At 61.8% G+C, this 57,671-nt stretch carries 41 protein-coding genes and 1 pseudogene (1 of these 42 running past the window's edge); 10 read left to right on the forward strand and 32 right to left on the reverse strand.

Annotated features, from left to right (window positions below):
• Positions 1 to 86 precede the first annotated feature (86 nt).
• Entirely contained in the window at positions 87 to 1,100 is a 1,014-nt protein-coding gene (locus OC445_RS15650; RefSeq protein WP_003188124.1) for an AI-2E family transporter, read from the forward strand.
• Positions 1,101 to 1,667: 567 nt separating this feature from the next.
• Here the strand turns inward: OC445_RS15650 and OC445_RS15655 are convergent.
• Positions 1,668 to 2,936 (reverse strand): Hsp70 family protein, encoded by a 1,269-nt coding sequence (locus tag OC445_RS15655; RefSeq protein WP_054896375.1) that lies wholly within the window; start codon positions 2,934 to 2,936, stop codon positions 1,668 to 1,670.
• Between the two features lie 158 nt (positions 2,937 to 3,094).
• On the opposite strand from OC445_RS15655, the gene OC445_RS15660 reads away from it, so the two are divergent.
• The 3 genes from OC445_RS15660 to OC445_RS15670 all read left to right on the forward strand — a co-directional run bounded on the left by OC445_RS15660 (position 3,095) and on the right by OC445_RS15670 (position 16,461).
• On the forward strand, positions 3,095 to 10,036 hold the full coding sequence (locus tag OC445_RS15660; RefSeq protein ID WP_262020210.1) for a dermonecrotic toxin domain-containing protein: 6,942 nt from the start codon (positions 3,095 to 3,097) through the stop codon (positions 10,034 to 10,036).
• 230 nt (positions 10,037 to 10,266) lie between these two features.
• A complete protein-coding gene (locus tag OC445_RS15665; RefSeq protein ID WP_198791513.1) occupies positions 10,267 to 11,205 on the forward strand; it encodes a DnaJ C-terminal domain-containing protein in 939 nt (312 codons plus the stop codon).
• Between the two features lie 84 nt (positions 11,206 to 11,289).
• Positions 11,290 to 16,461, forward strand: coding sequence for a dermonecrotic toxin domain-containing protein (locus OC445_RS15670; protein ID WP_198791514.1), 5,172 nt, complete (start codon positions 11,290 to 11,292; stop codon positions 16,459 to 16,461).
• On the opposite strand, the gene ureC is transcribed toward OC445_RS15670, so the two are convergent.
• From ureC to cbiE, 18 genes are all read right to left on the reverse strand, one after another.
• Complete coding sequence (gene ureC, locus OC445_RS15675; protein WP_054896378.1) at positions 16,458 to 18,158, reverse strand: urease subunit alpha; 1,701 nt, start codon at positions 18,156 to 18,158, stop codon at positions 16,458 to 16,460. The genes OC445_RS15670 and ureC overlap by 4 nt on opposite strands.
• A 170-nt stretch (positions 18,159 to 18,328) precedes the next feature.
• Positions 18,329 to 18,634 carry an urease subunit beta gene (locus tag OC445_RS15680; RefSeq protein WP_054896379.1) on the reverse strand — a complete coding sequence of 102 codons (306 nt, stop codon included), beginning with the start codon at positions 18,632 to 18,634 and terminating at the stop codon, positions 18,329 to 18,331.
• Positions 18,631 to 19,164 carry a GNAT family N-acetyltransferase gene (locus tag OC445_RS15685; RefSeq protein ID WP_054896380.1) on the reverse strand — a complete coding sequence of 178 codons (534 nt, stop codon included), beginning with the start codon at positions 19,162 to 19,164 and terminating at the stop codon, positions 18,631 to 18,633. Before OC445_RS15685 ends, OC445_RS15680 begins: the two co-directional genes overlap by 4 nt.
• A gap of 5 nt (positions 19,165 to 19,169) precedes the next feature.
• On the reverse strand, positions 19,170 to 19,682 hold the full coding sequence (locus OC445_RS15690; RefSeq protein ID WP_054896381.1) for a GNAT family N-acetyltransferase: 513 nt from the start codon (positions 19,680 to 19,682) through the stop codon (positions 19,170 to 19,172).
• A 9-nt stretch (positions 19,683 to 19,691) separates the two neighbouring features.
• Complete coding sequence (gene ureA, locus OC445_RS15695; RefSeq protein ID WP_003171437.1) at positions 19,692 to 19,994, reverse strand: urease subunit gamma; 303 nt, start codon at positions 19,992 to 19,994, stop codon at positions 19,692 to 19,694.
• Positions 19,995 to 20,152: 158 nt separating this feature from the next.
• On the reverse strand, positions 20,153 to 20,992 hold the full coding sequence (locus OC445_RS15700; RefSeq protein WP_054896382.1) for an urease accessory protein UreD: 840 nt from the start codon (positions 20,990 to 20,992) through the stop codon (positions 20,153 to 20,155).
• Between the two features lie 30 nt (positions 20,993 to 21,022).
• Positions 21,023 to 21,721: an urea ABC transporter ATP-binding subunit UrtE gene (urtE, locus tag OC445_RS15705; protein ID WP_198791515.1), complete on the reverse strand. Its 699-nt coding sequence runs from the start codon at positions 21,719 to 21,721 to the stop codon at positions 21,023 to 21,025.
• 147 nt (positions 21,722 to 21,868) lie between these two features.
• Complete coding sequence (gene urtD / locus OC445_RS15710; RefSeq protein WP_161975077.1) at positions 21,869 to 22,702, reverse strand: urea ABC transporter ATP-binding protein UrtD; 834 nt, start codon at positions 22,700 to 22,702, stop codon at positions 21,869 to 21,871.
• Positions 22,699 to 23,766 (reverse strand): urea ABC transporter permease subunit UrtC, encoded by a 1,068-nt coding sequence (gene urtC, locus OC445_RS15715; RefSeq protein ID WP_034126400.1) that lies wholly within the window; start codon positions 23,764 to 23,766, stop codon positions 22,699 to 22,701. The genes urtD and urtC overlap by 4 nt, the downstream gene beginning before the upstream one ends.
• Entirely contained in the window at positions 23,766 to 25,268 is a 1,503-nt protein-coding gene (gene urtB / locus OC445_RS15720) for an urea ABC transporter permease subunit UrtB (protein WP_262020211.1), read from the reverse strand. Before urtB ends, urtC begins: the two co-directional genes overlap by 1 nt.
• A gap of 164 nt (positions 25,269 to 25,432) precedes the next feature.
• Entirely contained in the window at positions 25,433 to 26,698 is a 1,266-nt protein-coding gene (urtA, locus tag OC445_RS15725; protein WP_003188149.1) for an urea ABC transporter substrate-binding protein, read from the reverse strand.
• A 193-nt stretch (positions 26,699 to 26,891) separates the two neighbouring features.
• Positions 26,892 to 28,253: a PepSY-associated TM helix domain-containing protein gene (locus OC445_RS15730; protein WP_205548046.1), complete on the reverse strand. Its 1,362-nt coding sequence runs from the start codon at positions 28,251 to 28,253 to the stop codon at positions 26,892 to 26,894.
• A 118-nt stretch (positions 28,254 to 28,371) separates the two neighbouring features.
• Positions 28,372 to 30,432, reverse strand: a complete 2,061-nt coding sequence (locus OC445_RS15735; protein ID WP_054896386.1) for a TonB-dependent copper receptor — start codon at positions 30,430 to 30,432, stop codon at positions 28,372 to 28,374.
• 93 nt (positions 30,433 to 30,525) lie between these two features.
• Positions 30,526 to 30,924, reverse strand: coding sequence for a DUF2946 domain-containing protein (locus tag OC445_RS15740; protein ID WP_127880437.1), 399 nt, complete (start codon positions 30,922 to 30,924; stop codon positions 30,526 to 30,528).
• A gap of 10 nt (positions 30,925 to 30,934) precedes the next feature.
• Positions 30,935 to 31,417 carry a copper chaperone PCu(A)C gene (locus OC445_RS15745; RefSeq protein WP_105225586.1) on the reverse strand — a complete coding sequence of 161 codons (483 nt, stop codon included), beginning with the start codon at positions 31,415 to 31,417 and terminating at the stop codon, positions 30,935 to 30,937.
• A gap of 47 nt (positions 31,418 to 31,464) precedes the next feature.
• Positions 31,465 to 31,857 carry a DUF2946 domain-containing protein gene (locus tag OC445_RS15750; protein WP_034126406.1) on the reverse strand — a complete coding sequence of 131 codons (393 nt, stop codon included), beginning with the start codon at positions 31,855 to 31,857 and terminating at the stop codon, positions 31,465 to 31,467.
• Between the two features lie 424 nt (positions 31,858 to 32,281).
• Positions 32,282 to 33,001 carry a cobalt-precorrin-6A reductase gene (locus OC445_RS15755; RefSeq protein WP_198791520.1) on the reverse strand — a complete coding sequence of 240 codons (720 nt, stop codon included), beginning with the start codon at positions 32,999 to 33,001 and terminating at the stop codon, positions 32,282 to 32,284.
• Positions 32,998 to 34,203, reverse strand: a complete 1,206-nt coding sequence (gene cbiE, locus OC445_RS15760) for a precorrin-6y C5,15-methyltransferase (decarboxylating) subunit CbiE (RefSeq protein WP_181124980.1) — start codon at positions 34,201 to 34,203, stop codon at positions 32,998 to 33,000. Before cbiE ends, OC445_RS15755 begins: the two co-directional genes overlap by 4 nt.
• 38 nt (positions 34,204 to 34,241) lie before the next feature.
• On the opposite strand from cbiE, the gene cobG reads away from it, so the two are divergent.
• The 5 genes from cobG (at position 34,242) to OC445_RS15785 (ending at position 39,592) form a co-directional block, all read left to right on the forward strand.
• Positions 34,242 to 35,588 carry a precorrin-3B synthase gene (gene cobG, locus OC445_RS15765; RefSeq protein WP_181124981.1) on the forward strand — a complete coding sequence of 449 codons (1,347 nt, stop codon included), beginning with the start codon at positions 34,242 to 34,244 and terminating at the stop codon, positions 35,586 to 35,588.
• Positions 35,581 to 36,207 (forward strand): precorrin-8X methylmutase, encoded by a 627-nt coding sequence (locus OC445_RS15770; RefSeq protein WP_181124982.1) that lies wholly within the window; start codon positions 35,581 to 35,583, stop codon positions 36,205 to 36,207. Before cobG ends, OC445_RS15770 begins: the two co-directional genes overlap by 8 nt.
• A complete protein-coding gene (locus OC445_RS15775; protein ID WP_003188163.1) occupies positions 36,207 to 36,938 on the forward strand; it encodes a precorrin-2 C(20)-methyltransferase in 732 nt (243 codons plus the stop codon). The genes OC445_RS15770 and OC445_RS15775 overlap by 1 nt, the downstream gene beginning before the upstream one ends.
• Positions 36,938 to 38,575, forward strand: a complete 1,638-nt coding sequence (gene cobJ, locus OC445_RS15780) for a precorrin-3B C(17)-methyltransferase (protein ID WP_220382814.1) — start codon at positions 36,938 to 36,940, stop codon at positions 38,573 to 38,575. Before OC445_RS15775 ends, cobJ begins: the two co-directional genes overlap by 1 nt.
• Before the next feature lie 237 nt (positions 38,576 to 38,812).
• Positions 38,813 to 39,592: a hypothetical protein gene (locus OC445_RS15785; protein ID WP_054918794.1), complete on the forward strand. Its 780-nt coding sequence runs from the start codon at positions 38,813 to 38,815 to the stop codon at positions 39,590 to 39,592.
• On the opposite strand, the gene OC445_RS15790 is transcribed toward OC445_RS15785, so the two are convergent.
• The 13 genes and pseudogenes from OC445_RS15790 to OC445_RS15850 all read right to left on the reverse strand — a co-directional run bounded on the left by OC445_RS15790 (position 39,589) and on the right by OC445_RS15850 (position 56,894).
• A complete protein-coding gene (locus OC445_RS15790; protein ID WP_003171467.1) occupies positions 39,589 to 40,185 on the reverse strand; it encodes a MarC family protein in 597 nt (198 codons plus the stop codon). The genes OC445_RS15785 and OC445_RS15790 overlap by 4 nt on opposite strands.
• A gap of 456 nt (positions 40,186 to 40,641) precedes the next feature.
• Positions 40,642 to 43,416, reverse strand: a complete 2,775-nt coding sequence (locus OC445_RS15795; RefSeq protein WP_034126413.1) for a hybrid sensor histidine kinase/response regulator — start codon at positions 43,414 to 43,416, stop codon at positions 40,642 to 40,644.
• 116 nt (positions 43,417 to 43,532) lie between these two features.
• Entirely contained in the window at positions 43,533 to 44,825 is a 1,293-nt protein-coding gene (gene purD, locus OC445_RS15800) for a phosphoribosylamine--glycine ligase (RefSeq protein ID WP_014716727.1), read from the reverse strand.
• Positions 44,826 to 44,950: 125 nt separating this feature from the next.
• On the reverse strand, positions 44,951 to 46,558 hold the full coding sequence (gene purH / locus OC445_RS15805; RefSeq protein ID WP_034126415.1) for a bifunctional phosphoribosylaminoimidazolecarboxamide formyltransferase/IMP cyclohydrolase: 1,608 nt from the start codon (positions 46,556 to 46,558) through the stop codon (positions 44,951 to 44,953).
• A gap of 82 nt (positions 46,559 to 46,640) precedes the next feature.
• On the reverse strand, positions 46,641 to 46,961 hold the full coding sequence (gene fis / locus OC445_RS15810) for a DNA-binding transcriptional regulator Fis (protein ID WP_002555375.1): 321 nt from the start codon (positions 46,959 to 46,961) through the stop codon (positions 46,641 to 46,643).
• Complete coding sequence (gene dusB / locus OC445_RS15815; protein ID WP_034126416.1) at positions 46,958 to 47,971, reverse strand: tRNA dihydrouridine synthase DusB; 1,014 nt, start codon at positions 47,969 to 47,971, stop codon at positions 46,958 to 46,960. Before dusB ends, fis begins: the two co-directional genes overlap by 4 nt.
• A 185-nt stretch (positions 47,972 to 48,156) precedes the next feature.
• Positions 48,157 to 49,404: a DUF3426 domain-containing protein gene (locus OC445_RS15820; protein WP_198791522.1), complete on the reverse strand. Its 1,248-nt coding sequence runs from the start codon at positions 49,402 to 49,404 to the stop codon at positions 48,157 to 48,159.
• A gap of 30 nt (positions 49,405 to 49,434) precedes the next feature.
• Positions 49,435 to 50,313 carry a 50S ribosomal protein L11 methyltransferase gene (gene prmA / locus OC445_RS15825; RefSeq protein ID WP_034134793.1) on the reverse strand — a complete coding sequence of 293 codons (879 nt, stop codon included), beginning with the start codon at positions 50,311 to 50,313 and terminating at the stop codon, positions 49,435 to 49,437.
• A gap of 267 nt (positions 50,314 to 50,580) precedes the next feature.
• Entirely contained in the window at positions 50,581 to 51,942 is a 1,362-nt protein-coding gene (gene accC / locus OC445_RS15830; protein WP_003188188.1) for an acetyl-CoA carboxylase biotin carboxylase subunit, read from the reverse strand.
• A 17-nt stretch (positions 51,943 to 51,959) separates the two neighbouring features.
• On the reverse strand, positions 51,960 to 52,424 hold the full coding sequence (gene accB, locus OC445_RS15835) for an acetyl-CoA carboxylase biotin carboxyl carrier protein (protein WP_003188191.1): 465 nt from the start codon (positions 52,422 to 52,424) through the stop codon (positions 51,960 to 51,962).
• A 24-nt stretch (positions 52,425 to 52,448) separates the two neighbouring features.
• Entirely contained in the window at positions 52,449 to 52,904 is a 456-nt protein-coding gene (gene aroQ, locus OC445_RS15840; protein ID WP_054918786.1) for a type II 3-dehydroquinate dehydratase, read from the reverse strand.
• A gap of 304 nt (positions 52,905 to 53,208) precedes the next feature.
• A pseudogene (locus OC445_RS27155) lies at positions 53,209 to 53,724 on the reverse strand (methyl-accepting chemotaxis protein); the annotation flags it as partial.
• Between the two features lie 1,499 nt (positions 53,725 to 55,223).
• The gene (locus tag OC445_RS15850; protein WP_034126420.1) at positions 55,224 to 56,894 is read right to left on the reverse strand and encodes a PleD family two-component system response regulator; all 1,671 of its coding nucleotides are present in this window, start codon (positions 56,892 to 56,894) and stop codon (positions 55,224 to 55,226) included.
• Positions 56,895 to 57,192: 298 nt separating this feature from the next.
• Between OC445_RS15850 and OC445_RS15855 the strand changes: the two genes are divergently transcribed.
• Positions 57,193 to 57,671, forward strand: the 5' portion of a protein-coding gene (locus tag OC445_RS15855; RefSeq protein ID WP_003188197.1) for a DUF2333 family protein. 589 nt of this gene lie beyond the right edge of the window; 479 of the gene's 1,068 nt are visible here — the first part of the coding sequence; it begins with the start codon at positions 57,193 to 57,195; its stop codon lies beyond the right edge, outside the window.

Below are 57,671 nucleotides of genomic sequence, written 5' to 3' on the forward strand. Positions count from 1 at the left end.
GCTTCGCAGCCCAGCGGGAGCAAGCTCCCTCGCCACAGCAAGCTCGCTCCTACAACATCCTTCAACGCCGTTTGTTTTGAGGCTGTATGCCAACGTTTTCTCAGCGTCATGTGTTGTTGCTGTCCAGCTACATCATCATTTTCGGCGGGTTGCTGCTGGTACTGCCGCTGAAATTGCTGCCCAGCCTGCTGGCCGGCCTGTTGGTCTATGAACTGGTCAACATGCTCACCCCTCAACTGCAACGCCTGATCGAAGGCCGGCGCGCGCGTTGGCTGGCGGTGGCCTTGCTGGGCACCTTGATCGTCAGCGTGTTGGCCTTGATCTTCGCTGGCGCCATCAGCTTCCTGCTCCACGAAGCGGAAAACCCGGGGGCTTCCCTGGACAAATTCATGGGCGTGGTCGACCGCGCGCGCGGTCAATTACCGCCGTCCATCGACGCCTATTTGCCCGCCAGCGCCGCGGAGTTTCGCGTGGCCATTGGCGATTGGCTAAGCAAGCACTTGAGCGAACTGCAACTGGTCGGCAAAGACGCCGCCCACATGTTCGTCACCTTGCTGATCGGCATGGTGCTGGGTGCGATCATCGCCTTGCAGCGCGTGCCCGACCTGACCAAGCGCAAACCCTTGGCCGCCGCGCTGTTCGACCGCCTGCACCTGCTGGTCCAGGCGTTTCGCAATATCGTGTTCGCCCAGATCAAGATCGCCGCGCTCAACACCGCCTTCACCGCGGTGTTCCTGGCAGTGGTGCTGCCGTTATGCGGCATTCACCTGCCGTTGACCAAGACCCTGATCGTGCTGACCTTCCTGCTCGGTCTGCTGCCAGTGATTGGCAACCTGATCTCCAACACCCTGATCACCATCGTGGCGCTGTCGCTGTCGATCTGGGTGGCGGTGGCGGCACTGGGGTATTTGATCGTGATCCACAAGGTCGAGTACTTCCTCAACGCGCGAATCGTCGGCGGGCAGATCAGTGCCAAGTCATGGGAGTTGTTGTTGGCGATGCTGGTGTTTGAGGCAGCGTTCGGCCTGCCGGGGGTGGTGGCGGGGCCGATTTACTATGCCTATCTGAAAAGCGAGCTGAAGCTGGGTGGGATGGTTTAAGCCTTGTGTCGCCTGGGCTGACGCCATCGCGGGCAAGCCCGCTCCTACATTGAAATGCGATCATCTGTGGGAGCTGGCTTGCCTGCGATGACGGCCTCACAGCCGGCCCCTATCTATCTGACGCCCCGCGATCAAACTGTGGGAGCGGGCTTGCTCGCGAAGGCAGCCTGACTGCCGACCGGGATGTTGGATTTGACCGCGTACATATCCGTTATTTAGGTAACGGCCGCTTAGGGTTACGCCCTGACGGCGTCTCACTTTTGAGAAGCGCAAAAGTAAGCAAAACGCTCTTGCCCCACCACTCGGCACCTCGCTTGGGCTCGGTGTGCCCGTAATTCGCCAGTGATTTGGGGGGCCGCCGCCACGCGCCATCCATGGCGCGGGGCGGCTAAACCGGCATCCCTGCCGGTTTACCCCCCAAATCCCTGTCGAATTCCGGCCAGCGTGGTTTAACGGGGCGCCTAAGATCAAAAGCCAGATCAAGATCACAAGCAGAGCAAGATCAAGAGCGACTCGCTTCGCATCGTGGTTACCGTCAAGTGGGCGCGCCACGGTGTCAGCTACAACTCAGCAACCGTAACGCTTGCTCGCCTCAATCGCCAAACCACTGCCAATGCTGCCGAAGATATTGCCTTCCACATGCCGCGCATTCGGCAGCATTGCAGAGATGCTGTGGCGCAGCGCCGGGATGCCGCTGGAACCGCCGGTAAAGAACACCGTGTCCACCTGCGCCACGCTCACCGAGGCGTCGTTGAGCAACTGTGTGACGCTGCCGCGTACACGTTCCAGCAAGCTGTCGATGGACGACTCGAACAGTGCGCGGCTCAGGTCTACGCTCAGGCCCGCTTCGATGCGGTCCAGCGGCACGTGGCGGCTGTCTTGATGGGTGAGCTGGATCTTGGTTTCTTCCACTTCCATGGCAAGCCAGTGCCCGGCGCGCTGTTCGATCAGTTTGAACAGGCGGTCGATGCCGCCGGTGTCTTCGATGTCGTAGCGCATGCTGCCCAGGGCCAGCTGGGATTTTTGCGAGTACACCGAGTTGATGGTGTGCCAGGTGGCCAGGTTCATGTGGTGGCTGGTGGGCATGTAGGCGCCGCTCTTCATGCGGCTGCCGTAGCCGAACAGCGGCATCATGCCTTGCAGGCTGAGCTGTTTGTCGAAGTCGGTACCGCCGATGTGCACGCCGCCGGTGGCGAGGATGTCGCTCTGGCGATTGTCGTTGTGACGACGATCCGGCGACAGACGCACCAGGGAGAAGTCGGAGGTACCACCGCCGATATCGACGATCAACACCAGCTCTTCTTTCTCGATGGTCGACTCATAGTCGAACGCCGCTGCAATCGGTTCGTACTGGAACGAGATGTCCTTGAAGCCGATTTTGCGCGCCACATCCACCAGGGTGTTTTCCGCTTCCTGGTCGGCCATCGGGTCGTCATCGACGAAGAATACCGGGCGGCCCAGTACCACTTCTTCGAATTCACGACCGGCGTTGGCTTCGGCGCGGCTCTTGAGTTGGCCGATAAACAGTGCCAGCAGGTCGGTGAAGGGCATGGCAGTGCCGAGCACGCTGGTGTCGTGCTTGATCAGCTTGGAACCCAGCAGGCTCTTGAGCGAGCGCATCAGGCGGCCTTCGTAGTTCTCCAGGTATTCGTGCAGCGCCAGGCGACCATATACCGGCCGGCGCTCCTCGAAGTTGAAGAACACCACTGACGGCAGGGTGATCTTGTCGTCCTCCAGCGCGATCAGCGTCTCCTCGCCGGGGCGGATCCAGCCGACGGTGGAGTTGGACGTGCCGAAGTCGATGCCGCAGGCACGGGCTGGAGATTCGTTTTTCATGTCTTACAGGTTCCGGGCAAAAAACGGCCGCGCAGTGTATGTCACTCGCGAGCGGATGCGTAGACCGGCGATCCGTAAATTCGCGCTATATAGCTACGTCTTGAACCGGCAGGGGCTTGGTTAGGCTCGGGTTTTACTGCCCTCACGGACGAATCGCTATGCCTGATGCAACCTTCAACGCCGACCTGCGCGGCGTGCATTACGACTTTCTCAAACAACGCGTGCCGAACTGGTTCATGGAAGGCTCGCCGCAACGCCAGCAAGAGCTAGGCACGCACGAGATGGATATTCCTGCCTGGTACCTGGCCGCCACTCACCAAGACAAAACCACTCTGGCTGTCCGGCACACGCGCTTTCGCGAAACGCTCAATGCAATTGAAGAGCACCTGGGCCAGATTGAAGACGTCCTGGCCTTCGCCGAACAGCCGCTCAAAGAGGCGATCAAGAAAGAATTCAACCTGGAACTGGATGTGCGCAATGTATTTTTCGTGCGCAAATACGGCTCAAAAGGTGCTCGCGATGACTTCTACGGTGCCTTTGTTTTCGAGCAGCAAAACGACCCGTCACTGAGCTACAGGTATCGCGGCATTTCCCTGTTGGAAGCAGCCCTGGCCAATTTCGAGGCCGATGAAGAGCAGCCGTCGTCGTGCACCGATTGCCAACTGATCACCACCTTCAACCTAGAAAACCCCCACATCATTGCGACCTTCGCGGCCGTCCATGCACAGGCGGTGGCGATCACGCCCCATGCTTTCGCCAGGCTTTGCCGCACATTGGACCTTGGCGCGCTTTATCAGGCGCATATCAAGGCCATTGTAGAGCCCCAGGACGCGGATGAACGCCAGGCGCTTGAACAGCTGTTGGAAGAGCATCAACGCGAGCAGTTGGCACTGTGCATCGATATTGCCCGGTTGCAAAGCACCGGACCGCTCAGTGCCGACGCCTGCCAGATGCTCCAGAATGTGGTCACGGGCTCCGCCACGCCGAAACTGGCCGGGAAGCCTGTGACATACACCGCGCTCAACGTGTTCGACAGCGTATTGGTGGGGCCGCTGCTGATCGGCCCTGATCGGCAAAACACCAACCGCCCCGAGCCTCTAGTGGTGTACATCCCCGGCGACCCGCAACAGCCCCTCAAGGAGTATGCGTCCAGTGGCGAATTCATGGCCGACTTGCGTACCCGTCTGCACAGCGCATCGTACCGGCGCTTCTTCAGCCGCTTTGTGCCGGTGCGCGAACAAGGCGGGTTCTTCACCCGGTTCAACCGTCTGTACCAGCCTGCCAGTAACGGCAATGGCGGCGCGGACTACCCGTTGCGCACGCCGTTGGCGCGCTTGCCTATGCAAGAGTTCGCCCTTGCCGGTGAGCTGTGGCAGCGCAGTCGCCAGGCGCATATCAGCAAGATCCTGAGCGATGCACGCGCAGTGGCCGTGCCCACCGAAGACGAGGACCGCAAGGCCCGGCTCGAACGCCTGGAAGGCTTTTTCGAGGCGGCCGTCAGCGTATTCAATCTCGCCGCGTTCGTGGTGCCGGGGCTCGGCCCGATCATGTTGGCCGTGGGCGCATCGCAGATGTGCTACGAAGTGTTTGAAGGCATCGAGGCCTACGATCAAGGCGAGCCCCGCCAGATGTGGGCGCATTTTGCATCGGTAGCCCTGAACGTAGCGTTCATCGCCACCGGGTCCAAGGTGCTGCCCGCCGTCAAATGGCAAAGCGCAGTGGATCACCTCAAACCGGTGACGCTGCCCACGGGCAAGCAGGTACTGTGGAACCCCGACCTCAGGCCCTATGCCTCTACCACCAAACCGGCGCCAGAGGTCAAGCCCAATACGTTGGGCCTGTACGATCATGCCGGTCAGCAATGGGTGTCGTTTGAGGATACGCATTACCAGGTCAAGCAAGACCCGAGCGGCCAGTACCGTATTCAGCACCCGACTCGCCCCGACGCCTACGCGCCGGAATTGGAACACAACCATAACGGGGTGTGGACCCATGAGCTGGAAGAACCGCTGACCTGGGACGAGCCCACCTTGATCAAGCGCCTCGGGCTGGTCGAGCAGGCGGATCCGTTGCGTATCAGCGGCGTCGAAACTGACGCTCTGCGCCAGGTTGCGGTCGATCATGAACCCTTGCCGCTGTTGCTTGACGACACCATCAAGCGCTTCGAGCTGCATCAGCAACTGACTACCTTTGTCGAGCAAATCAAAAGCAGTGACCCGCTGGTCTACCAGAAGGCCGAACCGGCACTGCAGTTTGACCTGCTTCAACGCCGCGGCCTGCTGCCTGATGGCGTAGCGCTGAAAGTCATCGGCCCAACGGGCGAGGTCGTGTGGGAAAGCGCCGATGCGTCGCCCTTATTGCCCAAGCGCGTGATGGTGTTGACCGAGACCGCCATGGCCCAGGGCCGTTTACTCAGGGAGTTGCTGTACACCTTGCAAGGCGTCGACCCGCAGCTCAAGGAATTTCCCGGCAGCCCCGAAGAGTCGCTGGACGTTCGCGCCGCCAAGCTGCGCCAGTACCTTGGCGATGCCGTTGATAGCCTCAAGGGACCGCTGCTGGAGGAGCGTTACCGTGCGTTGAACCCAACGCCTGACGCCGATGTGCAGCGCGTGCTGGATGCCTACCCGGCCTTGCCGACGCTGGCCGCCGAGCGCTTGCTGCAAGGCGCCGCAGTGGATGAGCTGACCGCTTTTCGCAGCAGCGGGCGCCTGCCTGACCGGTTGGCCACGCAGGCTCAATGGTGCGCGCAGGAAACCCGCGTGGCGCGCGCCTACGAAGGGCTGCACCTAGACACTCAGACTCACCTCGACAGTCAGCGCCTGGCCTTGCGTACCCTGGAAACCCTGCCGGGCTGGCACCGTGGCTCGCGGGTGGAGTTGCGTCAGTATTCGGCGGAGGGCACGCTGATGGATGCCATCGGCTCCCCCGACTTCCCGCACAAGCGCAGCCTGATACTGCTGGACAGCGGTGAGTTCCAGGCAACCCTGCCCGGCGATTTCTACAGCGCCATCTGGGAGCAACTCGCGCCCGATGAGCGTCAGCGTCTCGGGTTGGGCAGCGCGGTCGAATTGAAGCAGGCGATTCAACGCAACCCTCTTTCGCGCCAGGCGTTGCGCACGGTGCTGGAGGACCAACCGCTGCGCAAGCCCGAGTACGATCCGATGGTCCGCTTGATGGGCGGCGCTCCGGGCTTTCGGCATATGGCAAGGGTGGCGGCTAATGTGCTGCGCTCTCCAGCAGAGCGGGTACGCCGGTTGTATCCATCATTCACTGAGGAGCAAGTCACAGCGTTTATTCAGTCGCTGGGCGAAGATGTCCCAGGCGGGTTGGCCAGTCGTGAGCTGGAATACCACCACCTGAAAAAATCCTTGAAAGCGTGGGCTCGCTCCAGAGGGCCACATGCCCTGGCGTACTACAGCGCCGAATGGCGTGTGAGTGATGCAATCAAACGCTGCTGGCGTCGCGAGACCGGAAGCCAGTTGAATATCCGTCGTTCAAAAGACGAGATTCGTTGGGTGGATTTGCCGCCGCTGAAGGCCGACTTCAGTCATGTCCAGGAAGTGGCGTTATCGGGGCTCACATGGAAGGGGCACTCCAGCTCGTTGTTCCTCGAAAATTTCACGCATATCAAGAGCCTGAGCATGACTGGCGCCGAGTTGGTCGAGTTGCCGGCGGTGATCGGCGATATGAAGCAGCTCACGTCGTTGAAACTGCCCTCCAATGAACTGAAACTGAGCGAGCGTAGCGCGGCAAGCTTGAGCGCTCTGGATGCCTTGCAAGTGCTGGATCTTTCGGAAAATCCGCTGGGTACATTGCCTGATTTCGGCGGTATGCCGCATTTAAGAGCGCTGAATCTATCTTTCACCCGAATCGAGCGTTGGCCTTCGGGGTTGAGGACGCAGACTGGGCTGGAGCGCGTCGACTTACGTCACAATCGACTGCTGCAGGTACCGCAGGACAATCTTGTTCCGCCGGCAGATCAACTGGAAACGATCGTGCGGATCAATAACGTCACCTTGCTTGATGGCAATCGCTTCCCACACGATTACTGGGAAACGTTCGATAAGTATTGGCAGGACGTGAACCAGTCACGCCCCGATCTTGTGTCAGGCGCTCTCGATGGCGCCTTTGACAGCAGAAATCCACGCCTGGAAATGGTGCAGCACATGTACCCCGAGTATTCCCTGCAAAAGGCCCGGGAGCTTGTCTGGAGCTGGGGCGAAGGCGCCGATACCGAGCTGGACCGGCGCTGGCAGGAGTTTTCTGTGCTGCTCAGGCAGTTGAACGCGTGGGCATTTTCAGGCGGCGGCGAGCGCCAGCGCTATGTGCGCGTGGGGGAGCGCGCCACCGATGCTGCGTCACTGCGTGATCGCAACCTGGCGCACAACCGCATCATGCGCTGCTGGCGCCGTGAAACCCCGCAACAGCTCACCAACGACGGCGAGCCCTTCGGCCTGGAGCTGGACCTCAGCGGCCTGACGCTGCCAAGCCTGCCCGACCTGGATGCGGACTTCAGCCACGTAGGCTCACTCAAGCTGAGCAACATGAACCTCAGTACTTCGCCTGAGGGGTTCCTCGCTCGCCATCAGGGCGTACGCTGGCTGGACATGTCGCGCAACCAGTTGCGTGAGTTGCCGCCGGCGCTGGGGCAGATGCATGGCCTGACCCGGCTGTCGTTGCAAAATAACCAGATACGCCTGAACCCGGAGTCGGCTGCGATGCTGGCGTCGCGCAGCACCCTCAGAGCCTTGATCCTCAATTCAAACCCCCTTGATATCGCGCCGGATTTCAGCCAGATGACGGATTTGCGTTCGCTGGGGATGGGCAACACCCATATTGAAACCTTTCCCACCGGGCTGGGGGCGCAGCCCAGCCTGGATGCGGTGTACCTGAGGGGCAGTCGGATTTCAACGCTGCCCGATGCGCTGATTGCCCCCTCGGACGAGGCGTTGGCGCAATCCCTGCGGGTAACCAGCGTCACTGACCTGGGCCTGAACCCCTTGTCCGCCGAAACTCAGGCGCGAATCGCCGATTACAACCGTCGGCTTACCGACCCGGAGCGAGCGGCCAACAGGTTGGTGCGCAGCACTCTGGAGGTGGCTGTGCCACAGGCCGTTACTGGCGACTCAGCGCCGTTTCAGCGCTGGGCCAGAGGGTTGTCAACGCAGCAGCTTGCCCAGCGCCAAAGCCAATGGTCCACCCTGCGTGCACTGCCAGGCTCGGACGGTTTTTTCGACATGCTCAGAGACCTGAACGTGGCGCCCGCTGAATATGAGGATGTGCAGCAGCGGGTGTGGGAGGTGATCGACGCGATTGCCAGCCACAGCGCCGAGTCGGAGCAGCTGCGCAAGGAGATGTTCGAATGGGCGGGCCAGGCGACGTGTTGCGACCGTGCCGCGTTGACCTTCGGTAATCTGGAAATCCTGCTGATGACCAGCAATGCCAAGGCCCAGGCGTTGGATTCGACTCAGGGCGCCGCGCTGGTGAAGCTGTCCAGGGGCTTGTTCCGTCTGGAGGAAGTGGAAAAGATCGCCCTTACGGATATCGACCAGCGCCGGACTGCGATCAATAGCCGCGAAGACCTGACGGCGACGCAGAAGGCTGACGCTCTAAGGGCTCTGGAAGAAGTGGAAATCAGGCTGGCCTATCGTTACGGCCTTAAAGAGCGGCTTGACTTGCCTGGCCAGGCGCAGCAGACCAGGTTCATTCGTTTCGGCAACGTCAGCCAGGCGATGCTGGATGCTGCGTACGATAAGGTGATCGGCCTGGATAATTCGGTGCATGAGTTTCAAGCCATGCTTGCCAGAGAATTCTGGCAAGACTACATCGCGAACAAATACCGCTCGCGGTTCGAGGCGCAGAACCAACCCCATCACGAACAAATGAATGCGTTGTTGCGCGATTTCGAGTCCGGTGCAATCTCCAAGGCGGTGTTCGACGGTGAGGCCGAAGCACTGCAGGGGCAGTTTGCAATCGAAGAAGCACAGCTGATTCAAACCCTGTCCCGCGATGAAGTGGCGCAGGCGTTGATGCCCACTGCGAGCCTTGAAGTGTTGGTGGAGCCTGTGGGTCAGGAGCTGCAACTGTCTGAGGCTAAAGCCATCGATTTCAACGGCAAACAGTATTTTGTCGCGAGCATGCCGGATGCTGGCGATGGCGAGCATTACATCTTGCGGGTGCAGGCACCCCAGAACCCGTTGGCGCTGGTCAGCAGTGGGGTGGTAGCCAAGCCCGATATCCATGGGGTCTGGAAGCGCAGGGGGTTGGCGGGTGGGATGAAGCCGCAGGGCTCCGACGATGAGTTTTTCGACGCGTCGGAGTCCATGCCGGTAACGCCCTACACGGCGGAGGAACTGCGCCATATGCGTCGCGATATCCACTTTACGGCCAGCCCCAATCGCATCGGCAGTTATAACCGTGCCAATAACGGCAAATACCCGCTCAGGGACTATCAAGGCCGGGCGATCCGCATTCGCGAATTGGAGCAAGCGGTCACGATAGCTCCCGGTGTGCGCTACACCTCGGAGCAGATCAAGCCCTACATTCAATTTCAGGGCTATGAGCAGGTGGGCGCACGCTATGAAGAGAAACTCCAGCTACGTTCGTTTACGGCCCAGGACATGAAAGCGCCCGGTGAAAGCGCGTTGATAGGCCAGGCCACGGTGGTTGCCAACCGGCGTATCGCCAAGGGCGAGATCGTCGGCGTGTACGGCGGAACGGTATTGCCCATGGGGATCTTCGGACCCAGCGGGCAGACGTACACCATGAGGGTAGGAAGCAAGGAGGTCGCGCGGGGCAATACCCTGGTGGAAGAGCCGATCCACCTGTCGGGGGATAATATTATTTCCAGAATCAATACCCTCTTCGAGTATGACGCCCAGGGCAAACCGTTGCGCCAGGCCCCCAGTGGCTACAACGTTGAAGCGGTGGGCTTCAATGTCGAGGCAGACAGGTGGATGGGGGTAGGGGAGGGTGCGCGAACCAAACGCGAGAATTTGATACTGACGGCGGTATTTGCCACTGAAGACATTTCAGCGGGCGCCGAGCTGCGCATGGATTATCAGTACACTGAGGGGGCAATAAAAAACCTGTTCGCTTGATCCTGCCCGAGTAAGTAACGGGTCTGTCGTCGTAAATAGCCATATCCCATCTTGAAAGGGCGGGTTTTGCCCCAATCTTGTGGGCATATCCAGGCGGTACACAGTGATTGCACTGACCCTGTGTGCCGCCGATTAACTTATGACGCGCCCTGACATCAATTCCCAGGCTGCCAGCCATGGCGTGCCGTGTGGCGGGCTGCGCGATATCGATAACGGATGGTGATGCCCCCATGGATTTCAAAGACTACTACAAGATTCTCGGTGTCGAGCCCACGGCTGATGACAAAGAGATCAAGTCGGCTTATCGCAAGCTGGCGCGCAAATATCACCCGGACGTCAGCAAGGAAAAGGACGCCGAAGCCAAGTTCAAGGATGCGTCCGAGGCCTATGAAGCGCTTAAAAGCGCCGACAAGCGCGCCGAATACGACGAACTGCGCAAGTACGGCCAGCATGGCCAGCCGTTCCAGGGTCCACCGGGCTGGCAGAGCCGTGGCGGCTTTGGTGGTGGCCAGGACGCGGGCGACTTTTCGGACTTTTTCAGTTCGATCTTCGGCTCGCGTGGTGATGCTTTCGGTGGCGGCCAGCGCCGTCCTACCGGGCGCAAGGGCCAGGATGTGGAGATGCAGTTGTCGGTCTCCCTTGAAGAGACCCTGTCCACCGAGTCCAAGCAGATCAGCTTCCAGGTGCCGCAATACGATGCCTCCGGTCGGCATGTGAGCAACACCACCAAAAGCCTGAACGTGAAGATCCCGGCCGGTGTGGCCGATGGCGAGCGCATTCGCCTCAAGGCCCAGGGCGCGCCTGGCATTGGCGGCGGGGCCAATGGTGATTTGTACCTGATCATCAAGTTTGCGCCCCACCCCAGGTTCGAGGTGGACGGCGAAAACCTGATCATCAACCTGCCGCTGGCACCCTGGGAGTTGGCGCTGGGCACGGAAGTGGCCGTGCCGACCCTCACCGGCAAGATCAACCTCAAGGTGCCTGCCGGTAGCCAGAACGGCCAGCGCATGCGTGCCAAGGGCCATGGTTTGCTGAACAAGGCCGGGCAACGCGGCTATCTGTTCATCCAGCTCAAGGCCGTCATGCCCAAGGCGGCGGATGATGAGGTCAAGGCATTGTGGGAGGCCCTGGCGCAAAAGGCTGCGTTCAACCCGCGCGAGCAGTTCTGAACGGGTCATTGATTTAGTTAGCGCCAGCCGCAAAAACGGCGTGCCTAGGATGACAACCTCTTCCAAGAAAAAGGTTGTCATCCCATGCCGGACTTTCAGGTCACCGACCCCGCCACGCCGCTTCCCGGTGAGCAGGGCCAACATTACGAGCTGATCAAACAGGCGATCCCCACTTGCCTGGTCAACAGTTCGCCCTCCCGTCGCAAGGCCCTCAAAGACACGCCGCCAGCCATTCCCCGCTGGTATGACGCTGCTTCCCAGGCGCACAAAGATCAGCTCAAAGTGTTGCTGGACGCCCGTTGCGAGTCGCTCAACGAACTGGAGAAAACCTTCAGTCACATACGCTCGGAGCAAGCGTTTGCCCAACCCTTGTTGGAAGCCAAGCTAAAGGCTATCGGCCACGAGCTGGACGTCAATCAAACCTGGTTGCGCCTGTATGTACCGGTCGAAGATGCCTTTGGCGTAAAGACCAGTGGCTTCAGGGTCAAAACGTTCTCCCTGCTGCACGCTGCCCTTGGCAATTTTGAGCAACGCGAGACTCGAGAGGGCTATTTCGACAGTGCCTCAGGTTTCATCACCCAACCGGACGTGCGCGATCATTTCGAGCGCCACACCACGACCCTGAAGATTCATGCGTTCACCCAGCTTTGCCGAGAACTGGACCTGGGCAAGCAGTACCAGGCTCACCTCAAGGCGCAGTTGAAACCTGACGACGCCGAGTCCCAGGCCGAACTGCGCGAGCGTTATGTCCGGCACCAGAAAGCCGCCTTCAAGGCGGCAGCGTACCTGGCGTTGCTCAAGGGCGACATTGGTGACAGCGACCACGCCTTGCTGATGCGTGTGGCGGCCGGGGAAAAACACATTCTCAGCGACGGCAAGCCCATCGTGTATCGCAGCCTGAGCCTGATGAACCTGCACCTGCATGATTGCCTGGTCATCGACGCTTGCGCCAAGCCTGGCTACACCTGCTGGGTCATCGTTTATATTCCCGATGACCCCGACCATCCCATCAAGCGCTATGACACCTTCAATGACTTCAGCACTGCATTGACCGAGCGCCTGAGCGCGAAAACCACCCAGGAAGCTGACCGCTCCCAAGGCTGGAGGGCTACGCCGAACCAGCATTTTTTTGCCCGGTTCGTTGCCGACAAAGACCGCGCCTACTACTACAAACGGCTGACCGAACTGGTGCTGGACGCACCTCCCCAGCCGTTTGGCGCACAGGCCTTGCGATCGGAATGGGGGCGCCTGCTCACTTCTCCGTCCTTTGCCACGCCTTCGACACTGGGCGAACCACATCCCTACGTGCGCGTGCATGCCACTGCCCCTGAATTCAACATTCGCGCCCACACCCTGACGGACCTATGGCAAGTTGCAGACCTGTGGACCTATCGCCTGGGCAGCCTGCGTGCCCGCCTGTTCGAGAATGCGCGGCATCGTGCGGTGAGCACCGCCGATGTCGATGAGGCCTCGCGCTCACTGCGCGCCGCGCATTACATGAGCATTGGCCTGTTCGGTCTCAACCTGGTGGCCATGGCGGTGCCACCGCTTGGCGTGCTGATGGCCGTGGCGATGGCCGGGCAAATGCTCTACGAAGTCATCGAAGGTGTCATCGAGCTGAGCGAAGGCGATCGCGAAGAGGGCTGGGCGCACATCACCGACGTGGTGGAAAACCTGGCGACGCTGGCGGTGCAGGCAGCCGTGGTGCACTTCACCGTGTCGCCGTTTATCGAGCAGCTCAAGGCCGTCACTCTCCCCAGTGGCAAGACTCGGCTGTGGAAACCCGACTTGTCGACCTATGAGCACACCGCGTCCCTACCTTCAGTGGCGGCGGATGAGCAAGGCCTGCACCGGCACAACGGCCAGACCGTGCTGCCATTGGAGGGTAAACGCTATGCCGTGCAACAAGACCCGCTGACCGAGCAATACCGCATCCTCCATCCCACGCGCGCCGAGGCCTATCAACCGATATTGAAGAGCAACGGCGCTGGCCTCTGGAACCATGAAGTGGAACGCCCGCACACCTGGGAAGGCGCCACGTTGATGCGGCGATTGGGCCCGGTGACGGAGGGCTTCAGTGATGCCGAGTTGGAGCAGGTGCGCAGCGTTGCGGCGGTGAGTGAGGACGTGCTGCGCCGCGTGCATGTGGAAGGCGAGCCGGTACCGGCGATCCTGCTCGACACCCTGCGCCAGTTCAGGGCGTATCGCGATGCGGTGAGCGTCGCCGAGGGTATTCGCCAGGGCTCGCTCAGCAGCGCACTGTGCAGCTATGCCGCATCCCTGGCGGTGGAGTTGCCTGGATGGCCAGCGAGCAAGGCGATCGAGGCATTTTCCGGCACCGAGTTGAGCGGGCCGTCGATCAAATACGGTAATCAGCAGGCTGCGGCGGCGGACACCGTGCAAGTCCACCGCGCCGAATTGATGAGCGGCCAGTTGCCCATACGCATTATCGAAGCGTTCAGCGAACCTCAGCGCGATGCTCTGGTGGGCAGTTACACCGCCCGCACACCCGAGGCGAGAACCGAGGCCCTGCAATTGAAACTCGAACAAAGGGCCATCGAGGTGCGCGAGCGGTTGATGAAGAGTATTTACGTCGAGCAGCAGCCACTCTCCGACACCGCGATTATGCTGATCCAGCGTGACTTCAGCGGTGTGCCGACGATTTTGGCGCGCGAAGTGCTGGCGGACGCGACGCCGACCGAGCGCGACACGATGAGCCGCGCCAAGCGCATTCCCCTGCGCCTCGCTGAAAACGCGCGCCGGGCGCAGCAGCAAATGCGCCTGACCCTCGCGTATGAAGGCTTGTACCTCGATGCGTTGGCCGGCCCAGACACCGAAACCCTGGCCCTCCACACACTGCCGGCGCTGCCCGGCTGGTCGGACAATCTGCGCCTGGAAGTGCGCGAGGGTCGGTTTGAAGGCCCATTGCGTGCCAGTTTTGGCCCTCAGGAGGCGAGCAATCGCAAGGTCCTGGCACGTACGGAGGATGGACGTTATCAAGCCTTTGATGAGCGCGGTCAGGATCTGCATGGCCTCAATGGTTTCTATGGCGCCTTGCAGCACGCGTTGACCGACGCCCATCGCAACGCGATTGGCCTGCCCCATGTCGGCCAGGGTGAGCAATTGAAGGGGTTGATCCAGCAACATGCATTAGGCCGAGCACCGTTGCGCAAAGCCTTGGGCATGTCGCCGGAAAAGCTGCCGTTTTTTCGACCGCCGAGCGTGTTGCCGGGCGAGCGTCGCGGCTATCCATTGAGCGGGCGCGGTGGCACTGAGTGGGAAAAAATCACACGCGAGCGGGTCCGCAGCCTGTACCCGGAAATCACCCGGGACGAAATGCTCGCCCTGATCAACGAGCGCGGCGCGCTGGATCTGAGCTGGCTGCGTGCGTTGGAGCAAGAGTACAAGACCCTGCAGGCCACCTTGCACAACTGGCTGAGCACACCGCCCCAGGGCATGGAACCGTTCGGTGACCAGCAACGTCAGGTGCTGAGGGCCAGGCGCAAGATTTATACGGCGCTGGATGACGCCTGGAGAAAGGTTGGCCCACGGCACTACGATCGAAATGGGCGCCTCTTGGGGCAGAAAATCGAATGGTTGGAAGAGGACCTGGCGCAGCAGCTCCGAACCTTGCCCGCACTGACTGCAAACTTCGACCATGTCAGCTACTTGGGCATTGTGGGAACCGAAGGCTCGCAGCTGACGGATGCGGATGTGCGGCCACTGCTCGCTAACTTTCGCGGTCTGCGTCAATTAGGGATCGAGGCCGCTCAACTGACACGCCTGCCGTCAGCCATCGAACAGATGCCGCATTTGCAGCGGTTGCATTTGGGCGGTAACAGTATTGTCCTTACGCCTGAAGACGTCTTGCGCTTGAAAGATCGGGTGCATCTCAAAGAGTTATTTTTGGAAATGAACCCACTCGGCTTGCCACCCGATGTCGGGCGCATGCCGCGCTTACATACCTTGCTGCTCAATGAAACAAGCCTGGTGGAGTGGCCTAGCAGTGTGTTCCGTGTGCCCAGGCCGGAAGACTTCATTCTGGATATGCGGCAGAACCCGATAGCGCGGATTCCCGAGTTCGCGCCGGGCTCGGATAAGGCATTGATTGTGGCGAAAACCTTCCTCACCCGTGAAACGCTGACGCCTGAACTGCTTGCTCAATTCAAGCGGTACATCGAGGCTGCCGGCCGGGATCCGGATCGCCAATTGCCGAAAAGGGGCGCGCTCGACAGCGAGCGGTGGAAAACCGGTTATTCGGCGCAGGAATGGCCCTCCAGGCAGGTGTTATGGGACATGCTTGAAGGTTCGTTTGGCTCTGAGGGCTTTTTCAATGTTCTTCGTGCCGTCAGAAACTCCGGGGACTCGACACTCAGGGGCGGCGTATGGTTGCCGGAACTGACCGCCAAGGTCTGGCGCATACTTGAGGCGATGGGCGAAGACGCCGAATTGCGCGAGCAGTTGTTCCTGATGGCCCGGGACCCTGCGGCCTGCGTGGACGCCGGGGCGCAGTTGTTCAATTCGATGGGCGTTGCCGTGCTGCATTGGTCGGCGTACTTCAGCGAGGACGTGGCCTCCGTGCGCAAAACTGTCTTCAACCTGGCCAGGGGCAAGTGGCGGCTCGATGAGTTGGGCCGTATCGCCCATGAGCGCGTGTCCCAACTGCAGGATGACGGCGTCAAGTTTCCGGAGTACGACGCCAAAGGCGCACGCATCGATCATTACGATGCCCGCGGCAATTTGATCGCTGATATCGACGAAGTCGAGATCTACCTGGCGTACACAACGCCATTGGCAACCCGTCTGGACCTGCCCTGGCAATCGCGGAGCATGATGTTCCGCGAGGATTATGTGACGGCGCCCATGGTCGAGGAGGCATTCAACCGCGTACAGCTACTGGACCAAGGCGAGCTGCTGCGTGGCAACCTGCTGGAGCAACCGATGTGGACCGACTTTCTGCAGCGGGCTCATCCAGCTGACTACGCGTCGATTGCCGCAAAATTCGATGCACTGATTGACTATCAGGCCGCGCAGGAACAATGGGCCGCCGCAGCCAACCTCCCTGAGAGCGCGAGGCAGGCCCTGCGCCAAACCATCAGCCGGTCGGCCCAGCGCCTGGGCCGACCGGCTTCGGAAAGTGAGCCGGGGCAACTGATGTCCCAGCAAGACTACGACGACACCTTTGGTCGCATCAATGGCGAACTGATCACCTTGAACCAGACACTGACCGATCAAGCGATCCGCGCCATCCTCTAGAACAGGAAGTACCGCTGGGCCATCGGCAACACCTCGGCCGGTTCGCACCACAGCAACTGACCGTCAGCCTTGACCTGATAGGTCTGTGGGTCCACCTCGATATCCGGCAGGTAATCGTTGTGGATCAGGTCGGTTTTCTGCACGTCGCGGCAACCCTTGACCACCGCGATCTGCTTCTTCAGGCCCAGGGCCTCGGGCAGTCCGGCCGCCTGCGCGGCCTGGCTGATAAACGTCAGGCTGGTGGCGTGCAGGGAGCTGCCGAAGCTGGCGAACATGGGGCGGTAATGCACCGGCTGCGGCGTCGGGATCGAGGCGTTGGCGTCGCCCATCAGGCTCGAAGCAATGGCGCCGCCCTTGAGGATCAGCGTGGGCTTGATGCCGAAAAACGCCGGGCGCCACAGCACCAGGTCGGCCCATTTTCCGACTTCGATGGAACCGACGATATGGCTGATACCGTGGGTGATCGCCGGGTTGATGGTGTACTTGGCAATGTAGCGCTTGGCGCGGAAGTTATCGTTGCCCACGCCGTCGCCCGGCAGGGGGCCACGCTGTTTTTTCATCTTGTCGGCGGTCTGCCAGGTGCGCGTGATCACTTCGCCGACACGGCCCATGGCCTGGCTGTCGGAGCTGATCATCGAGAACGCGCCGAGGTCGTGCAGGATGTCTTCGGCGGCGATGGTTTCGCGGCGGATGCGGCTTTCGGCGAAGGCCACGTCTTCGGCAATGCTTGGGTCCAGATGGTGACACACCATCAACATGTCCAGGTGTTCGTCGATGGTATTACGCGTGAACGGCCGCGTCGGGTTGGTGGAGCTGGGCAGCACATTGGGGAAGCCGCAGGCCTTGATGATGTCCGGTGCATGGCCGCCACCGGCACCTTCGGTGTGGTACGTGTGGATGGTGCGGCCCTTGAGCGCGGCGAGGGTGGTTTCGACAAAGCCCGACTCATTGAGGGTGTCACTGTGGATCGCCACCTGCACGTCGTAGGCATCGGCGACGCTCAGGCAGTTGTCGATGCTGGCGGGCGTGGTGCCCCAGTCTTCATGTAGCTTCAAACCGATAGCACCGGCCTTGACCTGCTCGATCAGCGGCTCGGGCAAACTGGCGTTGCCCTTGCCGGTAAAGCCAATGTTCATCGGGAACGAATCGCTGGCCTGCAGCATCCGCGCAAGGTGCCACGGGCCGGAGGTGCAGGTGGTGGCGTTGGTGCCGGTAGCCGGCCCCGTGCCGCCGCCGATCATGGTGGTGACGCCGCTGGTCAGGGCCTCTTCGATCTGCTGTGGGCAAATGAAATGCACGTGGGAGTCGATGCCGCCGGCGGTGAGGATCATGCCTTCACCGGCAATCACTTCGGTGCTCGCGCCGATGGCCATGGTCACGCCGGGCTGGATGTCCGGGTTGCCGGCTTTGCCAATCGCGTGGATGCGGCCATTCTTCAAGCCGACGTCGGCCTTGACGATGCCCCAGTGGTCGATGATCAATGCGTTGGTGATCAGCGTGTCGACCACTTCATGGGCGAGCAATTGGCTCTGGCCCTGGCCGTCACGGATCACCTTGCCGCCGCCGAATTTGACCTCTTCGCCGTAGACGGTGAAGTCCTGCTCGACTTCGACGAACAGTTCGGTGTCGGCCAGGCGCACCTTGTCACCGACGGTGGGGCCGTACATGTCGGCGTAGGCTTGTCTGGATATCTTCATGGGTGTGTCCTCGATCGTTCCCACGTTCTGCGTGGGAATGCATCCTGTGACGCTCTGCGTCACGACGTAAAGAGCGGACGCAGAGCGTCCCTGGCGGCGTTCCCACGCGGAGCGTGGGAACGATCTAATTGCATTCCAACTGTGGGAGCTGGCTCGCCTGCGATGAGGCCCTAAAGGTCGCCCATGACTCGCCCTGCAAACCCAAATACCCGCCTTGCACCACTCAACTCCACCAACTCCACCTCCCGACGTTGCCCCGGCTCAAACCGCACCGCCGTGCCCGCCGGAATATTAAGGCGCATGCCACGGCTGGCCGCGCGGTCGAATTCCAGCGCGTCATTGGTCTCGAAAAAGTGGTAATGCGAGCCCACCTGGATCGGCCGGTCGCCGCTGTTGGCTACGCCGAGGATGAGGGTGCGGCGGCCGACATTCAGTTCGATCTCGCCAGGCTGGATCTGATATTCACCAGGAATCATGCAGGTTGCCCCAGGGTCTTGTAGTAGATGGCGGTCGGGCTGTAACGCCCGTCCGGGCTTTGGCAGTAGTCGGGCAGCTCACCGAGCTTGGTGTAGCGCAGCGACTGATAAAAGGCTTCGGCGCCGGAGCCGGCCTCGGTGTCCAGGTACAGCAGGCCACGCTTGTGCTGGCGCGCGGCGAGTTCCAGGGTATTCATCAATTGCTGGCCCAGGCCATGGCGACGGGCGCTGCTGTGCACCAGCAACTTTTGCACCTCGGCGCGGTTCAGGCCGTTGGCTTTCTGGCACAACGCCAATTGCACGCTGGCGATCACCTGCTCGTCGCGCACCACTACCCACAGCAGCAGGCTGGTGTCCTCGACGCCGGCTTGCACGCCGGTCAGGTAGTCCCGGGCCTGGGCCTCATCGAAGTCGGCCATGAAGCCCACCGAAGCGCCGTGCTGCACCGCGTCCAGCAACAGCTCGATCAAGCCCCGGCGGTAATGGGCAAAGCTTTCAGCATTGACTCGACGCAGTTGTGCAGCGCTCATCGATCTCACTCCTGGGGCGGTTCGGCGCCCGGATTCAACGTCAGTTGCATAAAGGTCAGGTCCAGCCAGCGGCCGAACTTGATGCCCACTTGCGGCATTTGCCCGGTAGTCACGAAACCCAGGCGCTCATGCAGGCGGATCGAGGCCAGGTTGCCGCTTTCGATGGCGGCGACCATGACGTGCTTGCCGCAGCTGCGGGCGCGCTCGATCAGGGCCTGCATCAGGCGCGGGCCGAGGCCTTTGCCGCGCTGGTCATTGCGCACGTATACCGAGTGTTCGACGCTGTAGCGGAAGCCTTCGAAGGGGCGCCAGTCGCCGAATGAGGCGTAGCCGGTGACTTCGTCGTTGTCCACCGTGACCAGGATCGGGTACTGCTGGGCCTGGCGCGCACTGAACCAGGCCTGGCGGTTGGCCAGGTCCACCGGTTGCTCGTTCCAGATCGCCGTGGTGTTCAACACCGCGTCGTTGTAGATGGCGCGGATCGCCGGCAGGTCGTGTTCGGTTGCATCACGAATCATGGCTGCGCCTCAGGCAATGGGCTGGTGGACGGTGACCAGCTTGGTGCCGTCGGGGAACGTGGCTTCCACCTGGATATCCGGGATCATTTCCGGGATACCTTCCATAACCTGTTCGCGGCTGAGCAGGGTGGTGCCGTAGTGCATCAGGTCGGCCACCGTGCGGCCATCGCGGGCGCCTTCCATCAGGGCGGCGGAGATATAGGCGATGGTCTCCGGGTAGTTGAGCTTCACTCCGCGTGCCAGGCGCCGTTCGGCGACCAGGCCTGCGGTGAAGATCAGCAGTTTGTCTTTTTCCCGTGGGGTCAGGTCCATGGTTCAGTCCGTAGTAAGGCAGTTAAAAAGACGAGCGCTTACCCCTGTAGGAGCGAGCTTGCTCGCGAAAAACCCGAGGGCGCCGCGTGCATTCAGGATGCCCGCGTTATCGTTAACGATTTTCGCGAGCAAGCTCGCTCCTACAAAAGGGCGCATCTTCATGTGCTCCAGATTCTTGGTGCGACTGCTTCACGCCCAAACAGCGCCGGGCGTAAAAGCCGCCATAAATCAATCAACCACCCCCGCGCCAGCAGCGCTTCACTGGCCAAACAACGCGCCACCAGTAAGCCAGGCAATTGGGTCAAATCCCCGCGCACCGCATGGGGCAGTGAGCGGCATTGCTCAAGCAGTTCAGGGTCGATCTCGCCTGTCACCAGCAACGTGGCAAACACCGGTTGCCCATCCAGCCCGATAGGCGAATCCAGCAATCCATCGGCGCCCACAATGCGCTGGCGCTCATGCCAGAGCAACTGGCCGTCGCGGCGAATGTCCAGGTGCGATTGAAAGTGGCCAAGGTCGAACCGTTCGCCACTGGCCGGGCGGCCCAGAGCGACCACATCCCAGTAGAACAACCGCGCATCGCCCGACAGCTCCACTCGCGTGGTCAGTTCGGCCTGGGCGGCGCTGAATACGATGGTTTCCTGGGGCAGCCATTCCAGCGTCGCGCCGGCCTCGACGGTCAACTTGACGTGTTGAAACGCCGGGCCGCTGGCGCGGTACCACTTGGCGGCGCCGGGGCTGGTCAGTTGTGCCCAGGCACCCGTGCCCACATGGGCGCTGATGTCCAGGCGATCGCCACCGGCAATCCCGCCGGGCGGATGCACGATGATGTGCTGGCATACCTCGGGGCCTTCGGCGTACAGGTGTTTTTGCACCCGCAGCGGGCCAAGGTGGCGGCGCAGCACCGGGCGCGTGGTGTCATTGACACGCGCGTAGCCGAGTTCCAGCTCGGCGTGCCAGCTGGGCGTGAACAGGGCAGGGGTAACGGGCAGGTTCATGGCGTGTGCTTATCGTTAGGAGGCTACAGATTAGATGGTTACCAGCCCACGCACACCTTCGCGTTCCATATTTTCACCACGGCCCTGCTGCACGATTTCCCCACGGGACATCACCAGGTACTGGTCAGCCAGTTCAGCGGCAAAGTCATAGAACTGCTCCACCAACAGGATCGCCATATCGCCGCGCTCCGCGAGCTTCTTGATCACCGCGCCGATTTCCTTGATCACCGACGGCTGGATGCCTTCGGTGGGCTCATCGAGAATCAACAGGCGCGGGCGGCTCGCCAGGGCACGGCCAATCGCCAACTGCTGCTGCTGCCCGCCGGACAAGTCGCCGCCGCGTCGATGCTTCATTTGCAGCAACACCGGGAACAGTTCGTAGATGAAGGCCGGCACCTCTTTGGCTTCGGAACCGGGGAAACGCGACAGTCCCATCAGCAGGTTTTCTTCTACGGTCAGCCGCTCGAATATCTCCCGGCCCTGGGGCACGTAGGCGATGCCGGCATGTACGCGCTGGTGCGGCTTGAAGCTGGTGATGGCCTTGCCTTCCCAGTTCACTGCGCCCTCCTTGGCCGGCAGCAGGCCCATCAGGCACTTGAGCAGGGTGGTCTTGCCCACGCCGTTACGCCCGAGCAGGCAGGTGACTTCGCCGATCTTCACGTCAAAAGACAGCCCACGCAGGATGTGGCTACCGCCGTAGTACTGGTGCAGCTTGTCGATTTGCAGCATGTTCGATTCTCCTCAATGATCGTTCCCACGCTCTGCGTGGGAATGCTTCCCGTGACGCTCTGCGTCACCGTTGCTCAGCGGGACGCGGAGCGTCCAACTTGGCATTCCCACGCGGAGCGTGGGAACGATCAGCCGTTCGTGTCAGCGTTAGCGGCCGAGGTAAACCTCGATCACCCGCTCGTTTTCCTGCACCTGTTCCAGCGACCCTTCGGCCAGCACGCTGCCCTGGTGCAACACCGTCACGTGGTCGGCAATCGAGCCGACAAACCCCATGTCATGTTCCACCACCATCAACGAGTGCTTGCCGGCCAGGCGCTTGAACAGCTCGGCGGTGAATTCGGTTTCGGCATCGGTCATGCCTGCTACCGGTTCATCCAGCAGCAACAGTTGCGGGTCTTGCATCAGCAACATGCCGATTTCCAGAAACTGCTTCTGGCCGTGGGACAGCAAACCGGCGGGGCGATGCACGGAGGCGGTGAGGCGGATGGTGTCGAGCACTTCCTCGATGCGGTGCTTCTGTTCCCCGTTCAGGCGCGCACGCAGGCTGGCCCACACCGACTTGTCGGTCTTCTGCGCCAGCTCGAGGTTTTCGAACACGCTGAGGGCTTCGAACACCGTGGGCTTCTGGAACTTGCGCCCGATGCCGGCCTGGGCGATCTGCACTTCGCTCATGCGGGTCAGGTCCAGGGTTTCGCCAAACCAGGCCTTGCCGTGGCTGGGCCGGGTCTTGCCGGTGATCACGTCCATCAGCGTGGTCTTGCCCGCGCCGTTGGGGCCGATGATGCAGCGCAATTCGCCCACGCCGATGTACAGGTTCAGGTCGTTGAGGGCCTTGAACCCATCGAAGCTGACGCTGATATCTTCCAGGGTCAGAATGGTGCCGTGCCGGGTGTTGAGCCCTTTGCCCGCGACCTGGCCGATGCCAATCGCATCGCGGCCGCTGCCTGCGTCGAAAATAGGTTCAAGCATGACGTTCCTCATTTCTTCAGCAGGCCGATAACGCCCTTGGGCAGGTACAGGGTGACGATGATGAACAGCGCGCCCAGGAAGAACAGCCAGTACTCGGGGAAGGCCACGGTAAACCAGCTCTTCATGCCATTGACCACACCAGCGCCGAGCAACGGCCCGATCAACGTGCCACGCCCGCCCAGCGCTACCCACACAGCGGCTTCGATGGAGTTGGTCGGTGACATTTCGCTGGGGTTGATGATGCCCACCTGCGGCACATACAGCGCACCGGCAAGGCCGCACAACACTGCGCTCAACACCCACACGAACAGCTTGAAACCGCGTGGGTCGTAGCCGCAGAACATCAGGCGGTTCTCGGCATCGCGCAGGGCGGTGAGCACGCGGCCGAACTTGCTTTTCGCCAGGCGCCAGCCGATGTAGAGGCTGGCCACCAGCAACAGCACCGTGGCGAAAAACAACACCGCCCGGGTGCCAGGTTCAGTGATGCCAAAACCTAAGATGCTGCGGAAGTTGGTAAAGCCGTTGTTGCCGCCGAACCCGGTCTCGTTGCGAAAGAACAACAGCATCCCCGCGAACGTCAGGGCCTGGGTCATGATCGAGAAATACACGCCCTTGATCCGCGAGCGGAAGGCGAAGAAACCGAACACCAAGGCCAGCACACCGGGGGCCAGTACCACCAGGCACAACGCCCACAGGAAGTGGTCGGTGCCGGCCCAGTACCAGGGCAATTCGGTCCAGGACAAAAAGGTCATGAACGCCGGCAACTCGCTGCCTGCCGCCTGGCGCATCAAGTACATGCCCATGGCGTAGCCGCCCAGGGCGAAGAACAAACCGTGGCCCAGGGACAACATCCCGGCGTAACCCCACACCAGGTCCAGCGCCAGGGCGACGATGGCGTAACAGAGAATTTTGCCCACCAGGGTCAAGGTGTAGGCCGACACATGCAGCGGGTTGTCGGCAGACAAGAGTGAACACAGGGGCAAGGCCAGCAGCAGGAGCAGGATGACTGCACCGACTGCAATCGTGACTTTGGGGCCGGCCTTTTGCGTGGCCGTAAGCATCAATGGCTGGTTCATCAGTCGATCACCCGTCCTTTCAGTGCGAAGAGTCCTTGCGGGCGTTTCTGGATAAACAGAATGATCAGCGCGAGGATCAGGATCTTGCCGAGCACGGCGCCGATCTGGGGTTCGAGGATTTTGTTGGCTATTCCTAAGCCAAAGGCGGCCATGACACTGCCGGCCAACTGGCCGACGCCGCCGAGCACCACCACCAGGAACGAGTCGATGATGTAGCTCTGGCCCAGGTCCGGGCCGACGTTGCCGATCTGGCTCAGCGCCACGCCGCCCAAACCTGCGATACCGGAGCCGAGGCCAAAGGCGAGCATGTCCACGCGCCCGGTGGGCACGCCGCAGCAGGCGGCCATGTTGCGGTTCTGGGTGACGGCGCGCACGTTCAGACCCAGGCGCGTCTTGTTCAGCAGCAGCCAAGTGAGCACCACCACGAACAGCGCAAAGGCGATGATCACGATGCGGTTGTACGGCAGCACCAGATTGGGCAGTACCTGGATGCCGCCAGACAGCCAGGCCGGGTTCGACACTTCGACGTTCTGCGCACCGAACACCAGGCGCACCAGCTGGATCAGCATCAGGCTGATGCCCCAGGTGGCGAGTAGGGTTTCCAGGGGGCGGCCATACAAGTGACGAATGACTGTGCGTTCCAGCGCCATGCCGATGGCCGCGGTGACAAAAAACGCCACCGGCAATGCGATCAACGGGTAGAACTCGATGGCCTGGGGCACATAGCGCTGCATCATCAATTGCACCACATAGGTGGAGTAGGCGCCGAGCATCAGCATCTCGCCGTGGGCCATGTTGATCACGCCGAGCAGGCCGAAGGTGATCGCCAGGCCCAGGGCCGCCAGCAGCAGGATCGAGCCCAGGGACATGCCGCTGAACGCCTGGCCGAGGATCTCACCCATCATCAGTTTGCGTTTGACCTGGGCCAGGCTGGTCTCAGCGGCGGTGTGTACGGCGGCGTCGGCTTCCACGCCTGGCGCCAGCAGCGCCTCTAGGCGCGTGCGGGCCAGCGGGTCGCCGGTGCTGCCGAGCAAGCGCACGGCCGCCAGGCGCACCACCGGGTCGGGGTCGACCAGTTGCAGGTTGGCCAGGGCCAGGCTGAGGGCGCTGTGCACCTGCTCATCCGTCTCGGCGGCGACCTGCTGGTCGAGGAATTTAAGTTGTGCAGGCACCGCGCTTTTTTGCAGGGTGCGCGCTGCGTCCAGGCGCACCTTGGGGTCGGCGACGAGCAGTTGCTGGCTGGCTTGCACGTTATTGATCAAACCGCGCAGGCGGTTGTTCAGGCGCACGGTCTTGGTTTCACCGTTGAGCGTGAGTTGGCCTTGCTCAAGGGCATCCACCAACTCGATACGCGTTGGGTCGGGGTGGGCGGCCCAGTCCTGCAGGAGTTTGGCTTGCTGCACCGGGTTGGCGGCAAGGAAGTCTTCGGCGTCGCTGGCGTGTGCGCCAAAGGGCAGCACCAGCAGCACGGCGAGGATGAGGCGGTGGAGGGCAGTGGGCATAGCAAAATGTCCTGATCATGCGGGGACAGTGTGGGAGCAGGCTGTGTGGGAGCTGGCTTGCCTGCGATGGCATCGCTGCGGTGTGTCAGGCACACCGAGTTGTTTGCATCGCAGGCAAGCCAGCTCCCACAGTGACCATGTCCCACATTCGAGCTGTGGGGGCGTTAGTTGCTCTTCACGGCATAGTCCGGCTTTTTGTCATTGCCCGGGATGTAGGGGCTCCACGGCTGCGCACGAATCGGCGCTTCGGTCTGCCACACCACCGAGAACTGCCCGTCGGCCTGGATCTCACCGATCATCACCGGCTTGTGCAGGTGGTGGTTGGTCTTGTCCATGGTCAGGGTGAAGCCCGACGGCGCGGCGAAGGTCTGGCCGCCCAGGGCTTCACGCACTTTGTCGACGTCGGTGGACTTGGCTTTTTCCGCCGCCTGCGCCCACATATGGATGCCCACATAGGTGGCTTCCATCGGATCGTTGGTCACGGCTTTGTCGGCGCCCGGCAGGTTGTGTTTCTTGGCGTAGGCTTTCCAATCGGCGACGAACTTCTGGTTCACCGGGTTTTCCACCGACTGGAAGTAGTTCCAGGCCGCGAGGTTGCCCACCAGCGGCTTGGTGTCGATGCCGCGCAGTTCTTCTTCACCCACCGAGAACGCCACCACGGGTACCTCGGTGGCTTTCAAGCCCTGGTTGGCCAGTTCTTTGTAGAAGGGCACGTTGGAGTCGCCGTTCACGGTGGAGACCACCGCGGTCTTGCCACCGGCGGAGAACTTCTTGATGTTGGCGACGATGGTCTGGTAATCGGCGTGGCCGAACGGGGTGTAGACCTCCTCGATGTCTTTATCCGCCACGCCTTTGGAATGCAGGAACGAGCGCAGGATCTTGTTGGTGGTGCGCGGGTACACGTAGTCGGTGCCGAGCAGGAAGAAACGCTTGGCGCTGCCGCCTTCTTCGCTCATCAGGTATTCCACCGCCGGGATCGCCTGCTGGTTCGGGGCCGCACCGGTATAGAACACGTTGGGCGACATCTCTTCGCCTTCGTACTGCACCGGGTAGAACAGCAAGCCGTTGAGTTCTTCGAACACCGGCAGTACGGATTTACGCGACACCGAGGTCCAGCAGCCGAACACCACGGCCACCTTGTCCTGGGTCAACAGTTGCCGACCTTTCTCGGCGAACAGCGGCCAGTTGGACGCCGGGTCCACCACCACCGGTTCGAGCATCTTGCCGTTCACCCCGCCCTTGGCGTTGATCTCGTCGATGGTCATCAGCGCCATGTCTTTGAGCGAGGTTTCGGAGATCGCCATGGTCCCGGACAGCGAGTGCAGGATGCCGACCTTGATGGTCTCGGCGGCCTGGACGGTCCAGGTCAAACCCATGGCGGCAATGGATGCCGACAAAGTGAAAGCCTTGATCAAGCTGCGACGCTTCATGGTGCGATCTCCGTGTACCGATAATTGTTGTGGGGCAGATACACAGGGCTTTGCAAAGGCTGTGCCTGCTACGCCAGACACGGGTTACCGGCGGGTTCGGGAGGTAAAGCCGCTCCGTGGCGCACCACGTTGGCGCCACGGAGACCGTTGAGTGCACGGCAGGCTTCAAAAGAGGGCGTTGCGCGACAATGCTTCAGGCGGTTGCGCTGATGCGTGACAGCAACAAGCGATCCAGCGCCCACACCAGGACCAACGAAGCCCCTACCAACGGAAAAATGATCGCCAGCCCGAGCATGATCGCCATCGCGGTTTTCCACTTGGGCAGGTCATGGCGCAGCGGCGGTACACCTAGCCCGCCTTGTGGCCGGCGCTTCCACCAGATCACCACGCCGCTGACCGCGCTGAGCAGAATCATCAGGCAGATCACCAGCACGATCAGTTGGTTGACCCAGCCGAACATCTTGCCCTCGTGCAGCATCACGCCGGTTTCGGTGGCGCGTGCGACCAGGTTGTAATGATCCCAACGTACATCGGCCAGGACCTTGCCGGTGTACTGGTCCACGTGCAGGGTGGCGTCGTTGCGCGGGTCGTCGGCGAACACCGCGACGGTGAATACACCAGTGGCGGTGGTGGGGAAGGTAATGCTGTAGCCGGGCTCGACCTTGCGTGCGTTGGCCAGGTCGACCACCTGTTGCAGACGCACCGTGGGTGCGGCCGGGCCTGCGTGCATTGCGCCGTGATTCATATGCTCGGCGTGGTCGCCGGACATTGGCATCGGCGTGTTTTCCAGGGCCCAGGGCACGGTCTGCTGGGTGGCGGTGTTGAGCACACGGGCCTGCTGGTCGGACTGCGGCACGCTGTTCCACATCGCGGCTGGGAAGGTGTTCCACAGGTCGGCGTATTGCTTGCCCCAGAACCCGGTCCAGGTCATGCCGCTGAGCAGCATCACCAGCAGGAACGCCGCGCCCCAGAAGCCGGCGACAGCGTGCAGGTCACGCCAGAACACCCGACCACGGGTATTGAAGCGAGGCCACAGAATGCCTGCAGATGACTTGCCCCGCGGCCACCACAGGTACAGGCCGGACACCACCAGCATCACGCCCCAGCCGGCGGCGAGTTCGATCAGGCGATCGCCGACGGTGCCGATCATCAGTTCGCCGTGCAGGGCGCGGACGATGGCTTGCAGGTTGTTGTTTGCGTCCTGCTCACCGAGGACGGTGCCGCGATAGGGGTCGATGAACACCGTCACCTCGTGGGCATCGTTGCGCATCACGAACTGCGCGCTGCGAGTGGCGTCGGCAGGGGGCAGGTATTTGCTGATCGCGGCGTGGGGGTAGGCGGCCTGGACGCGCTGCAGTTGCTCGTCGGCGCTCAGCGCGTGTTCGGCGGCGGGCACGGTGAGCAGGTGGCCGTACATCAGCGGGTCGAGCTGGGGTTTGAACAGGTAGATGATGCCGGTGAGGGCCAGCAGCACCATGAAGGGGGCGACGAAGAGGCCGGCGTAAAAGTGCCAGCGCCAGGCCAGGTTGTAGAAGGGAATTTTTTGTGTGGTCATCGGGTGCTCCGCATAAGGCTTTTGATTTTTCTTGGTCTGTTACACCGTCATCGCAGGCAAGCCAGCTCCCACATTGGAATGTATTCCACCTGTGGGCGCAGGCTTGCCTGCGATGCTTTTAGAAGCTCATGTCCACCTTGGTCCAGAGCGTACGGCCCGGCTCCTTGATGGCCTGCGGGTCGTTGGCTGGGTAACCGAAGCCTGCGTTACCGGCCAGATTCAGATGCTCGGCATAAGCCTTGCCGAACAGGTTGTCGACCCCGGTGCTGACCTTGAAGTGCTTGTTGACGCGGTATGCCGCGTTCAGCGAGAACACGCCGAAGCCGCCACTCTTGTCGTAGTCCTTGCCGACCACGTTGCCTTTGTTTGGATCGATACGGTGTTGCGCCGCGACCACCCTCCACAACGCACCAGCGCTCCAATCGTCTTCGCTGTAGGTCAGGCCCAGGCGCGTGTCCAGCGGTGGCATTTGCGGCAGCGCCTTGCCGTCGCTGCTGTTCTTGCCCCAGGCATAGGCGAGGCTGGCGTCGGCTTTCCAGTGTTGGCTCAGCTTGTACGCTGCGCCCACTTCGCCGCCCATGATACGTGCGTCCACATTGCGCGCCTGGGAGGTGGTGCCCATCATGCCGGGCCTGTAGTCGAACAGGATGAAGTCGCGCACCTGGCCGACATAGCCCGACACCCAGGCTTCCAGGTCGGCGCTCTTGTACTGGGCACCGAAGTCGAGCTGGGTGGTTTTCTCGGGCTTCACGCCGTCGAAGGCATTCACCGAACCGGCCGCGCCGGTGTTGGGGGAAAACAGCTCCCAGTAATCCGGGAAACGTTCCGCGTGGCCCAGGCCGGCATACAGCGTGGTGGGGCTGTCCGCTAGGTCGTGCTCATAACGCACAAAGCCCGAGGGCAATGTATCGGCGCGGGTGTCGCCGGCGGTCGGGTTCGGGCGCGACATCATTCCCGAGCCGGTGCGTTGACGGAAGTCCTTGGCCGAGGCGCGGTCCAGGCGTGCGCCGGTGATCAGGCGATCGTTGTCGGCGGCGTACCAGGTCAGTTCGCCGAACACACCGTAGTTGTGGAAATTGGCGTCCTTGTTGCGCGGCAGATCCTTATACGTGTCGATGCCCATGCTGCTGCGCGCACGGTGTTCATTGGTCTGTGCATCCAGGCCGCTGATCAATTGCACATCCGCCCAGCGCCAGGTCGCCTTGATGCGTGCGCCAAGGGTGCGGCGGTCGACGTTGGACGCCATGGGGCCCGCCATCATGCCGGTGCCCGAAGGGACACGCAGGCTGTAGTTGTCCATCACATGGTCGGCGTAGTTGTAGTAGACCTGGGCCTCGACCTTATCCAGCACCTCGCCGATATTGGATTTCTCGAAACGCAGCCCCAGGCTTTCGCGCAGGAACTGCGAGCCGTCCATGCCGCGGCCGGCGTAGCGCGCTTCACCATCGCCACGCCCGGCGGTGAGTTCCAGCAGGGTGTCGGCGTCGGGCGTGAAGCCCACAGCCACGTCACCGTTCCACTTGTCATAACGCGAGGCGACGGTGTCGTTGTTGCCGTCCTTGTAATCGTCGGCGTGGGCCTGGTTGCCGATCACGCGCACATAGCCCAATGGGCCGCCTGCAGCGGCATCGATGACCTTGTCAAAACGCCCGTTGGAACCGGCCAATACGCTGGCGTTGACCCGCGTGCCCAGCTCGCCGAACTGCTCGGGTTCACGGTCGAACAGGATGGTGCCCGCTGATGCGCCCGGGCCCCAGAGCACGGTTTGCGGGCCTTTGATCACGGTGAGCTTGTCGTAGGTTTCCGGCGAAATATACGAAGTTGGCGCATCCATGCGGCCCGGGCAGGCGCCGAGCATCATGCCGCCGTTGGTGAGGATATTCAGACGCGAGCCGAACATGCCGCGCAGCACCGGGTCGCCGTTGGTGCCGCCGTTGCGCACCAGGGCGAAGCCGGGGATGGTCTTGAGGTAGTCGCCGCCATCGCTGGCGGGCACCGGTTGGCGAGGGTCTTTGGGGTTGGTGACCACGGTCAGCGGTGAGCTGGGGGCGATCGCGGTGATGACGGTGGGACTCAGCTCATGCTCGTCGGCGTGAGCGTGGGCAGCCAATAGTGCGCCGCATAAGGCGGTGAGCAGGGCAGTACTTCCCAAACGGGTGTCAGCAGAAAACCTGGACATGACAAATTCCATCAATCAATCGTAAACAACACGGCCAGCAGCCTGCGGCTGTCTGTCTAAAGTCGGCCGGGGTGAAGTAGCGCGGTGAAGGGCTTACGAAACGATGGGCGGCGCGCGGCTGCGGGCTCCGGGGAAGATGCTCTGCCGGGCATGGCCCAGGCGCGTGGCGGGGGTGAGGGCGTTGGCGGGCGGCGGGGTGCCGAGGGTTGCGTAGGAGACGCTGCCGGGCAGGGCCGGGCAACTGAACAGCAGGCTGCAATAGCCGCATTTTTCCCAGAGAACATGATGCTCGTCGGGGGCTTTGCTGTGCTGCGCAGGTTCACCATGGCAGTTGGGCATGTCCATGGTCATGGACATGCTGGCGTGATGATCCATCGGCATCGCTTGGGAAATCAGCGGACCGATAAAAATCATCAGCATGGCGAACAGGCTGATCCAACTGCCGCGCATCAGACGGCGGTGGGGAGACAACCTGGCGCGAGGGGCGCCCATCGAGGTTGGCTTACTGGGCGTGCATGTGCTCGTGGCCGGCCATCGGTGGCATTCTCTGTACCGACACTTGCACCTCGACCTTGCCGGCTTTTTCGAAGGTCAGGGTCAGAGGGAATTGCTTGCCATCGGCCAACAGGCTGCGGTCTTTGAGGCCAAGCAGCATGACGTGATAGGCCATCGGCGCGAAGGTCAGTTCACCCTTGGCCGGTACGGCGACGCTGGGCACTTGTTGCATCTTCATCAAATCGCCTTGCATCACGTGCTCATGCAGCTCGGCTTTTTCGGCAACGCTGGTTTCAACGCTGAGCAGGCGATCCGGGGCCGCCCCGGTGTTATGAATTACAAAGTAGGCGGCGACGGTAGGCGCATTCGGTGGCAACTCCTGAGACCAGGGGTCGCTCACCAGCAAATCGCCGGCCTTGTAGTCTTCGGCATTGGCAGCACTGAACACCGGCAGCAGCAACGCAGCCAGAAGCAGGGAAGATTTAAGCATGGCAGTTCTCCAGAACGGTTCTAAACGCAGTTCACTTGCGAAGAAGATCAGACCGTTGGAGAAGCGCGGGGGTTAAGGCTCGGCCATTGCTGGCGCGGGGTTGGATTGCGCAATAAGCGCGGCGGCAAGTTCTGCACCGCCTCGAAGCGCGTCACATACAACTGCGGCACATGCCCCGGCAACGCCACCAACGGCGCAGAACCCGAGCAACACCAGCAATGCTGCATGGCGGAGTGATCGTCCGGCGGTGCGGGAATTTCCAGCTTGCCCAGGGCAATCGCCTTGAGGCTCGCGCCATTGGACGAACAGAACCCGCCCCACATCAGACGCTTGACCGGGTCATCGGTCTGCTGCATTGCACTGGCCAACGGCATGGCAAACGCATTGAACAGCACTGCAAGGCAGGCGATCCAGGCAATTGCAAAGCGTTGACGGGCCATGGCGGATAATCCGTAGGGTTAAACGATCAGGCGGGTATTTAGCCTGATCGGGGGGGATAAGTAAAAAGGGCGGGTGTGGTTTGGTGTCGCAGTGTTGGGTTTGAGGATAGACGAGAACGGCCGCTTGCCAATTTTGCAGAAAGGACGCGGCGCACCAGGCGGGCTGATCGTTCCCACGCTCTGCGTGGGAATGCCGCGTTGGACGCTCTGCGTCCGCTTTTAAAGCCGTGACGCGGAGCGTCACAGGATGCATTCCCACGCGGAGCGTGGGAACGATCAAGTCAGGTATAGGGCTTTTTCCAGCCAATGGTTGCGCAGTTGATTGAGCTAGCGCCTTGGCTGGCTGATCTACTACCGTCATTTGATAACGCAATTCCAAAGTGTGGGAGCGAGCAAGCACGCTCCCACATTGGATAGGTGGTGTTTAGAAAAGAATGATTGCTTGTAGCAACGCCGGCACTGCTGTGAACTCTCGATCTACGGCAGCCAACACCGGCCGCTTCAACACCAACACCGGCACCCCACGCTCACGCGCCACTTCCAGCTTCGGCTCGGTGGCGGTGCTGCCGCTGTTCTTGCTGATCAGCACATCAATCCGCCGTTCTTCGAATAACGTCCGTTCATCCTCGATCAAAAACGGCCCGCGTGCGCCGATCACCTCACAGCGCTCGTTGCCGGGATACACATCCAGCGCGCGCAAGGTCCAGAACTGCTCGGCGGGGATTTCGTCGAGGTGCTGCAAGGGTTCGCGACCCAAGGTGAACAGCGGGCGTTTGAAGGGTTTGAGCGCTTCGACCAGTTCGGCCCAGTCGGCGACCTCTCGCCAATCATCCCCCGGCTGCGGCTGCCAGGCTGGGCGTCGCAATGCCCAGCAAGGCACATCGCTCAATTGCGCCGCTTGGGCCGCGTTTTGGCTGATCTGCGCTGCATACGGATGGGTGGCGTCAATGATCAGGCTGATACGTTCGTCACGAATAAACTGCGCTAACCCTTCAGCGCCTCCGTAACCCCCGACACGAACCTTGCAGTTCAGGTCGGTTGGTACGCGGCCCACGCCGGCCAGGCTGTAGATATGCTGCGGCCCCAGGGTACGGGCGATGGCCAGCGCTTCCGTGACCCCGCCCAGTAATAGCATCCTTTTCATAGCGGCTTGATCACTTCCAGCAACGTGATCGGCAGCGCCTGGCGCCAGGTATCGAACTCGCCCAGGGGCTGCGCCTGGGCCACGTGGATGCGGGTCAGTTCACCGCCATGCTCGGCGCGCCAGTTCATCAAGGTCATTTCGCTTTGCAGGGTCACGGCATTGGCAACCAGGCGGCCACCGGGGCGCAGGTGTTGCCAGCAGGTGTCGAGCACGCCGTCGCGGGTGACGCCGCCGCCGATAAAGATGGCGTCCGGCGTTTCCAGGCCGCTTAACGCCTCCGGCGCCTTGCCGCGAATCAGTTGCAGGCCGGGCACGCCGAGGGCGTCGCGGTTGTGTTCGATCAGGCTTTGTCGGCCTGCGTCGGCTTCGATCGCGAAGGCGCGACAGCTGGGATGGGTGCGCATCCATTCAATACCGATGGAGCCACTGCCCGCGCCTACGTCCCATAACAGTTCGCCCGGCATGGGCGCGAGGCGGGCGAGGGTCATGGCGCGCACATCGCGTTTGGTCAGTTGGCCATCGTGTTTGAAGGCCGAGTCCGGCAAGCCGGCAAGACGCGACAGACGCGGTGCGTTCGCATCCGCCAGGCAGTCGATGGCGATCAGGTTCAAATCGGCAACCGCCGTGTGCTCCCACGCTTGCGCGTGCCCGTCGATACGCCGTTCAGCCGGGCCGCCCAAATGTTCAAACACACTGATGCGGCTGGAGCCAAAACCACGTTCGACCAACAACGCGGCAATCAAGGCGGGGCTGCTGGCATCATTGCTCAACACCAACAAGCGCACGCCACTGGCCAGATGCGCATTAAGTGCCGCCACCGGACGAGCCACCACGGATAACGTCACCACCTCCTGCAACGGCCAGCCCAGGCGCGCCGCCGCCAGGGATACCGACGATGGCGCGGGCAAAATCAACAACTCTTCAGCTGGCACTTGCCGCGCCAGGCTGGCGCCGACGCCATAGAGCATCGGATCGCCACTGGCCAGAACGCACACGGGCTCCCCGCGCCGCGACAACACTGGCTTCAGGGAAAACGGGGTCGGCCACACCTGGCGTTCGCCACGAATACACACCGGCAACAGGTCCAACTGGCGTTGGCCGCCTATAATCCGCGTGGCGCGCAACAGGGCATGCCGGGCATTTCTGCCCAGGCCTTTGAAGCCGTCTTCACCGATGCCTACAACCGTCAGCCAGGGCGACATATCAATTCCTTGAACGACATCCGACGGGCAGGCTTTTCATGCCGCCGGACAAAGCAGGCATAATACCGCGCCTTTACCCGTCAACCGGTAGCCCCGTGAACCCAACGCCCGCTGTGAATACCTTGCGCCCCTCGGCTTGTCCGGGGTTGCTGCGTATTGTCCAGGCGTTGGACGGTGGCATTTGCCGAGTCAAATTGGCGGGCGGCGCGATCACTGCCGCCCAGGCCCACGCCGTGGCGGACGCGGCCCAGGCGTATGCGGGCGGGGTGATTGAGGCGACCAACCGCGCCAACCTGCAGATCCGCGGCATCGGCGCTGAGCAGGAGGCGTTGATCGCCCGACTACTGGCGGCGGGCCTGGGCCCCAGCAACGCGGGCGGTGACGACGTGCGCAACCTGATGCTCAGCCCCAGCGCCGGCATTGACCCGCAGATGCTGTTCGACACCCGCCCGCTGGCCGCGCAGATCCTCGCCACCCTGGAGAACCATCCGCGTTTCCATGAACTGTCGGCCAAGTTCGCGGTGCAACTCGATGGCGGCGAAGACCTGGCGATGCTCGAGCATCACCACGACCTGTGGTTGTCGGCCTTCGTACGCCATGGCGAAACCCTGCTCGCGTTCGGCCTGGCCGGCTGTCCGGGCCTGGATGCGCCCCTGGCCGCCGTGCCTTTGAACCAGGGGCATGGGTTGGTCGTGGCCGTGCTGGAAGCGTTTCTGGACCTCGCCACCCCAGAACAAACGCGCATGCGCCATTTGTCTGTGGATAACGTGCTGAACCATTTGCGCTTGCCGTTGCTGCCAGCCGACGGCTTCATACGCCCGCCCAGCGACGCGTCGCTCCAGGTGGGCACTTATCCACAAGTGCAAAAGAATCAGTTCTACGTCGCCGCCCTCGCGCCATTGGGCCGCCTGAACCCGGCGATGCTCAAGGGCGCCGCACAACTGGCCAGTGACTATGGGGACGGCACCTTGCGCTTTACCCCCTGGCAAGGCGTGCTGGTGCCCAACGTCGAAAAGCCTCACGCCTTGACCGAGCGCCTGGCGCAACTGGGCTTTATCTGCTCGCTCGGCCACCCGCTGGCGCGCATGATTGCCTGCACCGGTTCCAGCGGCTGCGCAAAAGGCTTGGCCGACACCAAGGCCGACGCCGTGCAACTGGCCGCTCTGCAACCGGGCGTTGAGGTGCATCTGTCCGGCTGCCTGCGCTCCTGCGCTGCCGCGCACACCGCGCCAGTCACCTTGCTGGCGGTGAGCCCCGGCCACTACGACCTCTATTTTTGCGATGCAACCCAGCCTGGTTTTGGCCGGCTTCACGCGCGCACTCTTTCCATTGAAGCGGCGGGCGCCCTGTTGCGCGCTCGTCCACGGAGCAACACCGATGATTGATTACATCCGCGACGGTCAGGAGATCTATCGCAACTCCTTCGCCATTATTCGCGCGGAAGCCAAGTTGGACCGCATCCCGGCTGATTTGGAAAAACTCGCGGTGCGGGTGATCCATGCGTGCGGCATGGTCGAGTCCATCGACGGTCTGCAGTTTTCCGAAGGTGCGGGCAAGGCCGGGCGCGATGCGCTGGCCGCTGGTGCGCCGATTCTGTGCGATGCGCGGATGGTCTCCGAAGGCGTGACCCGCGCACGCCTGCCAGCCAATAACCCAGTGATCTGCACCCTGCGCGACGACAGCGTGCCGGAGCTGGCGCGGGAACTGGGCAACACCCGTTCGGCCGCCGCCCTTGAACTGTGGCGCCCGCACCTGGAAGGCAGTGTGGTGGTGATTGGCAACGCGCCGACCGCGTTGTTCTATCTGTTGGAAATGCTCGACGCCGGCGCGCCGAAACCGGCGTTGATCCTGGGTTTCCCGGTGGGCTTTGTCGGCGCCGCCGAATCCAAGGCCATGCTCGCCGCTGATAGTCGTGGGGTGCCGTTCGTGATCATGCAAGGTCGCCTGGGCGGCAGCGCCATGGCTGCTGCCGCCGTCAATGCCCTGGCCACGGAGGTCGAATAATGCAGGTGCGCGGACGTTTGATCGGCCTGGGCGTCGGCCCCGGTGATCCGGAACTGATTACCCTCAAAGCCCTGCGCCTGCTGCGTGAATCGCCGGTGGTGGCGTACTTCGTGGCCAAAGGCAAGAAGGGCAACGCCTTCGGCATCATCGAGGACCACCTGGTGCCGCAACAGACCCTGATGCCGCTGGTGTACCCGGTGACCACCGAAGTGCTGCCGGCGCCGCTGTCCTACGAGCAGGTGATCAGCGACTTCTACGACAATGCCAGCCTCGACGTGGCCGCGCACCTGGACGCGGGCCGCGACGTGGCGGTGATCTGCGAAGGTGACCCGTTTTTCTACGGCTCCTACATGTACCTGCATGACCGCCTGGCCGAGCGCTACGAGGCCCAGGTGATTCCAGGTGTGTGCTCGATGCTCGGTGGTGCCTCGGTACTCGGCGCGCCGTTGGTGTATCGCAACCAGAGCTTGTCGGTGCTCTCGGGCGTATTGCCCCATGAGGACCTCAAGCGCCGCCTGGCGGATGCCGATGCCGCAGTGATCATGAAGCTGGGGCGCAACTTCCCGAAAGTGCGCCAGGTGTTGGAAGAGTTGGGTCTGGCCGAGCGGGCGTTGTACGTGGAACGCGCGACCATGGCCAACCAGAAGATCGTGCCGCTGGATCAGGTGGAGCCGATGTCGTCGCCGTATTTCTCGCTGATCATCGTGCCCGGTGAAAGGTGGCAAGGTTGATGACCCCGGCGATTGTGATTCTGGGCCAAGGCAGCCTGGCGACTGCGCGCAGGCTCCAGCAGGTTTACCCCGGCGCGTTGATCCACGGTTTGGCCACACGGGTTGAGGGGGCAGACCGTACCTACAGCGAATTCGGCGCGACCTTGCGTCAGCTCTATCAGCAGGGCACGCCACTGATTGCCCTGTGCGCCGCGGGCATTGTGATTCGCACCCTGGCACCGTTGCTGCTGGAAAAGGGCGAAGAACCCGCCGTGCTGGCCGTGGCTGAAGACGGCAGCGCTGTGGTGCCGTTGCTCGGTGGTCTGGGGGGCGTAAACCTCATGGCGCGTGATATTGCGGCAGCGCTCGGCGTGTCCGCCGCCATCACCACCAGCGGCGAGTTGCGTTTTGGCACCTGCCTGCTCAACCCGCCGGCGGGCTATCAACTGGCCGACATCGAGCTGGGCAAACGCTTTGTCTGCGACCTTCTGGCCGGCGAAAGCGTGCGCATTGAAGGCGCGGCGCCATGGCTGGAGGACGCTAACCTGCCTCAGGATCAACAGGCGCGCCTGGCGATTCATGTGGGCAGTGCCGAGCGCACACCGGCAGCCAACGAGTTGCTGATTTACCCGCAGAATGTCTACGCCACCTGCCGGCCGGGTGCGCAGTTGGCCGAGCGTGTGCGCTCGGCGTTGCAGGAGGCTGGCGTGGCCGTGCAATCCCTGGCCTGCTTGCTGGCCAGCGACCTGCAGATGGCTGACGCGTCCTTGCATGAAGCCGCGTCGGCCTTGGGTGTACCGCTGCGTTTTGCCGTACTGGAACCCGTTGCGGACATCAGTATCACCGTGGCCGAGCAGCCCTTGGATCTGTCACAGGTTGGGCGCCCCCGCGGGCGTCTGGCGGTGATTGGCCTGGGCCCCGGCGCTGCTGAATTGATGGTGCCGGCGGTGAAGGCGGAACTGGCGCGTTGCACCGATGTGCTGGGGTATGAAACCTACGTGCGCATGGCCGGGCCGTTCCGGGACGACCAAGTGCAACACTGCACTGACAACCGCGAAGAAATGCAGCGCGCCCGCCACGCCTTCGAGCTAGCCGCGCAAGGCCGCTCGGTGGTGGTGGTGTCCTCTGGTGACCCAGGTGTATTCGCCATGGCCGCAGCGGTGATCGAGGCGCTGCACGAGTCCAGCGAGCCGGCCTGGCATCAGGTCGACCTGGAAATCCTGCCGGGGGTTTCCGCTTCGCTGGCCACCGCTGCCCAGGCGGGCGCGCCGCTGGGGCATGATTTCTGTGTGATGTCGCTGTCGGATAATCTCAAGCCCTGGGCGATCATCGAAAAACGCCTGGACCTGGCTTCCCAGGCCGACCTGGCCTTGGCGTTCTACAACCCGATCTCCAGGTCGCGGCCTTGGCAACTGGGACGCGCCCTGGAGATCGTCGCGCTGCATCGCACGCCGCAGACGCCGGTGGTGCTGGGCCGTGACATCGGTCGTCCAGGCCAGACGCTGCGCGTCACTACCTTGGGGCAACTGACGCCCGAGCAGGTGGACATGCGCACCATGGTGCTGATCGGTTCATCCACCACCTGTGTGTTCCCGCGCGCGGGTGGCGGCGAGTGGGTGTACACACCACGTTGGTATGGCGACAAACCCAACTCCTGAAAACAGCCCGGTTGGCTGCCGGAAAGCTCCGAATAACCCAGGGATTCCCCTGGCGTTGTTCGGGGCTTTTTCTTTTTTATGCGATGAAAACCGCACGCCTGCCCGCCGCGCCTTGTCATTGCTGGACGCTGGTTTTGGGCGGGGCAGTCCAAGGGATGTTTATCGCATGGAAACCCCGCTGCTCCCTGGACTAGGGTGGAAGCAAGCCCCATGTGGGGTGCTTGTGGAGAACAGAAAATGGAGCGACGTCACAGAAGGATCAACAGTAAAAAAAGGCGCAAGTTGATTGCCGCCTACAAATTGCCGGGCGCACCTGCCAGGCAGGCCGCTTGCGCGCTGGATAGCGACGATGATTGCAATGCGGCCGTGGTCAACAACGGGGTGATTTCATTTGCCGAAGGCTTGTCGGCGTTGAACCGCGAATACGTACGCAAAAGCTATCTGCTGGCCAGCAGTTATGTGAGCGATGTGCTGAACGTCCAGCGGGGCAGCGAGGCGTGGTACGAGGAATTTATCAAGGTGATGGTCAGCCTGGGGTGGCTGCCGCTGCGCAGTCGCTTTGAACGGGTCTCGCGTGCGGGCAAGGGCCTGACGGTGCAACTGGCGGCGCTGAATATCATCGCCTCGATGCTGACGTCGACGGCGCTGTTCGGGCCACTGCTTAGCGCCTTGCCCAAGCTGGCCGCCGATGCGCTGGATGCATTGAAGCGTCAGCCAGCGTCTTTCGAGCTGTTCAAGCGCAATTGCGCGGTGCATGAGGGCGGCGATTTCGGCCTGGCCTCCTGCGCTGAAACAGACGGCGAGTTGATCATGGTGCTGGTGACCTACAGCACCCATGGTGTGGATAAACAGGTGGGCCTGCCCTTCCTGGAGTGGGATAGCTCCTCGTTCGAGGCCTTCAGCGGGCAGACTTGCCTGGTGCTCAATACCTCTATGGTCAACGAGAAAACCATCCAACTGATGCGCGAAAGCGCCGGTGACAAAGTGGAAATGGCTATCGCCAAATACCGGATCTAGGGCACCAGGTAGCCGCGTACCCCGGTAAAAATGATTTGCGCGGCCAGGGCGCAGACGAACAGGCCCATCAACCGGCTGACAATCTGCAAGCCCTGGTCGCCGAGAATGCGTTCGATACGGTTGGACAGGTACAGCACCACGCCCACCGTCAGGCTGGCCAGGGCAATACTCAGGATGGCGGTAAGCTTGTCGTCCCAGTGTGGTTGGCTGACGCCCATCACCAGCAAGGCGCCGATGGTGCCGGGGCCGACGGTGAGGGGGATGGTCAGCGGCACGATGGTCACGTCCTGCTGCACGTTGTCGGTCTGCACCGCCGACTTGCCCTGGGCCATGCCCAGGGCGGAGATAAACAACACGCTGCCGGCGCCGATACGGAACGCGTCGACGGTAATGCCGAACACACTGAAAATCACCCGGCCAAACAGGTAGAGCAGCACGCTCGATACCAGGGTGGCCAGTGCAACTTTCCACGCCAGGCGCCGACGCTCCTTGCTGGAGTAGCCACGGGTCAGGCTGATAAAGCAGGACAGCACAAAGAACGGGCTGTAGAGCACCAGCATCTTCAGGTAAACGCTGAATAACACATGGAGCATGGGGGCGGCTCGCGGGCGGGGAAAGTGTGGAGGAGTCTATCCGACACAGATCAAATGTGGGAGCTGGCTTGCCTGCGATAGCGGTGGGTGTGATCGTTCCCACGCTCTGCGTGGGAATACATCCAGTGACGCCCTGCGTCGCGTTCAAGCAGGACGCGGAGCGTCCCGGGCGGCATTCCCACGCGGAGCGTGGGAACGATCATCACGGGCTGTAGAGCACCAGTATCTTCAGGTAAACGCTGAATAACACATGGAGCATGGGGGCGGCTCGCGGGCGGGGAAAGTGTGGAGGAGTCTATCCGACACGGATCAAATGTGAGAGCTGGCTTGCCTGCGATAGTGGTGGGTGTGATCGTTCCCACGCTCTGCGTGGGAATGCATCCAGTGACGCTCTGCGTCGCGTTCAAGCAGGACGCGGAGCGTCCCGGGCGGCATTCCCACGCGTGGGAACGATCATCAGGAAAGGGTGCTGTGCTCAGGGCGCTGTTGGCGCTGCGCGACCCAGTAGTCCACCAGCTCGCGCAGCTGCGACAGTTCCACCGGCTTGGCCATATGCCCGTCCATGCCTGCCTGGCGTGCGCGTTCTTTGTGTTCCGACAGGATATGCGCGGTGAGCGCCACCACTGGCGTGCGCACGCGTTGGTGGCTGACTTCCCATGCCCGCAGTTGCTGTGTGGCGGAGAAGCCATCGAGAATCGGCATTTCGCAGTCCATCAATACCAGGTCATAGCGCTGGGCTTTCATCGCTTGCAGCGCTTCTTCGCCGTTGCTGGCGGTGTCCGGGTCGAGATTGAGCTTGCCGAGCATGCCGCGAATCACTTTGGTGGAAATGCTGTTGTCTTCGGCTACCAGGATGCGGAAATCGCTGGGCACGGTCATGGCTGCCGGTGCGCTGGGGGCCGGGCGTGCCACGGGTGCGCCTTTGCTGCGCTGGGCCAGTTCATCAGCCAGGGTGGTCTTGAGGGTATAGCCAGCCACCGGTTTGGCGAGGATGCGCTTGATCCCGCAGTTGCGCGCAATGATCTTGCTCGGTGCATTGCTGATTCCGGTGAGCATGATCAGCAGGATGTCGTGGTTCAGGCTCGGGTCTTCCTTGATTTTCGCCGCCAGTTGCATGCCGGTCATGCCGGGCATGTTCTGGTCCAGCAGTACCACGTCGAAATAATCACGCAGGTGCGCCTTGGTGCGCAGCAGCGCCAGGGCCTCCTTGCCCGAAGGCACGGCGCTGACGTTCAGGCCCCAGGCCGTGCATTGTTGCACCAGGACTTTGCGGCAGGTGTCGTTGTCGTCCACCACCAGCACGCGGGCGTCCTTGAGCGGGCCGTCGAGGTCGCTGGTCGGGTGTTCCAGGCGTTCCGGGTCCAGCGGCAGGGTCAGCCACAGGGTACTGCCCTGGTGGCTCCCACTCTTGACGCCGAACTCGCCGTTCATCAACAAGATCAGCTGGCGTGCGATGACCAAGCCCAAGTGGCCGCTCAAGCGCGTCGCCGAAAGGAAGTTCTTGCTGTGCAGTTCGCTGTGCAGCAGGGCGTCGCGTTCGGCAGCTTCCATGGGCACGCCGCTGTCTTGCACGGCAATGCGCAGGCGTGGCTTGGTGCTGCGCTCATCCAGGGCGACAACGATCAGCACTTCGCCTTCATCGGTTTTGTGCAGGGCGTTTTCCAGAAGGCTCAGTAAAGCCTGGCGCAGTCGCGTCGGGTCACCGCTGATCACTCGTGGTACCTGGGGTTGGATGAAGCTGATCAGCTCGACATTCTGTTGCTCGGCCTTGGCGCGGAAGATGCTCAGGCAGTCGTCGATCAATGCATTGAGATCGAACTGCACATCATCGAGTTCGATCTGCCCGGATTCGAGCTTGGAAATGTCGAGAATCTCGTTGATCAGGGTGAGCAACTCATTACCGGCGCTGTGGATGGTCTGCACATAGTCGCGTTGCTTCACCGACAACGGCGTGCCCAGCAGCAACTCGGTCATGCCCAGCACACCGTTCATGGGCGTGCGGATTTCGTGGCTGATCTTCGCCAGGAACTCGGCTTTGGCGGCGATTTCGGCATTGCTGGCCGCCAGGTCGCGGCTCAGGCTGAAACGGGTTTCGACAATGGCGCGCTGGCGCTCGCCGAGGGCCAGGCTCATCAGCAGGCCACTGAGGCAGATAAAGCTCAACAGGGTGACGATCAGCCCCTGTGGCGCCACCAGGGTAAGGCCGAGCAGTGCGGGCAGAATGATCAGCGTGCCGATGTTGAATACCACCATGGCCGCCACGAACAAGCGCGCCGGGCGGTAGCCTTTTTGCCAGTGATAGGCCGAGACAAACAGCATGCTCAGGCCCGCCAGCGCGACCAGGGCATAGGTGATGATGTTCAGCGGCAAGGTGTTGACGAACAACAGGAGCAGGCCGCACAGGATGATCAGCAGGATGTCGGCCATCAACACTTTGTTCAGCGGGTGCGGGCCCAGGGGCATGAAGAAGCGGTAGGCGAACATCAGCCCACAGGGTGCGGTCAGCAGCAGGGCCAGGTAGGCACCGGGGGTCTGGATTGCGTGCCAGTTCGGCAGCCATGGCCCCACCAGGTTGAGCAACAGCGCCAGGCTGAGCATCAACAGGAACTCGCACGCGGCCAGCCACAGGCTGCTGCGCGAGCGGTGGTAGGCGAAGCGCGTGAGGTTGTGCAGGATCAGCATCGACAGCACGCCGAACAGCAGGCCGTAGATCAGCGTCTGGTTCTGGTTGGCGGCGGCCAGCACCGCTGGTTCCAGGGTGATGTAAGGGCGCAGCTCGTGTTCCGAGACCAGGCGCAGGTATACCTCCAGTGGCCGTTGGCTCTGAGGCATCGGCAGCATGAAGTCACTGCTGGGCAACGAGCGCTCAGCCTGGGGTTGGCGTGTGCCGGTGGTTTGTTGCTCCACCAGGGTGTCGCCGTCCAGCACATACAGGCTCAGGCTGGAGAGGTCCGGGGCGAACACCCGCAGCACTTGTTCGTGCTTGCCGGGCTGCAACCTGAAACGCACCCACAACGCACCGTCCGGCTGCGCGGCGGTGATCCGGTCCAGTTCGATGGGGCTGAATTGATTGGTATAGCGGGCGGAACGGATATCGCTCAGTTGCAGGTCGGCCTGTTCATCAAGCAATACTGCCCAGCCACTGCCTTGCGCAGCGGCCTGGGCCGGTAGCAAGCAGAGCAGGGTCAGCAGACTGATTGTGAAACCTATGGCGATCCTGAGCCAGCGCACGGCGAAATCCCTTCGGTAGGTGGATGCACGGGTTAACTATGCGCGGGGCAACAGGGTACGGCAAGGGCCAAAGGCCCTTACCTAACCGAACGGATAGCTACTGCAAGTGTAGCTGCTCAGTTGTTCTCACCGCGTTCGCGGGCAATGGCACGGTAGCCAATGTCGGTGCGGTAGAAGCAGCCCTTCCAGTCGATTTTCGCCGCCAGTTTGTATGCCTGTTGTTGCGCGGCATCGACACTGGCACCCATCGCGGTGGCGCACAACACGCGGCCACCGGCGGTTACAACTTTGCCGTCCTTGAGCGCGGTGCCTGCATGGAACACCTTGCCTTCCAGCGCAGCGGCGGCGTCGAGGCCTTCGATCACATCGCCCTTGGCGTAGTCGGCAGGGTAGCCACCGGCCGCCAGCACAATCCCAACGCTAGGACGTGGGTCCCACTGCGCTTCGACCTTGTCCAGGGCCTGGGCGAGGGCGGCTTCCACCAGCAGCACCAGGCTCGATTGCAGGCGCAGCATCACCGGTTGGGTTTCCGGATCGCCGAAGCGGCAGTTGAACTCGATGACTTTGGGGTTACCGGCTTTGTCGATCATCAGGCCGGCATAGAGGAAACCGGTGTACACGTTGCCTTCATCCGCCATGCCGCGCACGGTTGGCCAGATCACCAGGTCCATGACGCGCTGGTGGACGTCGGCGGTGACAACGGGCGCCGGGGAGTAGGCACCCATGCCGCCGGTGTTCGGGCCACTGTCGCCGTTGCCGACGCGCTTGTGGTCCTGGCTGGTGGCCATCGGCAATACGTTCTTGCCGTCGACCATCACGATAAAACTGGCTTCCTCGCCGTCGAGGAACTCCTCGATGACTACGCGTGAACCGGCGTCACCAAAGGCATTGCCGGCGAGCATGTCGCGCACGGCGTCTTCGGCTTCCTGCAGGGTCATGGCGACGATCACGCCTTTGCCGGCAGCCAGGCCATCGGCCTTGATCACGATCGGTGCGCCTTTCTCACGCAGGTAAGCCAGGGCCGGTTCGATCTCGGTGAAGTTCTGGTAGTCGGCCGTCGGGATCTTGTGGCGAGCCAGGAAGTCCTTGGTAAAGGCTTTCGAGCCTTCCAGCTGGGCGGCGCCAGCGGTAGGGCCAAAGCAATCCAGGCCACGGCTGCGGAACAGATCGACGACGCCTGCTACCAGTGGCACTTCCGGGCCGACGATGGTCAGGGAAACATTCTTTTCGGCAAAATCCGCCAACTGCTCCAGGGCCAGCACGTCGATGGCGACGTTTTCGCACTTGGCTTCGATGGCGGTGCCGGCGTTGCCGGGGGCCACGAAGACTTTCTGCACGCGTGGGTCCTGGGCTACTTTCCAGGCCAGGGCGTGTTCACGGCCACCGCTGCCAATGATCAAAACATTCATTTCAAAAACCTCGTTAGGATGATCGTTCCCACGCTCTGCGTGGGAATGCCTCTACGGACGCTCTGCGTCCGAGGGACGCGGAGCGTCCCTGGCTGCGTTCCCACGCGGAGCGTGGGAACGATCAATCAGTGGCGGAAGTGGCGCATGCCGGTGAAGACCATCGCAATGCCAGCTTCATCAGCAGCGGCGATGACTTCTGCATCACGCATCGAACCGCCTGGTTGGATCACGGCGGTCACGCCTGCTTTCGCGGCGTTGTCCAGGCCGTCACGGAACGGGAAGAACGCATCGGAAGCCATCACCGAGCCCACCACCTGCAAACCGGCATGTTCAGCCTTGATCGCGGCGATACGTGCCGAGTTCACGCGACTCATCTGGCCAGCGCCGACACCGATGGTCTGGCGGTTCTTGGCGTAGACGATGGCGTTGGACTTGACGTATTTGGCCACTTTCCAGGCGAAGATCAGGTCGTTGATCTCTTGCTCGGTCGGCGCGCGCTTGGTCACGACTTTCAGGTCATCGCTGCCGATCATGCCGATGTCGCGGCTCTGTACCAGCAGGCCGCCATTGACGCGCTTGTAGTCCCAGGCCGCGGCGCGGTCTGCCGACCACTCGCCACAGGCCAGCAGGCGCACGTTGGCTTTGGCGGCGACGATGGCGCGGGCTTCTTCGCTGACGCTTGGGGCGATGATCACTTCGACGAACTGACGCTCGACGATGGCCTTGGCGGTCTCGGCATCCAGTTCGCGGTTGAAGGCAATGATGCCGCCGAATGCGGATTCGGTGTCGGTGGCGTAGGCCAGTTCGTACGCCTGGCGGATACCGCCTTCAGCGTCCGGGCTGACGGCCACGCCGCACGGGTTGGCGTGCTTGACGATCACGCAGGCCGGCTTGACGAAGCTCTTTACGCATTCCAGCGCGGCGTCAGTGTCGGCCACGTTGTTGTAGGAGAGTTCTTTGCCTTGCAGTTGAGTGGCGGTGGCGATGCCCACTTCGGCCGGCTTGGCTTCCACGTAGAACGCCGCACTCTGGTGCGGGTTCTCGCCGTAGCGCATTTCCTGGGCCTTGATGAACTGGCTGTTGAAGGTGCGCGGGAACTGGCTGCGACCTTCTGTGCTCAGGGTGTCAGCCGCTTGGTTCACGGTGCCCATGTAGTTGGCGATCATGCCGTCATAGGCGGCGGTGTGTTCGAACGCCTTGAGCATCAGGTCGAAGCGCTGGGCGTAGGTCAGGCCACCGGCCTTGAGGTTTTCCAGGACGTTGGCGTAGTCGCTGGCATTGACCACGATGGCCACGTCCTTATGGTTCTTGGCCGCCGAGCGCACCATGGTCGGGCCGCCGATGTCGATGTTTTCGATGGCGGTCGGCAGGTCGCAACCTGGCTTGTTGATGGTGGCTTCGAACGGGTAGAGGTTAACGGCCACCAGGTCGATCGGCTTGATGCCGTGCTCGGTCATGATGGCGTCGTCGATGCCGCGACGGCCAAGGATGCCGCCGTGAATTTTCGGGTGCAGGGTCTTGACGCGACCGTCCATCATCTCTGCGAAACCGGTGTAGTCCGCGACTTCCACTGCGGCCACGCCGTTGTCCTGCAGCAGTTTGAAGGTCCCGCCCGTGGAGAGGATTTCCACACCCAGGGCTTCCAGCTCCCGGGCAAATTCAAGGATCCCGGTCTTGTCGGAAACACTGATCAAGGCACGGCGGATCGGCAGGCGGGTGGTCTGGTCGGTCATCTCAATTTCCATCAAAAGCAAAGGAAGTCAGCAAAAAAGGCGACCGGTTTTACGCGGGCGCCTTTCTGGTTTGATTGAATGCTTACAGCAAATCGTACTGCTTGAGCTTTTTGCGCAACGTGCCACGGTTGAGGCCCAGCAGCTCACTGGCTTTGGTCTGGTTGCCCTTGACGTAGTTCATCACGCTTTCGAGCAAGGGCGCCTCGACTTCGGAGAGCACCAGGTTGTACACATCCGTGACGGAAGCGCCCTCAAGGTGGGCGAAATAATTGTGCAGCGCCTTCTCGACACTCCCGCGAAGGGTCTGGCCTTCTTCGCTCGGCGTGTTGAGGTGCTGTTTCAAATTGACATTGTCGCTCACGGGTGTTGTTCCACTCACTAAAGTCTCGGTCATCATCGTCATGCGGCCACCCCTTCTCCATCCCCTGTTCCCAGGCTCTTGTCGCGTCCGGCGAAGAACTCACGAACGGTGGCGACCTGTGCCTGCGTTTCATCCAAACGATTGAACTGAGCGCGGAATTCCTTGGCGCCCGGCAAGGTGGCGAGATACCAGCCGACATGCTTGCGAGCAATGCGTACTCCCATCACGTCCCCATAAAAGGCGTGCAGGGCGGCCAGATGCTCTAGCAGAATACGTTCCACCTCGACCAACTCTGGTGCCGGCAAGACTTCACCGGTACGCAGGAAATGCTCGATTTCACGAAAAATCCACGGCCGCCCCTGGGCGGCCCGGCCAATCAACAAGCCATCGGCACCGGTCGCGTGCAGCACGCGCCGGGCTTTCTCGGCACTGTCGATGTCGCCATTGGCAAAGACGGGCATCGACACGGCCTGCTTGATCGCGGCAATGGTGTCGTACTCGGCTTCACCGGTATAAAGGTCGGCGCGGGTACGGCCATGCACCGCCAGCGCTGTAATGCCTGCCTGTTCAGCGATCTTCGCCACCGTCAGGCCATTCTTGTTGTCCCGGTCCCAACCGGTACGAATCTTCAGGGTCACCGGTACATCCACTGCGCCGACAACGGCCTGCAGGATCTCGGCGACCAACTGCTCATCTTTCAACAGTGCGGAACCGGCGGCCTTGTTGCAGACCTTCTTGGCCGGGCAGCCCATGTTGATATCGATGATCTGTGCACCCAGCTCCACATTGGCCCGTGCGGCATCCGCCAGCATCTGCGCATCGCCCCCGGCGATCTGCACCGAGCGTGGCTCGGGATCACCTTCGTGGATCATGCGCATCCGCGACTTGCGGGTGTTCCACAGACTCATGTCGCTGGTAACCATTTCAGAGACTACTAGACCCGCGCCCAGACGCTTGCACAGCTGACGAAAGGGCTGGTCGGTGACACCCGCCATCGGGGCGAGGATCAAGCCGTTTTGCAATGTGTATGGGCCGATGCGTACCGCCGACATAGGACTTCCCTGTTGTGGGGCCGGATCATTAGAGTTCGAAAAAGGGTTGGCATGATACCCGCTCTCGATGACTGGTTAAAGGCTGAATTGGATAAAATCTGAACAGTTACTTTTTTATCGCCATCGGTTTGGTTGACGGCGGTCAAGTCAATAATCCGCCGTCAAACCTCGGTGGGCACGCCGTTTTACTCGGGCGAGTTGAAGCTCAGGCTGTAGTTCACGGCTCTATTGCCCGGATCAAGAATGTCCAGGGAGATGTGGATAGGCGTCTGCGAGGGCATTTCGCTGACGCCAGCCAACTCGCCGCTGAGGTATTCGGCGGGCTTGAAGCGACGACTGGCAATCAGGCTGCCGTTCAAGTCCGCAAAGCGCAACTCCAGCAGCGGGAAGGGCTGGGAGAAGGTCGCACGGTTATAGATGATGGCATCGACCACCAGCGCCCCGGCGAATTCGGGGTGGCTGCGCACCACCAGATTGCTGCTCTTTATGTGAGTAATGTCGACCCGCGATGGCACGGTGCACCCCAGTTTCGGGCATAACGCCTGGAACCAGGGACGGTAGGCGTCCTGGCGGGCCAGGTCGTCGAATTGGTAGGCGATGTACTGGCCGGCCAGACCGGCAGCGGCGAGTACCACCAACAATATCCAGACCAGACGGCGACCCCAGCTTGACGGACGCTTCTGCGCATACAGGTGCAGGGGGTCGTCTTCCAGGTCCTGGAGTAACTCGTCGTGTACACCAGCCTCCGTTCGCGCGCGCTTGCGGCGCGGCTGTGCGCGGTCTTCGGGTTCAGGTTCATCGTGCTCGTCGCGGGTGGGTATCAGCGGCGGGTCGAGGTCGTCATCCACGGTAGTGGCGTGCAGAGCTGGTGCGTCATCGAGTTCGTCGACGTGGGCCGACATGGACGGTTCGGTGCGCTGTTTGGACGCAGGTGCCTTAACCGGCTCGGGCTCTTCTTCTGGTGCCTGGGCGCGCTCTTGGGGTGGCTCACTGAACAGGCTGGCCGCCCACTTTTCTTCCTCGGCCTTGACCGTATCGCGGCTGGCGCTGAAGGACTCTTCCTTTTGCCGACGGTCGGCACCTGGCTGGCGTCGTTCCGCACCCAAGGCCTGGGTATGTTGGATCTCGCGACGTTCCAGCTTGGCCAGTTCCTTGTCCAGGTTATCCAGGTCCAGCTCTTCGGCCGTCCACTGTTTCTGGCTGATGGCCCGTGGTGGCTCGGGAGGTGCTTCGCCAATCGGTTCGGGGGTTGTCGGCGCTTCAGGTTCCGGCGCAGACGCCTGGGCACGTTGCTCCAGCAACTGGCGAGCGGCGTTGAACACTTGCAGGCACGAGCCGCAACGCACCACGCCGCGGGCCACGCTCAATTGAGCGTGGTTGACGCGAAAGCGCGATTGGCAATGTGGGCACTGGGTGACGAAACTGTCGGTCATGCGGCCATCCGATTCAGGCAAGCGCTCATTCTAGCGCCGACGACCGCTGATGCGTACCCAGCCATCACGGTTGGCGATCGGGTCCAGCTCGAAGTCTTTGGCGTAGGCCGCAGCCACGTCTTCACCTTGCTCGGCGAGGATGCCCGACAGCGCCAGGCGCCCGCCCGGCTTGACCAGGCTCGACAGTTGCGGCGCCAGCGACACCAGTGGCCCGGCGAGGATATTGGCCACCAGCACATCGGCCTGAACCTGGGGCAGGTCCTCAGGCAGGTAGAGTGGGAATTTGCCTTCGGCAATGTTGTTGCGCCCGGCGTTATCGCGGGAGGCTTCCAGGGCCTGCACGTCGATATCGGTGCCCACGGCCTCCTTGGCGCCCAACAGCAGGGCGGCGATGGCCAGGATCCCCGAGCCGCAACCAAAGTCCAGTACGTTGCTGTCGGTCAGGTCCTGGCCGTCCAGCCATTCCAGGCACAGGGCGGTGGTCGGGTGCGTGCCGGTACCGAACGCAAGGCCCGGGTCCAGCAGCAGGTTGACGGCGTCTGGCTCGGGCGCGGCGTGCCAGCTTGGCACGATCCACAGGCGCTGGCCGAAACGCATGGGCTGGAAGTTGTCCATCCAGCTGCGTTCCCAGTCCTGGTCTTCGATGACTTCGCTGTGATGCTCGGGCAGCGGGCCGCCGGTGAGCAGTTCCATATGGGCCAGCACGGCGGCGGCGTCGGTGCCGTCCTCGAACAGGGCCAGCAAGTGGGTGTGGGACCACAGCGGCGTGGTGTTGAGTTCCGGCTCGAAAATCGGCTGGTCTTCGGCGTCCATGAAGGTCACCGACACGGCGCCCACTTCGAGGAACGCGTCTTCGTAGGTTTCGGCTTGTTCTGGGCTGATGGCGAGACGGACTTGCAGCCAAGGCATGGCGGGCACCTTTGAAAAAAATGAATGTGCGGCGGGCAGGCCGCGAAAGCGCGCAAGTTTACGCGAGAGCAAGCCAGAAGACGACTGCGCCGACGATCGTTCCCGCGCTCGGCGTGGGAATGCCGCCTCGGACGCTCCGCGTCCCGTTGTTAAGGCGTGGCGCGGAGCGCCACAAGAGGCGTTCCCACGCCGAGCGTGGGAACGATCAGGGGTCGGTGGCCCATAAACAACAAAACCGCCCGAAGGCGGTTTTGTTGGGTGGAGCACTTACTGGTTGGCCAGCTTGTGTTCCAGGTAGTGAATGTTCACACCACCTTCGCAGAAGCCTTCATCACGAACCAGATCCCGATGCAGCGGGATGTTGGTCTTGATGCCGTCGACCACGATTTCGTCCAGGGCGTTGCGCATACGGGCCATGGCCTCGTCGCGAGTGGCGCCCCAGGTGATCAGCTTGCCGATCAGCGAGTCGTAGTTGGACGGAACCTTGTAGCCGCTGTACAGGTGCGAATCCACACGTACGCCGTTGCCGCCGGGCGCGTGGAAATGCTTGACCAGGCCAGGGCTTGGGATAAAGGTTTTCGGGTCTTCGGCGTTGATGCGGCACTCCAGGGAGTGGCCGTGCATCTTCACGTCGTCCTGGGTGAAGGACAGCACGTTACCGGCTGCGATGCTCAGCATTTCCTTGACGATGTCGATACCGGTGACCATCTCCGATACCGGGTGCTCTACCTGCACACGAGTGTTCATCTCGATGAAGTAGAAGCGGCCGTTTTCGTAGAGGAACTCGAAGGTACCGGCGCCACGGTAGTTGATGTCGATGCACGCCTTGACGCAACGCGCCAGTACTTCCTGGCGGGCTTTCTCGTCCAGGCCCGGTGCCGGGGCTTCTTCCAGTACCTTCTGGTGGCGACGTTGCAGCGAGCAATCGCGATCACCCAGGTGGATGGCGTGGCCCTGGCCGTCGGACAGTACCTGGACTTCCACGTGACGTGGGTTGGTCAGGTACTTCTCCAGGTAGACCATCGGGTTGCCGAACCAGGCGCCCGCTTCGGAGCGGGTCTGCTTGGCGGCTTCGATCAGGTCTTCTTCCTTGTGCACCACGCGCATGCCGCGACCACCACCGCCACCGGCGGCCTTGATGATCACCGGGTAGCCGACTTCGCGACCAATGCGCAGAGCGGTTTCCTCGTCTTCAGGCAGTGGGCCATCGGAGCCTGGAACGGTTGGCACGCCGGCCGCGATCATGGCGTCCTTGGCCGAGACCTTGTCGCCCATCAGGCGAATGGTTTCGGCTTTCGGGCCGATGAAGGCAAACCCGGATTTTTCCACTTGTTCGGCGAAGTCGGCGTTTTCCGCGAGGAAGCCGTAGCCCGGGTGGATGCCATCGGCGCCGGTCACTTCTGCCGCGGCGATGATATTCGAGACTTTCAGGTACGAGTTCGTGGCCAGTGGCGGGCCGATGCAGATGCTTTCGTCCGCTAGTTTCACGTGCATCAATTCGGTATCGGCCGTCGAGTAAACAGCGACGGTCTTGATGCCCTCTTCCTTACAGGCGCGCAGGATACGCAGCGCGATCTCGCCGCGGTTGGCGATCAGGACTTTTTGCAGTTTCTTCGCAGGTTTCAACATCGAAGGCGCTCCGCGGTTCAAACGATGGTGAACAGCGGCTGGTCGTACTCAACCGGCTGACCGTTTTCTACCAGGATGGATTCAATGACGCCGGCTTTTTCCGCGGTGATGTGGTTCATCATTTTCATCGCTTCAACGATGCAGATGGTGTCGCCCACTTTCACGGTCTTGCCCACTTCAACGAAGGCTGGCGAGGTCGGTGCCGGGGTGCGGTAGAAAGTACCGACCATTGGCGACTTGACCACGAAGCCGTTCAGCGCAGGAGCGGCTGGGGCGGCAGGTGCAGCGGCGGCGGCAGGTGCGGCAGCCGGAGCTGCAGCGGCTGGAGCCGGTGCTTGCATCTGTGGCGCGTAGAACTGTTGGGCCGGGGTCTTGCTGTGACGGCTGATCCGTACGGACTCTTCGCCTTCCTTGATTTCCAGCTCGTCGATACCGGATTCTTCCAGCAGTTCGATCAGTTTCTTAACTTTACGGATATCCATGAATCATCAACTCCCAAGGGTCGGTCAGGGGCGTTTAGCCTGTTCTTCAATGTGTTCCAGGGCGGCCTCCAGGGCCAGTCGGTAACCGCTGGCGCCAAGGCCGCAGATCACTCCTACCGCTACGTCGGAGAAGTAAGAGTGATGGCGGAAAGCTTCGCGTTTGTGCACGTTCGATAAATGCACTTCGATGAATGGGATGCTCACCGCCAGCAGCGCGTCACGTAATGCAACGCTTGTGTGCGTAAAAGCGGCGGGATTGATCAGAATAAAGTCCACGCCTTCGCCGCGCGCGGCATGGATGCGATCAATCAATTCATACTCGGCATTGCTTTGCAGGTAGAGCAAATGGTGGCCGGCTTCACGGGCCCGCTTTTCCAGTTCGAGGTTGATCTGGTCCAGGGTCACTGCCCCGTAGACGCCCGGTTCGCGGGTGCCAAGCAGGTTCAGGTTGGGTCCGTGAAGAACCAGTAAGGTCGCCATTGGCTGTTCCTTGTTATTGGTGTGGGTGCGTCAGAACCCGGCGACTATGCCGCAAAGCCTTTGTGACTGTCCAGTTCTATGCAGTAGGCGGCACGATTAGCGAGGATTGCGCAAAATTTGTGACTGGGAGACGGCATTTGGTCAGTGTGGGAGCTGATCGCACCCACGCTCCTCGTGGGCACGCATCCAGTGACGCTCTGCGTCACGGCTTTAAAGCGGGACGCGGAGCGTCTGGGGCGACATTCCCACGCGGAGCGTGGGAACGATCAGCCACATTGCGGTCTTCATAGAGGGCCGGATCGGGTTAGACGCGGAAGGCTTGCACGGCGGTAGTCAGTTGCCCGCCCAGTACCAGCAGGTGCTCGCCCTGGCTCCGGCCCTGGCCAATACGCAGCAAATTATCCTCACCCAATTGATGAATCCGCTCACTGTTGTCGCGTATCTCGCTCACGGCGCCACTCTGCTGGGCGGTCACATCGGCAATGCGTACGGCGGTATCCGAGATGGTCTGGATCGCCCCGACGATTTCATCCAGCGCGCCATCCGCCGCCTGGGCCTGCTGGGCGGTGGCTTCGGCGTGTTCGACCTGGGCGCGCATGCCTTCTACCGACTGGTGCGCGGCGCTTTGCAGGCCGGCGATCAGACCCTGGATTTCGGCGGTGGCGCCGGCAGTACGCTGGGCCAGGGAGCGCACTTCGTCGGCTACCACGGCGAAACCACGTCCGGCTTCACCGGCGCGGGCGGCTTCGATAGCGGCGTTGAGCGCCAGCAGGTTGGTCTGGTCGGCAATCGAGCGAATCACCGTGAGCACGCCGCCGATGGTGGCGGACTCTTCGGCAAGTTTCTCGATCATCTGCGCGTTTTGCTGCACTTCGCCTACCAGCGCATGCAGCCCGGTGAGGCTCAGGCCGATCACACGCTGGCCTTGCTCTACCGCCTGGCCCGCACTGCGACTGGCCCCGGCGGCCTGGCTGGCATCCCCGGCGACTTGCTGGATGGTGGCTTCCAGTTCGCCCAGGGAATCACGGATTTGCGCGGTGTCGCCGGCCTGGCGCTCGGCGCCGTCGTGCAGGCCGCTGCTCAGTTCGGCCAGGGCGCGGCTGCTGCCTGCCACTTCTTCGGCATTGCCACGGATGGTGCCGACCAGATCCACCAGGTAGGCGCGCAGGCGGTTAAGGGAGGCCTCGATATCGTGCAGTTCACGGTTGGTCTTGCCCAGGGCAATCGGTTGGCTGAAGTCGCCTTCGGCCCAGGTCGACAAGGCTGGTGCCAGGTTGGTCAGCACGCGCGCCAGGCGGCGTTGCAGGGTATCGATCAGCAATGCGATCAGCAGGATCAGGCCAATCATCACCCCCTGCATCACACGCACTTCACCCTGAATCTTCGCGTGTTGCGCGCGCACCACGGGTTCCAGGCCGGCGATGGCTTGTTGTACGTTGGTGATCTTAAGGTGGGTGCTGGCGGCGAGATCGGCGCGTTGCTGGATCTGTTCACGGGTGCGTTGGAGTTCGGCGGGGTAGCGGGTCAACAGGCTGTTGAGTTCGCGCTTGAGGTCGACGCCGGTATCCTGGGCTTCGGTTTTTTCGGTATTTTCCAGGCCCATCAACGCGGAAAAATCATCGGTGTTTGATTCAGCGCTGGCCTTTATTCCCAATAAGGGCAACTGCGCAAGCAGGTCGGCCTGAGTGCGCAGGTTGGTCACTTCCCGCTCGACATCCGCGGCCAACTCGGCGCGCGCGCTGCTGACTAGCTTGTCGCGGGCCAGGGACAGTTTGCCCAGGTGCTGTGAGGCTGCGAGCAATGGCGACATATAATGCGCAGCCTCCGCGGAATTGACACCGCTGGCGTACTGGCTCAATTGTTCCAGGTTCGCGCCCAGTTCACGCTCGGCTTGCAGCAACAGGGCTTGCGGGTCGCCAGCCAATTTACCGGCGGCCAACAGGTCGGTCTTGCTGAAAGTCTCCAGGTCCATGAGGCTGGGGCGCAGGTTTTGCGCCAAGTCGGGCGGCAGTTCGCCCAGCTGAAGCTGCAGGCTTTCCAGGCTCTGGGTGGCACTGCTCAGCCGCAGGGCATCGCCGCTGGCCAAGTAGTCCTCGATGTTACGGGCAGCCTGGTTTTGAAAGACCTGGGACAACCCGAGGTAGCGCTCCATCAACAAGTACGGACGCTCCAGCGCCCGTTGCGACCACCACAGTGTCGCCCCGAGGGCCAGGCACACAGCCACCAGCAGAAGGGTATTGAGATTGGTCAGCAGCTTCAGGCGCATGCGGGGTTTCAACCGACGGCAAGAGATAAGCGCCTGAATTTATTGCGTTTGTATTACAGCGTTATGACCGAATCGGTGGATTCTGGTGAAAAGATGGCACTTTGCTTTGATGTACGAGCGGCTTGCACGCGATTACGTCCGGCGTCTTTGGCGCGGTACAGCGCTTCGTCAGCCTGGGCGGCCATCATCAAGCTGTCGGAACCGTCGCACAGCTCCACCAGGCCGGCGCTGAAGGTGCACCACAAATCCTGCGGTTGGGCGGGGTAGTGGATTTCTGCAAAGCGCCGACGAATGTCGTCCAGCACCTTGCAGGCCGATTCCAGGTCGGTGTCGGGCATCACGATGGCGAACTCTTCACCGCCGTAGCGGCCGATGTAATCGGTCTTGCGCAAACGCTGCTTGAGAAACAGTGCCAGGCTCTTGATCACCCGGTCGCCCATGGGGTGGCCGTGGCTGTCATTGACGCGCTTGAAGTGGTCGATATCGAGCATGGCAAAGCTCAACGGCTTGTTCTCACGGCGTGCGCGGAAGCTGCAATCTTCGAGCAGTTGCAGGATATGCGTGTGGTTGTACAGCCCGGTCAGGCTGTCGCGCACCATCCGTGCCTTCAGGTTGCGTGCACGCGACGCACGGTTGCGCACGGTGGTGATCAGGTGACGCGGCTTGATCGGTTTGGTGAGGAAATCGTCACCGCCCTCGCTCATCGCATCCAGCTGTTTATCCAGGTCGTCCTCAGCCGACAGGTAAATGATCGGCACACTGACGTAGCGGTCGTTGTGGCGAATCACCTTGGCCAGTTCGGTGCCGGTACAGGCAGGCATGTACATGTCGAGGATGATCAGGTCGGGCTGGAAATCCGCCAGCTCGGCCATGGCCTGGATCGGTTCGGTCAATGTGCGAGTGACAATGCCGGCACTGTTGAGCAGGCGTTCGGTGTGCAGCGCCTGGGCCCGCGAGTCGTCGATGATCAGCACTTTGTACGGTTCGTACTGGGCCGCGCAGGTTAGCACTTCGATCTTTTCCAGCAGGCTTGAGGCCTCCAGGGTGCCGGTCAGGAACTCTTCGCCGCCGGCGCGTACGGCGGCCAGGCGTGTCGGGGTGTCGGTTTCGTGCAGGCTGAAAAACAACAGCGGCAGCTTTTGCTCCAGGCCCTCCTGGGCCTCTGCCGCGAGCTTCAGGCCCAGGCCCGTGCCGCAGAAGTCCACGTCCATCACGATCGCTGACGGCAAACGCTCGGCCATGGACGCGCGAAAGGCGGCGACGCTGTCCAGGGCGTGGGCGCCCATGCCGAAGAACTCCAACTGCTTGGCCAGGCGTTCGGCGCGGTCATGGTCGGCCAGCATCACATAGATCGGCTTGCGCATCGGCGGCAGGAAGGTTTGCTCCAGCTGATCGCCCTGGCGCAGGCCGGTGCGGGACAGGCGTTGCATCAAGCGGTTGAGCTCGGTGATCAGTTGGCTGCTCAGACGGCCACGGTTCTCGTCCACAGCCTGCAAGGATTGACTGATATGCCGTGCCAGTTGTGTGTGTTCGGGCTGTTCGAAGCGTTCGGCGAAGCGTTGCAGGCGCAGGTTGGCTTCGCTGAGTTCGGAAAAGTCGGCGTTCGACCACTCGCTGCGTTGCAGGCGCTGCCAGATCTCAAGAATTTGACGTGCCTGATGAATTACCCGCTGGGCAAAGTGCTGCTTGAGACGCTCGCGGCTGGGGTCTTCTGACTCGGTCATATCCTGACTACTGTGAGGGTGCATGCTGAGGTCGACTGATGGCTCTATGCTAGCACCTCTTTTCTGATAGATGAGTGTCATACGTCAATTAAGTCTGCGTGCCTGCCATTCAGTTATTGACCAGTGGGTCGCGCAGCGTAAATCGCGTGCATCCTTTATAGTCCAAGCGCGCTGGTGCGCCACTTTCGTGTAAAAGCCCCGCACCGATGGGCACGATGGGGTAGGGTTGTGGTCGGAATGTCTGAACGCACCCGGACAATTGACGTGCATGAACTCAAGTGATTGAAAGGATATCGCCATGCTGGACTGGAAAAACCGCGAAGGCAGTGCCAAAGGCCCCGCCCCTGAGCCCAAGTCGGCCAACCGCAGCTATTTTCGCAACCTGCTGATGAGCCGGGCGTTGCTCAGCATCATCGGCTTGTACCTGCTGGTCACCGGTGGCCTGGGTTGGTACTGGAGCCAAGAGCCGGCGCTGTTTCCGGTGCAGCAAAATGCCCAGCTTGCCGCCGAGAAGGAAGGCAAGCAGATGGTGGTGGGTTACACCACCGTCGAAACCCTCAAGACCGTGGTTGGCACCTTGCTGAACAAGCCAGGCGGCTACATCTCCAACGACCGTTTCCCGCCAGGCTTGTGGATGGACAACATGCCGAGCTGGGAATACGGCGTGCTGGTGCAGGTGCGTGACCTCACCCGTGCCCTGCGTAAAGACTTCGCCCGCTCCCAGTCGCAGTCGGCTGAAGACGCTGACTTGGCCAAGGCCGAGCCGCGCTTCAACTT

Origin of the sequence: Pseudomonas sp. Pse35, assembly GCF_024519715.1 — a bacterium.
GTDB classification, from domain to species: Bacteria; Pseudomonadota; Gammaproteobacteria; order Pseudomonadales; family Pseudomonadaceae; genus Aquipseudomonas; species Aquipseudomonas paracarnis.

Excerpts from the sequence above, each read along its gene's own strand:
- cobJ (WP_220382814.1), top strand. The coding sequence starts at position 36,938 with ATGACCCCGGCGATTGTGATTCTGGGCCAAGGCAGCCTGGCGACTGCG.
- OC445_RS15740 (WP_127880437.1), bottom strand. The coding sequence starts at position 30,924 with ATGGGCGCCCCTCGCGCCAGGTTGTCTCCCCACCGCCGTCTGATGCGC.
- OC445_RS15745 (WP_105225586.1), bottom strand. The coding sequence starts at position 31,417 with ATGCTTAAATCTTCCCTGCTTCTGGCTGCGTTGCTGCTGCCGGTGTTC.
- OC445_RS15775 (WP_003188163.1), top strand. The coding sequence starts at position 36,207 with ATGCAGGTGCGCGGACGTTTGATCGGCCTGGGCGTCGGCCCCGGTGAT.
- OC445_RS15700 (WP_054896382.1), bottom strand. The coding sequence starts at position 20,992 with ATGAACCTGCCCGTTACCCCTGCCCTGTTCACGCCCAGCTGGCACGCC.
- urtB (WP_262020211.1), bottom strand. The coding sequence starts at position 25,268 with ATGCCCACTGCCCTCCACCGCCTCATCCTCGCCGTGCTGCTGGTGCTG.
- prmA (WP_034134793.1), bottom strand. The coding sequence starts at position 50,313 with ATGCCTTGGCTGCAAGTCCGTCTCGCCATCAGCCCAGAACAAGCCGAA.
- OC445_RS15820 (WP_198791522.1), bottom strand. The coding sequence starts at position 49,404 with ATGACCGACAGTTTCGTCACCCAGTGCCCACATTGCCAATCGCGCTTT.
- OC445_RS15650 (WP_003188124.1), top strand. The coding sequence starts at position 87 with ATGCCAACGTTTTCTCAGCGTCATGTGTTGTTGCTGTCCAGCTACATC.
- OC445_RS15735 (WP_054896386.1), bottom strand. The coding sequence starts at position 30,432 with ATGTCCAGGTTTTCTGCTGACACCCGTTTGGGAAGTACTGCCCTGCTC.
- accB (WP_003188191.1), bottom strand. The coding sequence starts at position 52,424 with ATGGATATCCGTAAAGTTAAGAAACTGATCGAACTGCTGGAAGAATCC.
- purH (WP_034126415.1), bottom strand. The coding sequence starts at position 46,558 with ATGACCGACCAGACCACCCGCCTGCCGATCCGCCGTGCCTTGATCAGT.
- dusB (WP_034126416.1), bottom strand. The coding sequence starts at position 47,971 with ATGTCGGCGGTACGCATCGGCCCATACACATTGCAAAACGGCTTGATC.
- OC445_RS15770 (WP_181124982.1), top strand. The coding sequence starts at position 35,581 with ATGATTGATTACATCCGCGACGGTCAGGAGATCTATCGCAACTCCTTC.
- ureA (WP_003171437.1), bottom strand. The coding sequence starts at position 19,994 with ATGGACCTGACCCCACGGGAAAAAGACAAACTGCTGATCTTCACCGCA.
- OC445_RS15665 (WP_198791513.1), top strand. The coding sequence starts at position 10,267 with ATGGATTTCAAAGACTACTACAAGATTCTCGGTGTCGAGCCCACGGCT.
- purD (WP_014716727.1), bottom strand. The coding sequence starts at position 44,825 with ATGAATGTTTTGATCATTGGCAGCGGTGGCCGTGAACACGCCCTGGCC.
- fis (WP_002555375.1), bottom strand. The coding sequence starts at position 46,961 with ATGACGATGATGACCGAGACTTTAGTGAGTGGAACAACACCCGTGAGC.
- OC445_RS15690 (WP_054896381.1), bottom strand. The coding sequence starts at position 19,682 with ATGATTCGTGATGCAACCGAACACGACCTGCCGGCGATCCGCGCCATC.
- ureC (WP_054896378.1), bottom strand. The coding sequence starts at position 18,158 with ATGAAGATATCCAGACAAGCCTACGCCGACATGTACGGCCCCACCGTC.
- OC445_RS15660 (WP_262020210.1), top strand. The coding sequence starts at position 3,095 with ATGCCTGATGCAACCTTCAACGCCGACCTGCGCGGCGTGCATTACGAC.
- OC445_RS15680 (WP_054896379.1), bottom strand. The coding sequence starts at position 18,634 with ATGATTCCTGGTGAATATCAGATCCAGCCTGGCGAGATCGAACTGAAT.
- aroQ (WP_054918786.1), bottom strand. The coding sequence starts at position 52,904 with ATGGCGACCTTACTGGTTCTTCACGGACCCAACCTGAACCTGCTTGGC.
- cobG (WP_181124981.1), top strand. The coding sequence starts at position 34,242 with ATGCCGCCGGACAAAGCAGGCATAATACCGCGCCTTTACCCGTCAACC.
- OC445_RS15750 (WP_034126406.1), bottom strand. The coding sequence starts at position 31,857 with ATGGCCCGTCAACGCTTTGCAATTGCCTGGATCGCCTGCCTTGCAGTG.
- urtD (WP_161975077.1), bottom strand. The coding sequence starts at position 22,702 with ATGAGGAACGTCATGCTTGAACCTATTTTCGACGCAGGCAGCGGCCGC.
- OC445_RS15850 (WP_034126420.1), bottom strand. The coding sequence starts at position 56,894 with ATGACCGAGTCAGAAGACCCCAGCCGCGAGCGTCTCAAGCAGCACTTT.
- urtC (WP_034126400.1), bottom strand. The coding sequence starts at position 23,766 with ATGAACCAGCCATTGATGCTTACGGCCACGCAAAAGGCCGGCCCCAAA.
- OC445_RS15655 (WP_054896375.1), bottom strand. The coding sequence starts at position 2,936 with ATGAAAAACGAATCTCCAGCCCGTGCCTGCGGCATCGACTTCGGCACG.
- urtA (WP_003188149.1), bottom strand. The coding sequence starts at position 26,698 with ATGAAGCGTCGCAGCTTGATCAAGGCTTTCACTTTGTCGGCATCCATT.
- OC445_RS15755 (WP_198791520.1), bottom strand. The coding sequence starts at position 33,001 with ATGAAAAGGATGCTATTACTGGGCGGGGTCACGGAAGCGCTGGCCATC.
- OC445_RS15785 (WP_054918794.1), top strand. The coding sequence starts at position 38,813 with ATGGAGCGACGTCACAGAAGGATCAACAGTAAAAAAAGGCGCAAGTTG.
- OC445_RS15670 (WP_198791514.1), top strand. The coding sequence starts at position 11,290 with ATGCCGGACTTTCAGGTCACCGACCCCGCCACGCCGCTTCCCGGTGAG.
- OC445_RS15790 (WP_003171467.1), bottom strand. The coding sequence starts at position 40,185 with ATGCTCCATGTGTTATTCAGCGTTTACCTGAAGATGCTGGTGCTCTAC.
- OC445_RS15685 (WP_054896380.1), bottom strand. The coding sequence starts at position 19,164 with ATGAGCGCTGCACAACTGCGTCGAGTCAATGCTGAAAGCTTTGCCCAT.
- OC445_RS15730 (WP_205548046.1), bottom strand. The coding sequence starts at position 28,253 with ATGACCACACAAAAAATTCCCTTCTACAACCTGGCCTGGCGCTGGCAC.
- urtE (WP_198791515.1), bottom strand. The coding sequence starts at position 21,721 with ATGCTGCAAATCGACAAGCTGCACCAGTACTACGGCGGTAGCCACATC.
- accC (WP_003188188.1), bottom strand. The coding sequence starts at position 51,942 with ATGTTGAAACCTGCGAAGAAACTGCAAAAAGTCCTGATCGCCAACCGC.
- cbiE (WP_181124980.1), bottom strand. The coding sequence starts at position 34,203 with ATGTCGCCCTGGCTGACGGTTGTAGGCATCGGTGAAGACGGCTTCAAA.